45 protein-coding genes and 1 pseudogene (1 of these 46 running past the window's edge) are annotated in these 57,671 nt (G+C 61.9%); 13 read left to right on the top strand and 33 right to left on the bottom strand.

From position 1 onward, the window contains the following. Both JMA46_RS06990 and JMA46_RS06985 read right to left on the bottom strand, forming a co-directional pair. Positions 1-416, bottom strand: the 5' portion of a protein-coding gene (locus JMA46_RS06990) for a hypothetical protein (RefSeq protein WP_207344621.1). Its footprint begins 58 nt before the window's first position; only the first 416 of its 474 coding nucleotides appear in the window; the start codon lies at positions 414-416; the stop codon falls past the left edge of the window. Between the two features lie 220 nt (positions 417-636). Next, a complete protein-coding gene (locus tag JMA46_RS06985) occupies positions 637-1,893 on the bottom strand; it encodes a phospholipase D-like domain-containing protein (protein WP_207344620.1) in 1,257 nt (418 codons plus the stop codon). Positions 1,894-2,016: 123 nt separating this feature from the next. Between JMA46_RS06985 and JMA46_RS06980 the strand changes: the two genes are divergently transcribed. Beyond that, positions 2,017-3,021: an alpha/beta hydrolase gene (locus tag JMA46_RS06980; protein WP_207344619.1), complete on the top strand. Its 1,005-nt coding sequence runs from the start codon at positions 2,017-2,019 to the stop codon at positions 3,019-3,021. Positions 3,022-3,149: 128 nt separating this feature from the next. Continuing rightward, a complete protein-coding gene (locus tag JMA46_RS06975; protein ID WP_207344618.1) occupies positions 3,150-3,839 on the top strand; it encodes an SDR family NAD(P)-dependent oxidoreductase in 690 nt (229 codons plus the stop codon). Between the two features lie 23 nt (positions 3,840-3,862). On the opposite strand, the gene JMA46_RS06970 is transcribed toward JMA46_RS06975, so the two are convergent. The 6 genes from JMA46_RS06970 to JMA46_RS06945 all read right to left on the bottom strand — a co-directional run bounded on the left by JMA46_RS06970 (position 3,863) and on the right by JMA46_RS06945 (position 11,145). Continuing rightward, entirely contained in the window at positions 3,863-4,465 is a 603-nt protein-coding gene (locus tag JMA46_RS06970; protein WP_207344617.1) for a heme-binding protein, read from the bottom strand. Between the two features lie 46 nt (positions 4,466-4,511). Next, entirely contained in the window at positions 4,512-5,330 is an 819-nt protein-coding gene (locus tag JMA46_RS06965) for an IclR family transcriptional regulator (protein ID WP_207344616.1), read from the bottom strand. 117 nt (positions 5,331-5,447) lie between these two features. Next, positions 5,448-6,698, bottom strand: a complete 1,251-nt coding sequence (locus tag JMA46_RS06960) for an aminopeptidase P family protein (RefSeq protein WP_207344651.1) — start codon at positions 6,696-6,698, stop codon at positions 5,448-5,450. Between the two features lie 72 nt (positions 6,699-6,770). Continuing rightward, positions 6,771-8,147 (bottom strand): MFS transporter, encoded by a 1,377-nt coding sequence (locus tag JMA46_RS06955; protein ID WP_207344615.1) that lies wholly within the window; start codon positions 8,145-8,147, stop codon positions 6,771-6,773. 1,009 nt (positions 8,148-9,156) lie between these two features. Next, the gene (locus JMA46_RS06950) at positions 9,157-10,281 is read right to left on the bottom strand and encodes a hypothetical protein (RefSeq protein WP_207344614.1); all 1,125 of its coding nucleotides are present in this window, start codon (positions 10,279-10,281) and stop codon (positions 9,157-9,159) included. A 192-nt stretch (positions 10,282-10,473) separates the two neighbouring features. Beyond that, positions 10,474-11,145: a GntR family transcriptional regulator gene (locus tag JMA46_RS06945; protein WP_207344613.1), complete on the bottom strand. Its 672-nt coding sequence runs from the start codon at positions 11,143-11,145 to the stop codon at positions 10,474-10,476. 173 nt (positions 11,146-11,318) lie between these two features. On the opposite strand from JMA46_RS06945, the gene glyA reads away from it, so the two are divergent. The 7 genes from glyA to purU are packed head-to-tail and all read left to right on the top strand — an operon-like array spanning position 11,319 to position 20,173. After that, positions 11,319-12,644, top strand: coding sequence for a serine hydroxymethyltransferase (gene glyA, locus JMA46_RS06940; protein ID WP_282099558.1), 1,326 nt, complete (start codon positions 11,319-11,321; stop codon positions 12,642-12,644). Further along, positions 12,641-13,861 (top strand): sarcosine oxidase subunit beta family protein, encoded by a 1,221-nt coding sequence (locus JMA46_RS06935; protein ID WP_207344612.1) that lies wholly within the window; start codon positions 12,641-12,643, stop codon positions 13,859-13,861. The genes glyA and JMA46_RS06935 overlap by 4 nt, the downstream gene beginning before the upstream one ends. A gap of 34 nt (positions 13,862-13,895) precedes the next feature. Further along, on the top strand, positions 13,896-14,261 hold the full coding sequence (locus JMA46_RS06930) for a sarcosine oxidase subunit delta (RefSeq protein WP_207344611.1): 366 nt from the start codon (positions 13,896-13,898) through the stop codon (positions 14,259-14,261). 2 nt (positions 14,262-14,263) lie between these two features. Next, a complete protein-coding gene (locus JMA46_RS06925; RefSeq protein WP_207344610.1) occupies positions 14,264-17,218 on the top strand; it encodes a 2Fe-2S iron-sulfur cluster-binding protein in 2,955 nt (984 codons plus the stop codon). After that, positions 17,211-17,849: a sarcosine oxidase subunit gamma family protein gene (locus JMA46_RS06920; protein WP_207344609.1), complete on the top strand. Its 639-nt coding sequence runs from the start codon at positions 17,211-17,213 to the stop codon at positions 17,847-17,849. The genes JMA46_RS06925 and JMA46_RS06920 overlap by 8 nt, the downstream gene beginning before the upstream one ends. After that, on the top strand, positions 17,840-19,213 hold the full coding sequence (locus tag JMA46_RS06915; RefSeq protein WP_207344608.1) for an L-serine ammonia-lyase: 1,374 nt from the start codon (positions 17,840-17,842) through the stop codon (positions 19,211-19,213). Before JMA46_RS06920 ends, JMA46_RS06915 begins: the two co-directional genes overlap by 10 nt. A 3-nt stretch (positions 19,214-19,216) precedes the next feature. Further along, on the top strand, positions 19,217-20,173 hold the full coding sequence (purU, locus tag JMA46_RS06910) for a formyltetrahydrofolate deformylase (protein ID WP_207344607.1): 957 nt from the start codon (positions 19,217-19,219) through the stop codon (positions 20,171-20,173). Between the two features lie 50 nt (positions 20,174-20,223). Here the strand turns inward: purU and JMA46_RS06905 are convergent, their stop codons facing one another. Continuing rightward, a complete protein-coding gene (locus tag JMA46_RS06905) occupies positions 20,224-21,432 on the bottom strand; it encodes a globin domain-containing protein (RefSeq protein WP_207344606.1) in 1,209 nt (402 codons plus the stop codon). A 235-nt stretch (positions 21,433-21,667) separates the two neighbouring features. Here JMA46_RS06905 and JMA46_RS06900 point away from each other — a divergent pair, with 235 nt between their 5' ends. Further along, on the top strand, positions 21,668-22,393 hold the full coding sequence (locus JMA46_RS06900) for a GAF and ANTAR domain-containing protein (protein WP_207344605.1): 726 nt from the start codon (positions 21,668-21,670) through the stop codon (positions 22,391-22,393). Positions 22,394-22,440: 47 nt separating this feature from the next. Here the strand turns inward: JMA46_RS06900 and narI are convergent, their stop codons facing one another. From narI to JMA46_RS06800, 20 genes are all read right to left on the bottom strand, one after another. Continuing rightward, a complete protein-coding gene (narI, locus tag JMA46_RS06895) occupies positions 22,441-23,181 on the bottom strand; it encodes a respiratory nitrate reductase subunit gamma (protein ID WP_207344604.1) in 741 nt (246 codons plus the stop codon). After that, positions 23,178-23,837 carry a nitrate reductase molybdenum cofactor assembly chaperone gene (narJ, locus tag JMA46_RS06890; RefSeq protein ID WP_207344603.1) on the bottom strand — a complete coding sequence of 220 codons (660 nt, stop codon included), beginning with the start codon at positions 23,835-23,837 and terminating at the stop codon, positions 23,178-23,180. Before narJ ends, narI begins: the two co-directional genes overlap by 4 nt. Beyond that, positions 23,834-25,471, bottom strand: a complete 1,638-nt coding sequence (narH, locus tag JMA46_RS06885; protein ID WP_207344602.1) for a nitrate reductase subunit beta — start codon at positions 25,469-25,471, stop codon at positions 23,834-23,836. The genes narJ and narH overlap by 4 nt, the downstream gene beginning before the upstream one ends. Then, on the bottom strand, positions 25,471-29,169 hold the full coding sequence (locus JMA46_RS06880; protein WP_207344601.1) for a nitrate reductase subunit alpha: 3,699 nt from the start codon (positions 29,167-29,169) through the stop codon (positions 25,471-25,473). The genes narH and JMA46_RS06880 overlap by 1 nt, the downstream gene beginning before the upstream one ends. 71 nt (positions 29,170-29,240) lie before the next feature. After that, positions 29,241-29,990, bottom strand: a complete 750-nt coding sequence (locus tag JMA46_RS06875; RefSeq protein ID WP_207344600.1) for a succinate dehydrogenase/fumarate reductase iron-sulfur subunit — start codon at positions 29,988-29,990, stop codon at positions 29,241-29,243. After that, positions 29,987-31,939 carry a fumarate reductase/succinate dehydrogenase flavoprotein subunit gene (locus tag JMA46_RS06870; protein ID WP_207344599.1) on the bottom strand — a complete coding sequence of 651 codons (1,953 nt, stop codon included), beginning with the start codon at positions 31,937-31,939 and terminating at the stop codon, positions 29,987-29,989. The genes JMA46_RS06875 and JMA46_RS06870 overlap by 4 nt, the downstream gene beginning before the upstream one ends. After that, complete coding sequence (locus tag JMA46_RS06865) at positions 31,927-32,646, bottom strand: succinate dehydrogenase cytochrome b subunit (protein WP_207344598.1); 720 nt, start codon at positions 32,644-32,646, stop codon at positions 31,927-31,929. The genes JMA46_RS06870 and JMA46_RS06865 overlap by 13 nt, the downstream gene beginning before the upstream one ends. A gap of 114 nt (positions 32,647-32,760) precedes the next feature. Continuing rightward, positions 32,761-33,090: a LuxR family transcriptional regulator gene (locus JMA46_RS06860; RefSeq protein ID WP_207344597.1), complete on the bottom strand. Its 330-nt coding sequence runs from the start codon at positions 33,088-33,090 to the stop codon at positions 32,761-32,763. Positions 33,091-33,151: 61 nt separating this feature from the next. Beyond that, positions 33,152-34,162, bottom strand: coding sequence for an NADP-dependent oxidoreductase (locus JMA46_RS06855; protein WP_207344596.1), 1,011 nt, complete (start codon positions 34,160-34,162; stop codon positions 33,152-33,154). A 73-nt stretch (positions 34,163-34,235) separates the two neighbouring features. Beyond that, complete coding sequence (locus JMA46_RS06850; RefSeq protein WP_207344595.1) at positions 34,236-35,804, bottom strand: FG-GAP-like repeat-containing protein; 1,569 nt, start codon at positions 35,802-35,804, stop codon at positions 34,236-34,238. A gap of 184 nt (positions 35,805-35,988) precedes the next feature. Then, positions 35,989-37,365 (bottom strand): 2-oxoglutarate dehydrogenase, E2 component, dihydrolipoamide succinyltransferase, encoded by a 1,377-nt coding sequence (sucB, locus tag JMA46_RS06845; protein WP_207344594.1) that lies wholly within the window; start codon positions 37,363-37,365, stop codon positions 35,989-35,991. Next, positions 37,358-38,749: an allantoinase AllB gene (allB, locus tag JMA46_RS06840; protein ID WP_207344593.1), complete on the bottom strand. Its 1,392-nt coding sequence runs from the start codon at positions 38,747-38,749 to the stop codon at positions 37,358-37,360. Before allB ends, sucB begins: the two co-directional genes overlap by 8 nt. Beyond that, the gene (locus JMA46_RS06835; protein WP_207344592.1) at positions 38,742-39,899 is read right to left on the bottom strand and encodes a glycerate kinase; all 1,158 of its coding nucleotides are present in this window, start codon (positions 39,897-39,899) and stop codon (positions 38,742-38,744) included. The genes allB and JMA46_RS06835 overlap by 8 nt, the downstream gene beginning before the upstream one ends. A 9-nt stretch (positions 39,900-39,908) precedes the next feature. Then, a complete protein-coding gene (gene gcl, locus JMA46_RS06830; protein WP_207344591.1) occupies positions 39,909-41,687 on the bottom strand; it encodes a glyoxylate carboligase in 1,779 nt (592 codons plus the stop codon). Between the two features lie 144 nt (positions 41,688-41,831). Next, entirely contained in the window at positions 41,832-42,710 is an 879-nt protein-coding gene (locus JMA46_RS06825) for a 2-hydroxy-3-oxopropionate reductase (RefSeq protein WP_207344590.1), read from the bottom strand. A gap of 45 nt (positions 42,711-42,755) precedes the next feature. Next, positions 42,756-43,550, bottom strand: coding sequence for a TIM barrel protein (locus JMA46_RS06820; protein ID WP_207344589.1), 795 nt, complete (start codon positions 43,548-43,550; stop codon positions 42,756-42,758). Positions 43,551-43,779: 229 nt separating this feature from the next. Beyond that, positions 43,780-44,592 (bottom strand): bifunctional allantoicase/(S)-ureidoglycine aminohydrolase, encoded by an 813-nt coding sequence (locus JMA46_RS06815; protein WP_207344588.1) that lies wholly within the window; start codon positions 44,590-44,592, stop codon positions 43,780-43,782. A gap of 12 nt (positions 44,593-44,604) precedes the next feature. Next, positions 44,605-45,873, bottom strand: a complete 1,269-nt coding sequence (locus JMA46_RS06810; protein ID WP_207344587.1) for an aldolase — start codon at positions 45,871-45,873, stop codon at positions 44,605-44,607. 2 nt (positions 45,874-45,875) lie between these two features. Further along, positions 45,876-47,483 (bottom strand): malate synthase A, encoded by a 1,608-nt coding sequence (gene aceB, locus JMA46_RS06805; RefSeq protein WP_207344586.1) that lies wholly within the window; start codon positions 47,481-47,483, stop codon positions 45,876-45,878. Beyond that, positions 47,480-48,886, bottom strand: coding sequence for an NAD-dependent malic enzyme (locus JMA46_RS06800; RefSeq protein WP_207344585.1), 1,407 nt, complete (start codon positions 48,884-48,886; stop codon positions 47,480-47,482). The genes aceB and JMA46_RS06800 overlap by 4 nt, the downstream gene beginning before the upstream one ends. Before the next feature lie 204 nt (positions 48,887-49,090). On the opposite strand from JMA46_RS06800, the gene JMA46_RS06795 reads away from it, so the two are divergent. Continuing rightward, entirely contained in the window at positions 49,091-49,846 is a 756-nt protein-coding gene (locus JMA46_RS06795; RefSeq protein ID WP_207344584.1) for an IclR family transcriptional regulator, read from the top strand. Here JMA46_RS06795 and xdhC read toward each other — a convergent pair. The 3 genes from xdhC to JMA46_RS06780 are packed head-to-tail and all read right to left on the bottom strand — an operon-like array spanning position 49,833 to position 54,697. Next, positions 49,833-50,645, bottom strand: coding sequence for a xanthine dehydrogenase accessory protein XdhC (gene xdhC, locus JMA46_RS06790; protein ID WP_207344583.1), 813 nt, complete (start codon positions 50,643-50,645; stop codon positions 49,833-49,835). The two genes, JMA46_RS06795 and xdhC, sit on opposite strands and share 14 nt — an antisense overlap. A 15-nt stretch (positions 50,646-50,660) precedes the next feature. Beyond that, positions 50,661-53,039, bottom strand: a complete 2,379-nt coding sequence (gene xdhB / locus JMA46_RS06785) for a xanthine dehydrogenase molybdopterin binding subunit (protein ID WP_207344582.1) — start codon at positions 53,037-53,039, stop codon at positions 50,661-50,663. Further along, on the bottom strand, positions 53,036-54,697 hold the full coding sequence (locus tag JMA46_RS06780) for an FAD binding domain-containing protein (protein ID WP_207344581.1): 1,662 nt from the start codon (positions 54,695-54,697) through the stop codon (positions 53,036-53,038). The genes xdhB and JMA46_RS06780 overlap by 4 nt, the downstream gene beginning before the upstream one ends. 477 nt (positions 54,698-55,174) lie before the next feature. Here JMA46_RS06780 and JMA46_RS06775 point away from each other — a divergent pair, with 477 nt between their 5' ends. Then, entirely contained in the window at positions 55,175-55,660 is a 486-nt protein-coding gene (locus JMA46_RS06775; RefSeq protein WP_207344580.1) for a nucleoside deaminase, read from the top strand. 18 nt (positions 55,661-55,678) lie between these two features. Next, positions 55,679-57,184, top strand: coding sequence for an NCS2 family permease (locus JMA46_RS06770; RefSeq protein ID WP_207344579.1), 1,506 nt, complete (start codon positions 55,679-55,681; stop codon positions 57,182-57,184). Between the two features lie 104 nt (positions 57,185-57,288). On the opposite strand, the pseudogene JMA46_RS06765 reads toward JMA46_RS06770, so the two are convergent. Beyond that, positions 57,289-57,671: pseudogene (locus JMA46_RS06765) on the bottom strand (pyruvate dehydrogenase (acetyl-transferring), homodimeric type); the annotation flags it as partial.

Here is a 57,671-nt window from a genome sequence, read left to right as displayed (position 1 = left end):
AGGAGGAGGTCGGGCGTCTGCTGGTTCCTCTCCGCCTCCATGGCCCGCTGAGTGGGAGGCGCATCAATGGCTGAGCGATCAGCGTCGCCTAGTACGGCTCCCAAGCCCTTGGAGTCCGTCGTCGTTTCGCCGGCCGGTATGTGCTCGCCCTGCCCGCGAGAGCCTTCGGTCTCCGCCACGAGACTTTGCCCGTTTTCTGCAAAGGTTTGAGCCCCCGTGCGCTGCCAGCTCACATGGACGGTGGCAGATCCGTTCTCAAAAGTTTCCACAGAGGTTTTGATCTGGTCATCAAGGGCGCCCATAGTGCGCAACTTCTGCTGGTAGGACGCGATCAGCTCTTCCATTGATTCATCGGTCCATTCGCCCGGCCCCATGCGCGTGGATATCTCGACTGGTTCATTGTTGCCGTCGTTCATTTTCGTCCTTCCGGTTTGTTGATTTCTGCTGGTCCCTACCCTAGCGGTGCTGCCAGTTAAATCAATTGTTGAAAAGATAAATCTTCTCGGTGTCACTTTTCGGGGCAGGCGACAAAAATGAATGAACCGGGGCCAACAAATTTGGCAAACCAACCGGGGGTATCATCCTGAGATACGCTCCGCTGAACACTCCAAAATGAAGTTGTCTACAAGCTGGACTTCAGAGGAGGGGGCGTAGGGGGATGAGTACTGTTTCGCTGAAGCGGGCTAGGAGGGATCGGTGCTGCCATTCGTCCATGGTCAGGACTTTGCTGTTCTGGCTGTCTACTTCGAATATTCTTTGCATGTCTGAGGCGAAATCCTCGTCGTGGATTTCTAGGTTGATCTCGTAATTGCCGGTCAGGCTTAGTCTGTCGATGTTGGCGCTGCCCACGGTTGACCAGCCGCCGTCGATCGTGGCTGTTTTGGCGTGGATCATCGCGTTTCGGTAGAGGAGGATGGTCACGCCGTCCTCCAGCAGAGAACGGTAGAACCCGCGCGAGAGCCAGTCCGAGAGGATGTGGTTTGAATCTTGCGGGAGGATGATTCGAACATCCACCCCGCGCCTGCTGGCAGCTTGTAGTGCCCTGAGGATTTGCTGGTCAGGGATGAAGTAGGCCATGGTGACGTAGATGTGGTCCTGGGCCCGGGTGATCGCGTCCAAGTAGACCCCACGGATCGGGTAGACCAGATTCGCGGGCATGTTGTTGACAGTCCGGATCCGTGGTTCCCACACGTCTGGGTTGGTGTGGGGAACCTCCGGGGTGGTTCCGGAGGCGTTCTCGTTCCAGACGTTCACGAACGCTTGGCGAAGGTCCCACACGGACGGGCCCACGAGCCTCAGGTGGGTGTCGCGCCATTCGGTGGCGTACAGGGACCCGATGTTGTAGCCGCCCACGAATCCGATCTGAGAATCGACGATCAGGAGTTTGCGGTGGTCCAGCCCCGTGCTCCGAAGTGTTTTGGTGAGCATAGAGGTACGGATCACGGGAAAACGGTGGACGTGCACGTCCGGGTGGAACCGGAAAAACGAGGATGGCACAACCAAGTTCGCGAATCCATCGTAAATGACAAAGACGTCCACGCCCCGGCCGGCCGCTTCGTTGATGGCGTCTTTGAATTCCTGCCCGGTTTCGTCGTTCTTCCAGATAAAAGTCTCAAGCAGGATGCTGTCTTTAGCTTCACGGATTGCCTGGAGCATGTCCCGATACAGGTCTGCACCGTAGGTGTAGGTTGTGACATCTGTGTCAGCGATGGTTCTGTCAAAGATGCCGGGGTGTGGGAAGCCTTTGCGTTTGCTTCGACCCCTTTTTTTGATCAGGTCCAGTACTACCAGTCCCGTGATCACCGCGCCTTGAACCCCCGCGAATGCCAACAGCGAGCGGGCCACGGTCTTCCGAACGACTTCAGCAACGGGATCAGTGAACGATTCATCCATTCCCAGAGTCTAACTGCTGGAGCGAGCCGCAAGCCCACCAGGTGCGCGCGGCGACAACGACGGACGTGTGGGGAGATCGTGCACAACCACCCTCAACAGGAGCACGCCGGTAGAGTAGGCAAAATGACCACTCCAGAGCGTAAACACACTGCAGCAGGCCAGCCGGGAGATGCCCTCTCCGCCAGCCGGGCCGACGTCGCCCTCTTCTGGACGGCGCGTATCCTGTCCGTGGTTGGTGTGATCGTGGCAGCCGTTGCAGCCTTCCTTACAGGCGCCATGCTGATACACGGTCAGCCCGCGTATGCAGTTCTGCTTAGTGTGATTTTCCTGGCCGGGGTAGTGGCTGCCCTGCGCTTCTGGGGCAGGCGAACTGCGACGCAAGCAAGGTTCAAAGCCCTCCGGTGGATTGCAGCCGCCGTATTCGCCACAGCATTGGCCATGGCGCTGTGGCTTGTACCGTCCACTGCAACTGAACCCTCGCTCTCAGCCATGAAATCCGACGCCAAGGTCACCGTTTCCGAGACGCCGGAGCAGATTGTCTTGAGCCCAGCTGGAGCAGTGAGCGAGCTCGGAGTGTTTTTCCAGCCCGGAGCCCGTGTCGATGCACGCGCATACGCCGCGTTCCTGCGGCCGTTGGCCGAAGCAGGCCACACCGTGGTCATACCGAAGCAGCCATTTGGCATCGCCTTCCTGTCCACTGGCGCCTTCAATGCGGCACGGGCAGAGCACCCGCCCGTTGACCGCTGGGTGGTTGGAGGCCACTCGCTGGGAGGCACCGTCGCTGCGATCGACGCCCAGTCCCACTCCGCTCCTTCCGGCGACGGCGTGGTGGGGCTCATGCTGTACGCCTCCTACCCGGCAACTGACATGAGCACGCTGACGGCAAAGGTGCTCTCGATCTCCGGTTCAAACGATGGATTGGCAACACCTGAAAAAATCAACGCGTCGAAGGCCAACCTGCCGGCAAAGACCACCTACACGGTCATTGAAGGCGGGGTGCATGCGGACTTCGGCAACTATGGACCCCAAGCCGGCGATGGTCAACCGGACATCAGTCCCGACACCGCACGCAAGGAAATCACCGAGGCCAGCCTGACGTTCGTGAAGTCGCTGAGCAAGCAGGGGTAGTCCGGAGTTCGTCGCTCAAATCTAGGCGGTACGGGATCATTCGCTGCTGCCATGTGCGTCCTCCTCAATCCGGCTCCGGCAACTTCCGGCCATTGTGTGAACACTTGACCTGTTGTTACGCTTCGGCCATGACAGACTTACGCGATGCCCATCTGCTGGTTGTTGGCGCCACGGGCGGGCTTGGGACCGCCATCTCCCGCCGGTTGGTCCAGGAAGGGGCACGCCTCACGCTTGCAGGGCGGAACGAGGCGAAACTTTCTGCTCTGGCCGGAGAACTCGGCGATGGGGTTGTTGCAACTGTGACTGCTGACCTCAGCATCCCGGGTGGTCCAGCTACCGTGGCTGCTGCAGTGGCAGAAGGTGGTGGGCTTGACGGTGTGATTTATGCGGCCGGTGTAGTTGCATTCGGGCCGTTGGAGGAACTGGACGACGATACGTTCGATGAGCTGCTGCTGCTGAACTTCGTTGCTCCTGTGCGGTTGTTGCGGAGTTTGCTGTTGCAGCTGAATCCAGGGTCCGTGGTGGTGCACCTCAGCGCTGTTGTGGCAGAAACTCCGATGAAGGGTATGGCCGCATATTCGGCGACCAAAGCTGCATTGACCGGTTTCAGCACAGCCATGGCCGCGGAACTGCGCCGGCACAAAATACGGGTTCTCGATGTCCGCCCCCCGCACACGCAAACCGGACTTCATTTGCGCCCCATCTCCGGAACTCCACCGAATCTGCCCCAAGGCTTGGATCCGGACGCTGTTGCAGACCGGATAGCGGCAGCCATCGCGGACAACGAGGCAAGCCTTCCTGCTTCCGCCTTTGGCTAGAGGTGCGGAAGCGAAGCTGCTGATCAATGTCCGGAAGCGGCCGGAGAGCTGTTGAAAAGGTCAAGCATTATTTCGTTGCGGCGCATGAACCATGGCTTGAACGGTGGGTCGAATTTGGCGAATCTTGGTGGACCGACGCACGTGAGTCCTGCCGCCCCCACAGCCTCTCTGAGCTTCTCAAGATGGCGCCGATAGCTCTCCGTGCTCCACCGGCCGCTGAATCTGATGACCGCAGCCCGGGCCTCCGGAACCACGCGCAATTGCACCTGTGAGCTGGTGGGCTGCGGTGCGTTCTCCAAGGTGAAACCTTCGGGCAGAACAAAGGCAACCCGGAACTTTTTCGTCTCGGCGCTGCCGGAGGCATCCTCCATTCCCTGCTGCACAACGGGAGCGGTCATCTGGATTTTTTCCGACTCAGCGTCCTGCACCACCGGTGCCGTCATGGCGATCTTGCGGTTTGAGCGGTTCTCACCGCCGATGTAGGAAAAAAGGTACCGAAATGCGCGGTTGCCGGCGTCTTCGAAGGAACCCTCGATGATGACCTCGGCAAGAAGATGTTCGGGGTAACGACGAACCTCAAAGTCGGTGAATTTTTGCTCAATCTGGTACGGCTGTTGTTCCGTCATGTCACCAAGCTACGCCTGCAGGTTCGTTTGCGCCATGGATGCAGGATCAGTGGGTTGGTGCCCCGCCAAGCCTGAGCGTGATGATGTGGGCACACTGCTTCGCAGCCTCACCCAATGTCTGCAGCTGTTCCGGGGACACCCGGAACCGGGGTGCCGGGATGAGGACGGCAGCCACCGCTTCTCCTCGGTGGTCGAAGACCGCCGAGGCCACACCCACCTCATCCATGGATGACTCGCCATAGTTGGTGGCATAGCCACGCTTGGCGACATCGGCGAGCCGCACTAAATAGGCCTCCAAGCCGGTTTCGTCGAGACCGGCAAAATGGATGGTGCCATTAACCATGAGTTCACGCACCCGTTCCTCGGATTCCAGGGAAAGGAAAACCTGCACCGAAGAACTCATCGCATCACGGTAGCGGGCACCAAGAGGTGCGGTGTGCTTCACCTGCTGGGGGCTGGGGATTTGTTCCACGCACATGGACTCGCGGCCGTTCCACACCATCAAGGCACTGGTCTCGGCGGTGCGCTCGGTCAGGCGCTGGAGAATGGGATAGGCCACGCGCCGTTCATCCAGCTCCGCCAGCAGCGGCCCCGCCATGGCGATCAGGCCAAGCCCCAGCTTGTACCGGCGTCCATCCGAGCCGCGCTCCACCAGCTCTTCCTGCTCCAAGGTGACCAGAAGTCGGGACACCGTGCTCTTGTGCATGCCAATTCGGTCTGCAATCTCCGTGACGCCCAACAGTGGCTCCGCAGCGGAAAAACACCGCAGCACGGCGATCGCGTTCACAATGACAGAGGTGCCGCGCGCATCGGTGGTGCCGTTCCCGGCGTCGGACTTCACTGTTGCAATACTCATGGAAACCATCTTTCCTTATCCCGCCACATTTCTGCATGGAAGCACAAATGCAGATGTGCTGTGGCGACCTGGCCGGCCACCACAGCACATCTGCCTTGCTTGAAAATGCTGTGACTTACCTGCTGGCTAAACGTCGACGATGTTGTGTTCGGGACCGAACCCGAACTTCGTGATGTTCTCAGCGCCGTCCTCGCCGACCACCAGGATGTCGTGCTCACGGTAGCCGCCGGCGCCGGGCTGGCCGTCTAGAACAGTGATCATCGGCTCCATGGAGACCACCATGCCCGGCTCCAGCACGGTGTCGATGTCCTCGCGCAGTTCCAGTCCGGCTTCGCGGCCGTAGTAGTGGGAGAGGACGCCGAAGGAGTGGCCGTAGCCGAACGTGCGGTTGGCGAGCAGGCCGCGGTCTACGTAGATTTCATTCAGTTCCGCGGCGATGTCCTTGCAGACGGCGCCGGGCTTGATGAGTTCCAGTCCGCGGCGGTGGACCTCAACGTTGACGTTCCACAGCTCCAGCGAGCGGGCATCGGGCTCGCCGAGGAACAGGGTGCGCTCCAAGGCGGTGTAGTAGCCGCTGGTCATGGGGAAGCAGTTCAGTGACAGGATGTCGTGTTCTTGCAGTTTGCGGGTGGTGGCCCAGTTGTGGGCGCCGTCGGTGTTGATGCCGGACTGGAACCATACCCAGGTGTCGCGGATTTCGGAGTCGGGGAAGGTCTTGGCGATCTCGTGCACCATGGCTTCGGTGCCGATCAAGGCGACTTCGTATTCGGAGATGCCGACCTTGATGGCGTTGCGGATGGCTTCGCCGCCGATGTCGCCGATGCGGGCGCTGTGCTTGATGACTTCGATTTCTTCTGCGGACTTGATCATGCGCTGGCGCATGGCGGCCTGGGCGACGTCGACAAGTGTGGCGCCGGGGAATGCTGCTTGGATCTTGTTGCGGTTGTCCAGGGGCAGGGTGTCATCTTCGACGCCGAGGCGGCGGACGGTGACGCCGCGGGTGCGCAGTGCTTCCTGGATGGCGAAGATGTAGTTGTCGCGGCGCCAGTCCGTGTACACGATGTTGTCGCCGTAGCTGCGGCGCCACGGCATGCCGGCGTCGATGTTGGCGGTGACGGTGACGGTGTCGTTGGCCGTGACGACCATGGCGTAGGAGCGGCCGAAGTAGGTGAACAGGAAATCGGAGTAGTACTTGATCGAGTGGTAGCTGGTCAGGACGACGGCGTCCAGGTCCTTTGCTGCCATGATTTCCCGCAGGCCGGCGATGCGGCGCTCGAGTTCGGCGTCGGAGAAGGTCAACGGCACCTTCGTCCCGTTGTGCAGCACCTTCAACCGCTCCAGCTCGGAGACGTTGGTTGCGGTGGTGGGAAGGCTCATGCTCATGATTGCTCCTTGATGATGTTGCGTATGTAGATTGCGAGGTAAGTCTGGGATGCCATGGTGCGGCTATTACGTGAGAAGTGGTGCCTTGGAGGTTTCCTTGGCGAGGGACACTGCGATCAGGGATACGACGGCGGCTCCCATCAAGTACCAGCCCGGTGCGATGTGCGAACCGGTGACATTGATCAGCAGTGTCGAGACGAAGAGTGCCGTGCCGCCAAAGAGTGCGTTCGAGAGGTTGAAGCTCACGGCGAATCCGCTGTAGCGGACCTTGGTGGGGAACAGCTCAGCCAGGAAGCTGGGCAGCGTGCCGTCATTGAGGGTCAGCATGGCGCCCAAAAGGATCTGGACCAGGATGATGACGAGGAAGTTTCCTGTGGACAGGAGCATGAAGGCCGGAACCGTCAGCAGCACGAAGAGGATCGATGCGGTGATCAGCACCCGCTTCCGGCCGAACTTATCCGATGCCATACCGGTGAGGAAGATGAAGCCGATGTAGGTGGCAAGGGCAACCGTGGTGGCCAGGAAGGACAGTGAGGCGTCCAGTCCCACCACGTCATGGAGGTAGGTGGGCATGTAGCTCAGGATCACGTAGAAGCCGACAGCGTTCAGGACCACTGAACCAACGGCGATCAAGAGTGTGCGCCAGTGTTCGCGGAACATGGCCAGGACGGGGGCCTTGATGGCTTCGTCTTCCTGTTCCAGCGCCAGGAATGCCGGGGTGTCCTCCAGCTTGACGCGAATGTACCGGCCGATCAGACCCATGGGGGCTGCCAGCAGGAACGGCAGGCGCCAGCCCCAGGAGTTCAACTGGTCGGGGGAGAGGGATACGGAGAGCAACAGCGCAATCAAGGAGCCCAGCAACAGGCCGGTGGCCGTGCTGGCCGGCACGACGGCGGCGTACAGGCCGCGCTTGTTCGGCGGGGCGTACTCAACAAGGAACGCCGAGGCGCCAGCGTACTCGCCGGCTGCGGAGAAGCCCTGCACGAGACGGATGATCAGCAGCAGGATGGGTGCCCAGATGCCGATGATGTTGTAGTCGGGGATCAGCGCAATGGCAAAGGTTGCCGCGGACATGATCAGGATGGACAGCGACAGGGCGTTCTTGCGACCGACCCGGTCTCCGATGTGGCCCCAGATGAATCCACCGAGGGGGCGGACGAAGAAGGATACTGCGAAAAGGCCGAAAGTCAGCAGCAGGGCTGTCTGCCCGTCAGCTTCGGGGAAGAATACGTGGGAAATGGTGACCGCGAGGTAACCGTAGACGGCGTAGTCAAACCATTCGACAAAGTTGCCGATGAAGCTGGCACCGACAACTTTTCGCAGGGTTTGCTTACTGGGGCCGGTGCCGTCATCAGGACGAGGCTGGCCGCTCAAGGTTAAGTTGCCAGCTGCATTCGGCACCTTTGCCGAGTATCCGGAACCTGGGAGGTTGCTATTTGTCATTGAATCCACCAAAAAGTTTGGGGTTGCGTCTTACGCAACGCTGTTGCACCAGACTATGTGTGTCCTGGGTCACTGTCAACGGTTTTTCGATACCGACTGCAAATAACTTTTATTCCAAGCTCCATCTGAGTGGGATATTCGTGGGCTCAGCATCACTCGTCAGAGTAATTCGAGTTGTTTCACTCTACGCAACTCTGTTGCATATCTAGTGGCAGCGGCCTGGAATTTATGGGGAACCCCAAGCCGCTGTCAGTAGGGCAGGCACGTGTGCTCTCCGTATCATGGCGTGAGATTTGCAAGATCGCGGGGCGTTACGGCGTGGCTGTGGATCATGTTTTGGCAGCGGATCCAGTGCGAAACTATCAACGTACGTTGGGGCATCGAGCTTCGATACAGTTGCGCAAAAGTGCGCGAGCTATTGGGGAGGACACCGCGACGCCGACTACGGCGTTGGCCGGGTAGTCCGGCTGAGACACCGCCGGTGTGGCGGTGGGCGCGGCGTCCTCTGGCTTGATCCGGGCCTGCGTGGTGCACACAAGCAACTGCTGAGATAGTGGGCGGCAGGTAGCAGTGGGCTCAAGATGCTCAGGCGATTCGTGCACTGAGGCTGCAGGACAACGAGTCCCTAATCGGTCGGCACTGGCCTGTAAGACCAGCGGCCCGTCTGCCGGTGAGCGGCTTCTGCTCACCGGAGGGCTTCACCTACCATGCCAACGGTTAGTTGACGGCGGATACTGCTGTAAACCCTGGGTTTTTTGGAGGGTGCGTTGAACCCGTTCCATAGTTTTGATGACGGGAAGGTTTGAGTAGGAGTTGGCTTCGGCTTCCGAGCAGGGAGACGTCTTCGCTGACCAGACCTCAGCGCTGGACAGGATCGACAAAAATCTTCCAACACGGCAACAAGTTCGCAGGCTCCTAAAGGCAAGTTCGCGAGTACCCGTGGATTGCGATGGGCGGCAGGCACGCTGGCGCGCAACACGTGCAGCGTTTTGCTGCACGTGTTGCTGCGTTAGAGCCGCTGCCGCCGGATGATTCGCGTACCAGTCTTGATCAGCATAAGGATCAATAGCACCACGCCCACGTAGCCGTTGACCACGTAGACAATGTTGACCATCTGGGAGAAGGGCAGAACCAATCCGACGAGGGTTCCGATGGCTGCGAGTGCGAGGGTCAAGTACCTGAATCGGAGTGTTTTGTCTGCGAAGAATCGCGAAGAGACAGTCCACAGCAGCGGGATTGCGGTCGTATAGATGCCACCGAGGATCATGACGGAAATTCCGGCCGCGAGAACCGGACTAAGATCCCTTGCGAGCACTAGCATCGGAATTTCCGTGCCGTTGACGCGGACGATGTTCGCGAGGAGACCCAAGCCCACGATGATGCAGGCGATCGAAAATGCGGTGGCTCCCAAGAGGCCGCCAGCAGCTGCTTCCCTGCGGCTGCGCGCTGTTTTTCCGAGTGCGGTGAGGAAAGCAGCCAGCCACAGCATGCAGAAGCCGACGTAGGACAGTCCTGACATGAACCAGTTTGACGATGCTTGAGTCAGCTCCAGGCCACCCAGCAGCGAGTGCCCCTCGGCGATCCCTCCAGGGTTGCGGAGGATCCCCAAGATGCCCAGTGAGACCGCAATCAGGACGATCACCGGACCGATCTTGCCGATGACGTCGACCAGGTTTTTCAAACCGAACCACACGGTAATGCCGACGGCAATGGCAAGTCCGATCCCACCCACGTATTTCGACAGTCCGTAGTGCTCCTGAAAAACGGCACCGGCGCCGGAGATCATCACGGCAAAGCTCAAGAAAACAAAGAGAATCGAGAAGAAATCAAAGAACGTTCCGAGGTGCTTGCCGCAGTAGTAGTGAAAAATCAGCGATGGCCGCTCAAATTTCTTCGCTTGGCCAACTGTGAAGAATTCAACTGCCACATAGGACATGAGCAGCAGGACCACCAGTCCTGTCCCGAAGATGCCCCAGTAACCGTAGGACGTGAAGTATTGAAGAATTTCCTGTCCGGTTGCGAAGCCGGAGCCAATCAGGAAGGCGAGGATCACGCCAGCGTACGTGAGTACTCGCAGAATGCCAGCCTTCCCCATGCGTTCAGATTTAACTCGGACGAGGCGTGTCTCTGCCATGGTGGGTCCTTTTCTCGGGCCGGGGCTCGGTTTTGGGAGGGTTGCTGTCAGCGCGGTACGGACCTGAAGTGATGGAATCGGCATTGATTTCTGACTGACAAACAACTGATATATGAGTTGCGTTTCACAAATTACCGTAAAAATGTGACCTGTGCAACATGCTTGGACCCCGCCACTTGCTGCACGGCTGTCCTAAAGCACGCTCCTGATGGTTGACTCAAAGCTCGTCACATGCTCCAAGGCCAGTCTTCCTGCCAGATCATGGTTGCCGGCAGCAACGGCTTCAAGAAGTTCCACATGTTCGCTGATGTGCGACGACACGGAAGGGGCCTTGTCCAGGACCATGCACCAGATCCGCGTGGCCAGATTGTCGTAACGGATCAGTACGTCCTCCAGATGCGGATTGCTCGCCGCAGCGTAAATCAGTCGATGAACCCGGATGTCATAGCGCATTAGCTCTCGCTGGTCAGGCGTGGAGGTGTCCATTCTGGCTATGGCCGCGGCCACGCCCAGCAGCTCCGCCCGCATGGTGGGTGTTGCCAGTTTGGCAGCGCGCTCAGCTGCCAACGGTTCCAGCCGCTCTCGAATTTCAGAGACATCCGCCAGCTCAGTGATGTCCACGCTGGTCGCGAATGTCCCTCGACGAGGGAAGGAAACCACGAGTCGGTCGCTCTCCAGTCGTTTGAGCGCCTCGCGCACCGGAGTTCGTCCGATCCCAAATTCCGCGGCTAGAGCGCTGTCATTTATGGCTTCTCCGGGCCTGATTTCCAGCATGATCAGACGGTCGCGCAACTGCTTGTAGGCCTGCTCAGCCAATGAGATGTCGGCTGCGTTGGCCCTGCCATCCTCGAGCGGAAGACTCATCTTGCGCCCCTTCCTAAAGTGGTATGCGGTCCGGTTACATTATTGCGTCAAGATTTTCTTGGCCGGTCTTGACACTTTGTGATCTACACCATATTGTTGCATTCAATCTAATATATCAGTTAGACATCAGTTGGACAGCAGACCGCGAGGACTGCCAAGCAGAGGAGAACTTGATGATGGATGTGATGACGGCAGCACTGGCCGACGTTGACAATGAAGTTGACGAAGCCATTGCTGCGGAACTGCTCCGCCAGCAATCAACATTGGAGATGATCGCCTCCGAGAACTTCGCCCCGCAGGCCGTGATGACGGCCCAGGGCTCCGTATTGACCAACAAGTATGCAGAAGGCCTGCCCGGCAAGCGCTACTACGGTGGCTGCGAACACGTCGATGTTATTGAGCAGCTCGCCATTGACCGGGTCAAGGCGCTGTTTGGAGCCGAGGCAGCCAACGTCCAGCCGCACTCCGGTGCCCAGGCCAACGCCGCGGCCATGTTCGCACTGCTGAACCCCGGTGACACCATCCTGGGACTTGACCTGGCCCACGGTGGCCACCTCACGCACGGCATGCGCATCAACTTCTCCGGCAAGCTGTACAACGTGGTTCCGTACCATGTGAGCGAAACAGACATGAAAGTGGACATGGCGGAGGTGGAGGCACTCGCCGTTGAGCACAAGCCGAAACTGATTGTGGCCGGCTGGTCTGCCTACACCGGCCAGCTGGACTTTGCCGAGTTCCGCCGCATCGCCGATTTGGTGGGCGCCTACCTGATGGTGGACATGGCCCACTTTGCCGGTCTGGTTGCCGCCGGATTGCACCCCAACCCGGTGCCGTACGCCGACGTCGTCACCACCACCACGCACAAAACTTTGGGCGGTCCGCGCGGCGGCGTCATCCTCTGCAAGGAATCACTGGCACGCAAGATGAACAGCGCCGTGTTCCCCGGCCAGCAGGGCGGCCCGCTGGAGCACGTGATCGCCGCGAAGGCAGTGTCCTTCAAGATCGCCGCGACCGAAGGTTTCAAGGAGCGCCAGCTTCGCACCCTTGAAGGTGCCAAGATCCTTGCCGAGCGGCTGCTTGCCCCGGATGTTGCCGAGCACGGCATCTCCGTGGTGGGCGGCGGTACCGATGTGCACCTCGTGCTGGTTGACCTGCGCAATTCCGCACTTGACGGCCAGCAGGGTGAAGACAGGCTGCACCGGATCGGCATCACCGTCAACCGCAATGCCGTCCCCTTCGACCCCCGCCCGCCGATGATCTCCTCCGGACTGCGCATCGGCACCCCGGCCCTGGCCACGCGCGGCTTTGGCCCGGCCGAGTTCACCGAGGTCGCCGACATCATTGCCGAGGCCATCAAGGGTGAGCTCAGCGAAGAAGCCGCAGTGCTCCTCCGCGACCGCGTCACCGTGCTGGCCGAGAAGTTCCCCCTTTACCCATCCCTGTCCGGCAGCGGCCTTTCAAACGGCGCCGGAACCACCTCGAACGGAGACAGCCAGTGAGCGCCGACCACCTGCCAGAACACCCGGAATTCCTGTGGCGCAACCCGGACCCGAAGAAGTCCTACGACGCCGTGATCGTCGGCGGGGGCGGGCACGGGCTGGCCACCGCCTACTTCCTGGCCAAGAACCACGGGATGCGCAACATCGCGATCCTGGAGAAGGGCTGGCTGGCCGGTGGCAACATGGCCCGCAACACCACCATCATCCGCTCCAACTACTTGTGGGATGAAAGCGCGGCCATCTACGAGCACTCCCTGAAGCTGTGGGAGATCCTGCCGGAGGAACTGGACTACGACTTCCTGTTCAGCCAGCGCGGTGTCATGAACCTGGCCCACACCCTCGGCGATGTGCGTGAGAGCATGCGCCGCGTGGGAGCCAACCAGCTCAACGGGGTCGACGCCGAATGGCTGGACCCCAAGCAGGTCAAGGAACTGTGCCCCATCCTGAACATCAATGACAACATCCGCTACCCAGTCATGGGCGCCACCTACCAGCCGCGTGCCGGCATCGCCAAGCACGACCACGTGGCCTGGGCCTTCGCCCGCAAGTGCGACGAGATGGGCGTGGACATCATCCAGAACTGTGAAGTCACCGGCTTCATCAAGGACGGGAACAAGGTCACCGGCGTCAAGACGACCCGCGGCAACATCAACACCGAAAAGGTGGGGCTGTGCGCGGCCGGGCACACCTCAGTGCTTGCGGAGATGGCAGGATTCCGTATCCCCATCCAGTCCCACCCGCTGCAGGCGCTGGTCTCGGAACTTCACGAACCGGTCCACCCCACGGTGGTCATGTCCAACCACGTGCACGTCTATGTATCCCAGGCCCACAAGGGCGAACTGGTCATGGGCGCCGGCGTGGACTCCTACAACGGCTACGGCCAGCGTGGCTCCTTCCACGTCATCGAGGAACAGATGGCTGCCGCCGTCGAGCTTTTCCCGATCTTCGCCAGGGCCCACGTACTGCGCACCTGGGGTGGCATCGTGGACACCACCATGGACGCCTCACCCATTGTCGGCACCACGCCGGTGGAGAACATGTTCGTGAACTGTGGTTGGGGGACCGGCGGCTTCAAGGGCACACCCGCCGCCGGGTTGACGTTTGCGCACACCATCGCCACCGGTTCACCGCACACGCTGAACAAGCCCTTTGGAATGGACCGGTTCGAAACCGGGCACCTCATCGACGAGCACGGCGCCGCAGCCGTCGCCCACTAAAACCGGCCCCACCAAACACGAGAAGGATCAACAGATGTTGTTGTTTACCTGCCCCAACTGCGGGCCGCGCAACGAAACCGAATTCCACTACGGCGGACAGGCCCACGTGGCCTACCCCGAAAGCCCGGGGGAGCTCTCCGACCGGGAGTGGGCAGAGTACCTGTTCTACCGCGAAAACACGAAGGGCCTCTTCGCCGAGCGGTGGGTGCACAGCGCCGGCTGCCGCAAGTGGTTCAACATGGTCCGCGACACCGTTAGCTACGAGGTCAAGGCCGTTTACCGGATCGGGGAGCTTCAGCCCGAAACCCTTGAACGCATAGCGTCGGCGACGGAACCCGAACAAGCCCAACCACTGGCCCCGGCCCAGGCAAACCCCACCACAGCATCGGAAGGAGTGTAGAGATGACCACTGAGAACCAGCAGCAGAACCGGCTCACAACCGGCGGGCGGATCGACCGCAGCACCACGTTGAACTTCACCGTGGACGGAGTCCGCTACACCGGCCACCCCGGTGACACCGTGGCTTCTGCCATGATCGCCAACGGCCGGGTGGCCGCCGGCAACTCCCTGTATGAGGACCGCCCCCGCGGCATCCTCTCGGCAGGAGTTGAAGAGTCCAACGCCCTCATCAAGGTCGCCGGCCGCTTCCCCGGCCACGCAGCCGAATCCATGCTGCCCGCCACCACCGTCTCCCTCGTGGAAGGGCTCGATGTCGAGCTCCTCTCCGGACTCGGCAAGCTGGACCCCTCCGAGGATGAGGCCATCTACGACAAAAAGTACGTCCACACCGACGTGCTCGTGGTTGGTGGCGGACCCGCAGGGCTCGCCGCAGCCCGGGACGCTGCCCGAACCGGCGCCCGTGTCATCCTCATCGATGACCAGCCCGAACTCGGCGGGGACCTGCTCTCCGGCCGCGACGAGAACGTCGAAGGCAAACCCGCACTGGAGTGGGTTGCCGGCATCGCTGCCGAACTGGCCGCAGCGCCTGAGTGCACCGTGCTCCACCGCACCTCGGCATTCGGCTCCTACGACAGCAACTATGTCCTGGCCGCACAAAACCGCACCGACCACATCGATGAGGCACCGGCCGACGGCGTGTCCCGCCAGCGCATCTGGCACATCCGCGCCAAGCAGCTGGTCCTGGCCACCGGCGCCCACGAACGCCCCATCGTGTTCGAAAACAATGACCGGCCCGGCATCATGCTCGCCTCGGCGGCACGCAGCTACCTGAACCGCTACGGCGTGGCAGCCGGCTCCCGCGTAGTCATTGGAACCACCAACGACAGCGCCTACCAGCTCGCCGCAGACCTGCTCGCAGCCGGAATCGACGTGGCAGCCGTGGTGGATGCCCGACCGCAGTTCTCTGAGCTTGCCGCAGCTGCAGCGCTCAGCGAAGACGTGCACGTCATCACCGGCAGCGCAGTCGTCAACACCGCAGCCGACGCCGAAGGCCGGCTCTTCTCCGTAACCGTCTCCGCCATTGACGAGGACGGTTCACCAGTGGGTGACGCCGAGGAAATCGAGGCCAACCTGCTCGCCGTCTCCGGTGGCTGGAGCCCCGTGGTGCACCTGCACAGCCAACGCCAGGGCAAAGTGCGCTGGGACGCCGATCTGGCGGGGTTTGTGCCCGCCAGCGTGATCAATGACCAGCAGAATGTGGGTGCCTGCCGCGGCAGCTACGCACTGGCTGACTGTGTGGCCGAAGGCGCCGCTGCAGGTGCTGTTGCCGCCGTGAACGCCGGCTACGCCACCTCCGTCGCCGTTGCCGCCGCCACCGCCGCAGCATCCCGCCCGGCCCGCCCGGCGCAGCCCACCGGCCCCACCCGCGCACTCTGGTTGGTCGGCGGCACGGAAGGGACGGCGTCGGACTGGCGCCACCACTTCGTTGACTTCCAGCGCGACCAGACCGTGGCAGACGTCTGGCGTTCAACCGGCGCCGGGCTGCGCAGCGTGGAGCACATCAAGCGCTACACCTCCATCAGTACCGCCAACGACCAGGGCAAGACCTCCGGCGTGAACGCCATTGGCGTCATCGCGGCAGCATTCCGCCAGCAGGGCACCGTGGTGGACTCCGACATCGGTGCGATCGGCACCACCACGTACAGGGCGCCCTTCACACCGGTGCCGTTCGTGGCCTTGGCCGGACGCCAGCGCGGGAACTTGTTCGACGCCGCTCGGCGCACCTCGGTGCACACGTGGCACGAGGACCGCGGGGCACTGTTCGAGGACGTCGGCCAGTGGAAGCGGCCGTGGTACTACCCGCTGCCGGGTGAGGACATGGACGCGGCAGTGCTGCGCGAATGCGCCGCCACCCGCGAATCCGTGGGTTACATGGACGCCAGCACCCTCGGCAAGATCGAGATCCGTGGCAAGGATGCCGGAGAGTTCCTGAACCGCATCTACACCAACGCGTTCAAGAAGCTCGCCCCCGGCTCCGCCCGCTACGGTGTCATGTGCACCCCGGACGGCATGATCTTCGACGACGGCGTGACCTTGCGCCTGGACGATGACCGCTACTTCATGACCACCACCACAGGAGGCGCCGCCAAGGTGCTGGACTGGCTGGAGGAATGGCAGCAGACCGAATGGCCCGAGCTGGACGTCGTGTTCACCTCGGTGACGGAGCAGTGGACCACCATCGCCGTCGTCGGGCCCAAATCCCGCGCCGTGCTGGCCAAGGTGGCCCCGGAGCTTGACCTCTCCAACGAGGATTTCAAGTTCATGACGTTCCGCGAGACCGTATTGGCCTCCGGCGTCCCCGCCAGGGTTTGCCGGATCTCCTTCTCAGGGGAACTCGCCTACGAGATCAACGTGCCGGCCTGGTACGGGCTGGCCACGTGGGAGGCTGTGACGGCCGCCGGGGAGGAATTCAACATCACCCCGTACGGCACCGAGACCATGCACGTGCTCCGTGCCGAAAAGGGCTACCCGATCGTCGGGCAGGACACCGACGGCACGGTCACCCCGCAGGATGCGGGCATGGACTGGGTGGTTTCCAAGGTCAAGGACTTCATCGGCAAGCGCTCCTACCTGCGTGCCGATGCCGTCCGTGAAGACCGCAAGCACATGGTCACCGTGCTGCCGGTGAACGGCAGCATCCGGTTGCCGGAAGGCACCCAGCTGGTGGAAAAGGGGATTGTGGTCAACCCGGCCTACGGTCCGGTGCCCATGCAGGGATTCGTCACCTCCAGCTACCACAGTGCAGCCTTGGGCCGTTCATTTGGCTTGGCTATGATCAAGAACGGCCGCAACCGGATTGGGGAGTCCCTGCTGGCCTCCGTCGGTTCGGAGCTGGTCGATGTGGTTGTTGGAGAAACAGTACTTTTTGATGCAGAAGGGACGCGCCGAGATGGGTAACACAGCACAGAACACAGAAGTTTTGGCATTGCGCCGGAGCCCCGCACACCACTTGTGGACGGACTTCACCGTCGGCTCGGTGGCGGGGGAGCGCGGGGTCACCCTGCGCGAGGTTCCCTTCCAGCGGATGGTCGGCATCCGTGTCGACCCGACCTCGGAGGTCGGCACCCGGATCGGGGAGCTCACGGGCGGACTGCCCTTGAACAGTGGGGACGTCACCACGGGTGAGTCAGGTGCAGCGGTGCTGTGGCTGGCCCCGGATGAGTTCCTGGTGGTTGCCCCGGACGACGGCGAACCCGGCCCCAGCGCCCTCGTCACCTCCCTGCTGGAAGCCTTGGGCGACGGCGCCGGGCAGGTCATCGACCTCTCCAGTAACCGCACCACGTTCGAGTTGTCCGGGCCCAGCGCCCGGGCGGTGCTGGAGAAGAGCTGCGCGGCGGACCTGCACCCGCGGACCATCGCTGCCGGTACGGCCATCACCACGGAGATCAACAAGATCCCCACCGTCCTGTTCAAGAGCGCCGATGAGACCTTCCAGCTGTTCCCGCGGTCGTCCTTCGCGGACTACCTGGGCCGCTGGCTCCTGGACGGCATGGTGGAATTCGCCGCCGAGGGCACATCATGGCCCTGAGTGTCCTTGACCTGTTCACTGTCGGCATTGGGCCTTCCTCCTCCCATACGGTGGGCCCAATGCGGGCGGCCAAACGCTTTGCCGACGGCTTGGCGCACGACGGCGAGCTTGCCGACGTGGTGCGTGTCCAGACCCAGCTCTTTGGCTCCCTAGGGGCCACCGGGCGCGGCCACGGCTCGGACAAGGCCGTGGTGCTGGGACTGCAGGGACAGGACCCGGAATCCGTGGACACCGCCACTGCGGACGACCAAGTGGCCGAGGCCGCCCTGGACGCCCGGCTGATGCTGGGCGGCACGCACCGTATTGATTTCAACTTTGCCGAAGACGTGGTCCTGCACCGGCGCAAGTCGCTGCCGGCCCATCCCAACGGCATGACATTCCAAGCCACCAACCACAGCGGTGCCGTGGTGCGTGAACGCACGTACTACTCAGTGGGCGGCGGCTTCGTAGTGGACGAGGAAGCCGTGGGCGCGGACAGGGTGGTCACGGACAAGACTGTCCTGCCCCACCCGTTCGGCACGGCAGATGAATTGCTGGCAATCTGCGCACGGGAAGGCATGTCCATCTCGGAGGTCATGATGGCCAACGAGATGGTCTGGCACACCGAGGCGGAACTGCGTGCGAAGCTGCTGAAGATCTGGGCGGTCATGCAGGAATGCGTCGACAACGGCTGTGCGGCGGACGGCATCCTGCCTGGCGGGTTGAAAGTGACCCGCCGGGCACCCGGACTGCTGCGCACGCTGGAAAAGCCCACCAACGTGGATGACCCGCTGCGTGCCATGGAATGGGTGAACCTGTTCGCGCTCGCCGTCAATGAAGAAAACGCGGCGGGGGGGCGGATTGTCACGGCGCCCACCAACGGGGCGGCTGGCATCATTCCGGCCGTGCTGCACTACTACATGAAGTTTGTGCCCGGAGCCAATGAGGACGGCGTGGTGCGGTTCCTGCTGACGGCGGCTGCCATTGGCATCCTGTTCAAGCTCAACGCCTCCATCTCCGGTGCAGAGGTGGGGTGTCAGGGCGAAGTGGGCTCTGCCTGCTCCATGGCAGCCGGGGCGCTGTGCGAGGCGCTGGGCGGAACACCGATCCAAGCCGAAAACGCGGCGGAAATTGGGATCGAACACAACCTGGGGCTGACCTGCGATCCCGTGGGCGGGCTGGTGCAGATCCCCTGCATCGAACGCAACGCGATCGCCAGCGTCAAGGCGATCAACGCCGCGCGGCTGGCCACGCACGGTGACGGCAGTCAAAAAGTATCATTGGACAAAGCGATCGAAACGATGCGTCAGACAGGTGCCGACATGATGACGAAGTACAAGGAAACCTCGCGTGGGGGCCTCGCCGTGAACGTGATTGAGTGCTGAGCCATGGAAGCCACCAACACTGAACCCCGCCAAGGCGGGGACACCGGCGCCCGGGCTGGAACTAACCAACATGTCTTGACGTTGGATTGTCCTGACAGTGCCGGCCTTGTCAACGCCGTCTCCGGCTTCCTGCTGGAACGCGGGGCAGACATCATCGACAACCTGCAGTTCAGCGACCGCAGGCACATCGAGCAGGGGGCTTTCGGTGCCAACGGGCACCAAGGTGAACCCAAAGGGCACTTCTTCATGCGCATCCACTTTGAAGCTCCGGCAGGAGCGGAGAGTGTTGAGGAGCTGCGGAAGCAGTTCGAGCCGTTGGCCCAGCGTCACGGCATGCGGTGGCAGCTTCGCCCCCACGGGGCGAAGCGGCGCGTGTTGATCATGGTCTCCAAATTTGAGCACTGCCTCAACGACCTGTTGTTCAGGACCAGGACCGGGGAACTGCCGCTGGACGTCGTCGCCGTCGTCTCCAATCACCTCGATCACCAAAGGTTGGCGGAGTGGCACGGGATTCCGTTTTTCCACGTGCCCATCACGGCTGCCACGAAGCCGGCGGCAGAGGCCCGTCTGCTTGAACTGGTGAAGGAGTTCGATGTGGAACTTGTGGTGCTGGCCCGCTACATGCAGGTGCTCAGTGATGGTTTGACCCAGCAGCTGGAGGGGAAGGCCATCAACATCCACCACTCGTTCCTGCCCAGTTTCAAGGGTGCGAAGCCGTACCACCAGGCGTACGCGCGCGGTGTCAAGACGGTGGGTGCCACCGCGCACTACGTCAACAGCGAGCTGGACGAGGGGCCCATCATCTCCCAACAGGTGGTGGAGGTGGACCATACCTTTGGCCCCGACGACCTCGTTGCGGCCGGGCGGGACACCGAATGCAAAGCTCTGAGCAACGCCGTGCGCTGGCACTGCGAAGGAAGGGTGATTGTCCAAGGCAACAGGACGATCGTGCTGCGCTAGGAACTCGCTGAAGGTGGTGGCCAGCAGTGGCCGCCACCGGCTTGTACAGGTTATTGAAAGTCGGCTTGCCAGAGGTCGGGACCGAAGACCTCGTATTGGATGTCTCGTGGGTGGATGCCCAGTGCGAGCAAGTCTTCCCGCACGACTTGCATGAAGACGACCGGCCCGCACAAGTAGTATGTCGCACCCACGGGGAGGTCAACGGAGCGGACGTCCATGAAGCCGCTGCGCACATCGGCGTCTGGGGAAGAGTTTTCCGCGCCTTTCTCGTACCACATGGTCATGGCGGCATCAGGCAGTGATGCCAAGTCCGCCGTGACTTGCTCCCGTAATGCGAACGTCTCGGGCGAGGTCCCTGCGTGGAGGAACTTCACCTGCCGGGATGAGTGCTGGCGGCTGAGGTGGGAGACCATCCCGGCCATGGGCGTGATGCCGATCCCGGCGCTCGCAAAGACGACCGGACGGTCCGTGTCATCCATGACCACATCACCGAACGGGGCGGACATGACCAGCTCGTCGCCGATCTGGACGTTGTCATGGAGCAGGCTGGAAACTTCACCGTCGGGTTTGCCAGGCTCCGAGAGGCGCTTGATGGCAAGACGGCGGTGATAACCGTCGTCGGCTGTGATCAGGCTGTACTGGCGGGGCTGGTGCTTATTGTCCAGCGTGGGCATCTGGAGCGTGACGTACTGACCCGGCAGGGACGGCTTGACGTCCCTATCGTCGATTCGTTCAAAGGTGATCTTGACGACGTCCTCGGTTTCCTGGATGCGCTCGGCAACGCGCCAGGTCCGCCAGACGGTGTCCGGGTTCAGCCCGACAGCGTTGTAGAGGCCGCGCTCGAGGCTGATGAGGGTGTTGGCCATCAGCCAATACACTTCCTCCCACGCCGCTGCGACCTCGTCGGTGACGGCGTCTCCGAGTTTCTCGACGATCGCTGCGAAAAGGTGGTCATGGACTATCTGATACTGGTCTGGGTTGATGCCCAGTGAGACGTGCTTGTGGCTGATCCGAGACAGAAGCGCTTCAGGTAAGTGACCGGGATTCTCCACCAACATGGTGGCGAACGCGGCAATGGATCCAGCAAGGGCCTGCTGCTGCTGCCCGTCAGCCTGATTGCCCCGGTTGAACAGTCCGTCCAGCAGCTCCGGGCGGGCGCTGAACATGCGCCCATAAAAGCACTCGGCGATGTCCTGGATGTTGGCCCCAACTACGGGCAGGGTTGCCTTGATCACGGGCAGGGACTTTTGTGAAAGCATGCTTTACGCTCCTTGGTGGGTGCCGCTGCTGGTTGTCTCGTCGCAACGCCAAAAGGCTGGTCACAGACGGTCAGGCTCACGCTAGCACGCAACCAGCAGGGCGCAACAGGGCAATGGGTGGGGTATCTTCTCGCAACTGCAGCGAGTGGTTCACGATGCCGATGGTTGACCGTGACTCCTCTCGAAGTTCATGATTGGAGGGAAGCATGCTGGACGCTTCGGAGAGATTGACGCCATGGCAGTTCATGAACAACTGGGCCGCGTGTTTGTGCAATTGGCAGACACCTTGGTCAACGATTTTGATATCCCCGATTTTCTGTTCAACCTCACAGCCCGAGCTGTTGAGCTCTTGGACATCGACGCGGCGGGGCTGCTGCTGGCCGACCCAAACGGCAGGCTCCGGGTCATGGCCACCTCCAGTGAGCGTGCCGAACGGATGGAAATGTTTGAGCTCCAGCATTTGCAAGGCCCCTGTCTGGAGAGCTTCACCTCAGGCGAGCCGATCGTTAATGTTGATCTTGCCGCCAACGTTGAGCGATGGCCAAGGTTTTGTGAAACGGCCAGGGCAGCTGGATTTACTGTTGCCCACTCCCTGCCGCTGCGGCTACGGGACGAGGTGATTGGCATCATGAGCCTGTACGGTGTCGGGCCCGCCGCCTACCTGGCCCAGGCTGATGTGGACCTCGCGCAAGCCCTGGCGGATGTGGCCACCATCGGACTCCTCCAGGAACGCTCACTGCGTGAACAATCCACCCGAAACCGGCAACTCCAGCTTGCACTGGAAAGTCGGACCGTGATTGAGCAGGCCAAGGGGCTGCTGGCAGGAATTACGGGAATACCTTTGTGGGAAGCCTTTGCAACGATTCGGTTCTACGCCCGAGCGCACAACCGTAAAATCAGTGCCGTAGCTCAGGAAGTTGTCAATGGCGGCCTCGACATCCGCACCCTTCGCCAACGCTGACCCCACTGATGGAGGTTGGCGTTAGGCTGACGACGTTTGGCGCCCTGCTACCTCCGGCGCGGGATCGTGTCGACCTTGTCCCAGCCGCGGCGGCGTGCGCGTGATCCTTCATGATCGTCCCGGCTGCGGTAGAGCACGTAGGGCCGGAAAATGTATCCAATGGGTGCCGTGAACACGTGCACCAGCCGGGTAAACGGCCACAGCGCGAAGAGCAGAATCGCGAAGATTCCGTGCAGTTGGAAACTGAGCGGCGCCACCACCATCAATTCAGGCTGCGGATTGAAGTAGAAGATGCTGCGGAACCAGATTGAGACGCCCTCGCGGTAGTTGTACGTCGTGGCAACTCCGGAGACGGTGTTAATAAGTCCCAGCACCACCACCAGACCGAGCATGGCGTACATGACCTTGTCCATCTTTGTGGTTGCGCCGAGCACTGCTTTTGTGAAGCGGCGACGGTAGAGCAGGCCAATCAGGCCGGCGATGGTGCAGAAGCCAGCGATCGCACCAACCGAGACCGCCATGATGTGGTACGTCGTTTCAGAGATTCCGACGGCATCCGTCCAGGTCTGCGGTATGCCCAAGCCCATCACATGGCCCATGAACACAGCCAGGATGCCGAAGTGGAACATGGGATTCGCCCACCGGAGGATCCGGCTTTCGTACATTTGGCTTGATCGGGACGTCCAACCGAACTTGTCGTACCGGTAGCGCCCGATGTGGCCCAGAACGAAGATGGTGAGGCAAATGTAGGGGTAGATCAGCCAGATGAATGTATTCCAGACACTCATGTCATACCTCCGGGCGTTGATGTCATGGGGGCTGCCCCGTAGGGTTTCAGGCCAACCTCTTCGTCGGGCGGACCCTCCGCGGCAAGCCGTTGGATGGCTTCGTTTTCCTTGCCCTTCAGCGCCGGAAGTGTCTTGCATACTGCCTGCAACGCACCGGCCCAAGGGGAATTGATCTCGGTGAGGTGCAGCCGCAAAAGTTCAAGTCCAGCGCGGTTGTCCAACAGGATTTTTAGTCCAGCCCGTTGGTCTGTAATGGCGGCAAATTCGAGCACAACACACAAGTGGTCCGGCAGTTCGTCCTCTCTCATGTTCAGGCCCGCTTTCGTGTAGACCTGTTTGATCCGTAGCAGTGCCAGGCCGCGTTTACGAGTTTCTCCGTTGGAGAAGTAGGTGAGAAACATGCACCCACGGCGGCGGTTGTCGAAGGTTTCCACGTACTCACTCTGCAATGTGGACAAGGGTGCAGTGCGCATCTGGAACAGCGTGGCCGCCAGGGGACCGCCCAGATCCGGGGGCAGGCTGGCGGCAATTTGGTCGAAAAGGTCGAGCTGGTTTGTCAGTTGCTCCGTGGGGTAATCCAGCAGGAGTGACGCTGATTGCCACACTCGGGTGAGCTGGTCAGCGTGGTACTTCAAGCTGGGAATCCGCCCGGTCATGCCGATCCTCCCTTCTCGGCCTGTTCGGAGGAAGAGGGGAACAGACCCTTGGGTGTGCCGGTGCCGTCCCAGTCCAGCAGGTTGATGCGCACACCCTCCGGCCGGGACGGTGTGCTGGGCGAACCCACGGCAGGGTCGGCACCAAAAGAGGCGTCCATACCGCCCATGCCTCCCATGCCGGGACCGCCGTCGACGTTAAGGGAGCATTCAGTGGCGACATTCTCCAGCTTGTGGGCATCCTCATAGTGCGCGGAGGGGATCACGTAGCGTTCGTCGTACTTGGCGATTGCCAGCAGCCGGTACATGTCCTTCATCTCCTGGCCCGTCATGCCCACCGCTTGCGCAATGGCTTCGTTGGTATCCCAACCCAAGTTGATATCACGCATGTACGAGCGCATAGCAGCCAGTTTGCGCAAGATCAGGTCCACCGGCCGGGCATCGCCAGCTGTGAAGAGCTCGGCAAGGTAGTCGATGGGGATGCGCAGTGAGGCGATCGCATTGAACAGATTTGTATGCGATTCACCGTCTTCACCGGTTTCCGTGACAACGTCCACCACTGGCGAGAGCGGCGGGATGTACCAGACCATCGGCATCGTGCGGTATTCCGGGTGCAGGGGCAGAGCAACCTTGTACGTGTTGATCAATGCCCAGATCGGGGAGCGCTGCGCAGCCTCGATCCAATCTTCGGGGATCTCCGCCGCGCGGGCAGCTGCAAGCACCTCGGGATCCTTCGGGTCGAGGAACACTTGGCGCTGTGCCTCATAGAGATCGTGTTCATCAGGCGTTGAGGCGGCTGCGAGCACGCGATCGGCGTCATAGAACATAAGCCCCAGATAGCGCAGGCGGCCGACGCATGTTTCCGAGCAGATTGTTGGCTGGCCGACCTCGATGCGCGGGTAACAGAATGTGCACTTCTCGACTTTGCCGGTTTTCCGATTGAAGTACATTTTCTTGTACGGGCAGCCGGTAACACATTGGCGCCAGCCGCGGCAGCGGTCCTGATCCACCAAGACGATGCCGTCTTCTTCGCGTTTGTAGATTGCCCCTGTTGGGCAGGACGCCACACAGGAGGGGTTCAGACAGTGTTCGCAGATGCGCGGCAGGTAAAACATGAAGGCCTGCTCGTATTCGAACTTGACCTGGTCTCCGATCTTTTTCAGGATCGGATCGTTGTGTGTGTTGTCGGTGGAACCGGCCAGGTTGTCATCCCAGTTCGAGGACCACGTGATGGAGGTGTCCTCGCCGGTGAGCAGCGATTTGGGCCGGGCCACCGGCATGTGCTCCTGTGCCGGTGCCGTGGTGAGATTCTCATAGTCGTAGGTCCACGGCTCGTAGTAGTCCTTGATGCCCGGCAAGTTCGGGTTGGCGAAAATGGTGGCCAGATTCTTCAACCGGCCGCCGGCCTTGAGCTTCAGTCGTCCACGCCTGTCGAGCTTCCAGCCGCCTTTCCAGCGTTCCTGGTCCTCATAAGTGCGTGGATAGCCCTGCCCGGGCCGGGTTTCCACGTTGTTGAACCAGATATGTTCGGCGCCGGAGCGGTTCGTCCAAACCTGTTTGCACGTTACTGAACACGTATGGCAGCCGATGCACTTGTCCAGGTTCATCACCATTGCCATTTGGGCCATGATGCGCATCAGTACCTCACCTCCTGGTTGCGTCGCCGGATGACGGTGACTTCGTCGCGTTGGTTTCCCGTGGGGCCCATGTAGTTGAACGCGTATGTTAGCTGTGCGTATCCACCGATCATGTGGGTCGGCTTGATCATCAGCCGGGTGAGGGAGTTGTGGTTCCCACCGCGCTGGTTGGTCGTTTCAGAGACCGGCATGTCGATCAGCCGGTCCTGCGAGTGGTACATGAACACAGTCCCCTCCGGCATGCGGTGCGATACGACTGCACGGGCGTTGACTACGCCGTTACGGTTCACGGCCTCGATCCAGTCGTTGTCATGGACGTCGATCTTTTCGGCGTCTGCCGGACTCATCCAGATTGTTGGACCACCGCGGAACAGAGACAGCATGAGCAGATTGTCCTGATACTCGGAGTGGATGGACCACTTGTTGTGGGGCGTCAGATATCGCACGGAGATGCCCTTCCCCGGAGTATCTCCGATGGCCGGCTCGTCGAACAGAGCGGTCATGTCCAGTGGTGGGCGGAACGTGGGCAGGCCCTCGCCCAGTTCGGTCATCCAGTCGTGGTCGAGGTAGAAATGCTGCCGCCCGGTCAATGTGTGCCATGGTTTGAGCCGTTCGACGTTGATGGTGAACGGAGAATAGCGGCGGCCGCCGGTTTCGGAGCCGGACCATTCCGGCGACGTCATCACGGGGACGGGTCCGGCTTGGGTGTCGCTGAACGTGATCCGCTTGCCCTCATTTTCCGACGCGAGGTCGTGCATCATCTGGCCGGTGCGCTTTTCCAGGGTGCGGAAGCCTTGGGTGCCCAGCCGGCCGTTCGTCGTACCGGAGAGCGCAAGCACCATTTCGCAGGCCTGCACGGCGTGCAGGATGTCCGGGCGCCCATCGGCCGGTCCACCGCGGACCACGCCGTTCTTCGCCTTCAGATACTCGATTTCAGCGGACAGCTCGTAAGTGATGCCCTTGGTTGTTGCGCCGAGTGTGTCAAGCAGCGGGCCAACGGAGCGCATCTTCGCGTCGATGGCCGTGTAGTCACGCTCAACCTCGATGATCTTTGGCATCGTTTTTCCAGGCACGGGCTCACAGTCGCCCCGCTTCCAGTCCTTGACCCGGCCATGCGGGTACGCCATGGCATCCGGGGTGTCGTGGGTCAGCGGTGCAGCTACAATATCGGTCTGTTTGCCTAAGTGCTGTTCGGCCAGCTGGCTGAACACGCGGGCGATCTCCTGCCACGTGTCCCAGTCGGTGCGCGACTGCCAAGGCGGGGAGATGGCCGGATTAAACGAGTTGACGTAGGGGTGCATGTCCGTGGTGGATAGATCGTGCTTTTCGTACCAGGTCGCCGCCGGCAGCACGATGTCAGAAAGCAGGGTGGAGCTGGTCATCCGGAAATCCAGGGTGGTCAGCAGGTCAAGTTTTCCTATCGGCGCCTCGTCGTGCCAAACGACGTCGCGTGGACGGAACTTCTCCGGCGTTTCCTGTGCGCTGACGGTGTTGTCGGCACCGAGCAGATGCCCAAGGAAATATTCACTGCCCTTGGCGGAGGAACCGAACAGGTTCGTGCGCCACAAGGACAGAACTCGCGGAAAGTTCTCGGGGGAGTCCGGATCTTCGGCCGCGAACTTCAAGTTCCCGGTCTTTAGCTCGTCGACGATGTAGTCAGCCGAGGACTTGCCGGCAGCGCGGGCCTGTTCGCTGATGAGCAGTGGATTTCTATCGAACGTGGGGTAGGACGGCATCCATCCCAGGCGCGCCGATTGTGCGATCACATCTGCCGTCGTCACGCCGGCGAGCTGCCCCTTGCCCGTCTGTGCGCTGAGTGTGTCAGCGCCGAACTGGTCGTAGCGGAACTGGTCGGTGTGCAGGTACCAGTACGCGGTCTGCACCATGTTCCGTGGTGGCCGCACCCAGTCGAGTGCATTGGCAAGCTGGGTGTACCCGGTGAGGGGCCGTACCTTTTCCTGACCGACGTAGTGCGCCCAGCCGCCACCATTGACACCCTGGCACCCGGTGATCGTCGTCAGCGTCATGAACGTTCGGTAGATGGTGTCCGAATGGAACCAATGGTTCGTCCCTGCACCCATCAGAATCATGGACCGGCCCTTTGAATCATCGGCGTTCTGGGCGAATTCGCGCCCGATCCTTTCAGCCTGCTCGGCAGTCACCCCGGTGATTGATTCCTGCCAGGCCGGTGTGTAGGGGCTGTCCGCGTCGTCATATCCGCTCGGCCACTGGCCGGGGAGTCCCGGACGTCCAACACCGTACTGTGCCAGCATCAAATCGAACACGGTGGTGACTAGCTTGCCGGCAACCCGGCGGACCGGCACGCCGCGCGGAATGACGCCGATATCACCTTGGGAGACGTCAAAGCGGGGCATATTGACGACCACCTGGGTGTCTGCACTGTCCAGCAACGACAACTCCGGGTCAATGTCGCCTAAATCGAGGTTCCACTTGCCTTCACCTGTTTCACCGTAACGGTGCCCAAGCGTGCCTGATGGCACCCGCAATTTACCAGTGGCTGCATCAATCAACACGGTCTTGAATTCGGCGTTTTCCTCTTCAGGCTCCACCTCGCCGTTCAGATCTGAAGCTGTGAGGAACTTCCCCGCCGTGTACACCGGATCATCAGTGTCCGTCTTGTCATCGGTTTCATCCAAGGTCACCAGAAATGGCAGATCCGTGTATTTCTTCACATACTGGGTGAAGTAGTCGCGTTGACCCTCAACATAGAATTCCTTGAGAATCACATGTCCCATGGCCATGGCAAGTGCGCCATCGGTGCCCGGCTCGGCGGGGAGCCACTCGTCGGCGAATTTAGTCGAGTCTGCAAAGTCAGGCGAGACGACTACGACCTTCTGGCCGCGGTAGCGGGCCTCCACCATCCAGTGCGCATCCGGGGTACGCGTGACCGGGACGTTTGTGCCCCAAATAATCAAGTAGCTTGCATCCCACCAGTCCCCGGACTCGGGCACGTCGGTTTGGTCCCCGAACACTTGTGGCGACGCGACCGGCATGTCCGCATACCAGTCATAGAAACTCAGCATCGAACCGCCGATGAGGTTCACGAAGCGGGCGCCGGATGCATGTGAAACCATTGACATGGCCGGGATCGGCGAGAAACCAGCCACCCTGTCCGGCCCCCATTTTCGAATCGTGTGGACGTGTGCTGCGGCGACGATTTCCACGGCCTCGCTCCAATTGGCACGTACTAAACCGCCCTTTCCACGGGCACTCTTGTACCGGGCCGAGCGTTCGGGGTCTTCCGTGATGTCCGCCCAGGCCAGCACAGGATCCTTTAGCCGCGCTTTGGCCTCGCGGTACATTTCGAGCAGCACGCCGCGGATATACGGGTACCGGGTGCGCGTGGGGGAATAGGTGTACCAGGAGAACGATGCACCTCGTGGACACCCGCGCGGTTCATACTCCGGCTTGTCCGGACCGGTTGTGGGATAGTCCACAGCCTGGGTTTCCCACGTGATGATGCCGTCCTTGACGTACACGTTCCAGGAACACGATCCTGTGCAGTTGACGCCGTGTGTCGAGCGGACTACCTTTTCGTGGCTCCACCGGTCGCGGTAGAACGCGTCACCGGACCGCCCGCCAACCTTGAGCAGAGTACGGCCATCAGGGGAGACTTCCTGTTTCGGCGTGAAAAATCGCCGCAACCTGATAAGCGTGTCGGTGAGTGGGCTGTTCATGGTGGCATTCACGGAGCCTCCCGGCGGCGGTTCGAGTTGGCCCTCGGTTTTCGAGTGCGTCGAGATTTAGATCAGTCGGTCTTGCGTGGCAGTGCTGACAACACGTCGGCGTTCAGGAAAGAGATCACATCCAGCGGGATCCCCACCGGGCAGACAGCCGTGCATTCGCCAATCTGCGTGCAACCACCGAAACCCTCGGCGTCGTGCTGGTTGACCATGGCCAGTGCCCTCTCGTGGCGTTCGGGCTGTCCTTGGGGGAGAACGCCCAGGTGGTTTGCCTTGGCGCCGGTGAAAAGCATGCCCGAGCCGTTGGGACAGGCGGCGATGCATGCCCCGCAGCCGATACAGACGGCGGCGTCAAAGGCACGATCGGCATTCTTCTTGGGAACCAGCGTTGCTGCTGCGTCCGGCGCCGACCCCGTCGGGGCGCTGATGTAGCCGCCTGCTTGGATGATCCTGTCCATGGCACTTCGGTCCACGATGAGATCCCGCAGGATCGGGAAGGATTCAGACCGCCACGGTTCAATGTCAATGGTGTCGCCGTCGTCGAAGTGGCGCATGTAGAGCTGGCAGGTGGTGGTGAGCGCTTCAGGGCCGTGGGCGATCCCGTTGATGACCAGGCTGCACATGCCGCAGATGCCTTCACGGCAGTCGTGGTCAAAGGCGACGGGATCATCTCCCGCGGCGGTGAGCTGGTCGTTGAGCACGTCGAGCATTTCCAGAAAGGACATGTCGGGGGAGATGCCATCCACCTTGTAGCTGACCATCCGGCCGGCGGCGGCTTGGTCGTGTTGACGCCAGATGCGCACTGTGATGTTCATTTGTAGCTCCTCTGCGCCAGTTCGACGTTGTGATACTCGAGGTTTTCCTTGCGCAGCCGTGGAGGGGAGCCTTCGCCCGTGAATTCCCACGCCGCAACATAGGCGAAGGCATCATCGTTGCGCAACGCCTCGCCGTCGTCCGTCTGACTTTCGGTGCGGAAGTGGCTGCCGCAGGATTCCGCCCGGTGGAGGGCGTCGATACACATGAGTTCAGCAAGTTCGAAGAAGTCTGCAACCCGCCCGGCCCGTTCCAAGGTCTGGTTCAGTTCCTCATTGGTGCCGGTGACCTTGACGTTGGTCCAAAACTCGTCCTTGAGTGCACGGATCAGGCCAACGGCATGTTCGAGGCCCTCGGCGTTGCGTTCCATCCCGCAGTACTCCCACACGAGGGCTCCGAGCTCCTTGTGGAAGGAGTCAACGGTGCGGTTGCCGTTGATGGACAGGAACCGGTTGAGGCGTTCATGGACGGTTTCCAGCGCCTTCACTGCCTCCGGGTGGGAGGAATCTGCGGCGTCCGCCGGGTTTTTGGCGAGGTAGTCGTTGATGGTGTTGGGCAGGATGAAGTAGCCGTCGGCCAGACCCTGCATCAGTGCGCTGGCACCGAGCCGGTTGGCGCCGTGGTCGGAGTAGTTGGCCTCGCCGATGACGAACAATCCTGGGATGGAGCTCTCGAGGTCGTAGTCAACCCACAACCCGCCCATGGTGTAGTGCACGGCCGGGTAGATGCGCATTGGCACTCGGTAGGGGTCCTCGTCGGTGATCTTTTGGTACATGTCCAGGAGGTTGCCGTATTTCTCCTCGATCGCGTCCCTGCCCAGCCGGACGATGGCGTCCGCCAGGTCGAGGTAGACTCCACGCCCGCCCGGTCCCACCCCGCGCCCGGCGTCACACTGGTTCTTTGCTGCACGGGAGGCCACATCTCGGGGGACGAGGTTGCCGAAGGCGGGATATTGGCGCTCGAGGTAGTAGTCCCGTTCTTCCTTGGGAATATCCCCGGGTGCCCTGGTGTCCCCGGCCTTCACCGGCACCCAGATGCGCCCGTCATTGCGCAGCGACTCGCTCATCAGCGTCAGCTTTGATTGGTGTTCGCCGCTGACCGGGATGCACGTCGGGTGAATCTGGGTGAAGCACGGATTGGCGAACAATGCACCCTTGCGGTGGGCCCGCCATGTAGCGCTCGTGTTGCACCCCATGGCATTGGTGGATAAGTGGTAGACGTTGCCGTATCCCCCCGAGGCGAGCACGACGGCGTCGGCCATGTGGGTCTCCAGCGTCCCGTCCACGAGGTCCCGGACCACCACGCCGCGGGCCTTTCCGTCGATGACGATGAGTTCGAGCATTTCGTGGCGGGTATGCACCTCCACCGTTCCGGCGCTGACTTGGCGTTCGAGGGCTTGGTAGGCGCCGAGCAGCAGTTGTTGGCCTGTTTGGCCGCGTGCGTAGAACGTTCTGGACACTTGCACCCCGCCAAAGGAGCGTGTGTCCAGCAATCCGCCGTAGTCTCGGGCGAATGGGACTCCCTGGGCAACGCATTGGTCGATGATGGCGGAACTGACCTCCGCGAGGCGGTAGACGTTGGACTCTCGGGAACGGTAGTCTCCGCCTTTGACTGTGTCGTAGAAGAGCCGACGGATGCTGTCGCCGTCATTGCGGTAGTTCTTGGCGGCGTTGATTCCGCCTTGGGCTGCAATGCTGTGGGCGCGTCGGGGGCTGTCCTGGTAGCAGAAACTCTTCACGTGGTAGCCGGCTTCACCTAAGGTGGCCGCTGCCGAGGAGCCGGCCAACCCGGTGCCAACAATGATGACGGAGAGCTTGCGCCGGTTGGCAGGGTTGATCAGCTTGGCGCCGAAACGGCGGGCCTCCCACTGGTCCTGAAGCGGCCCTGCGGGGGCTTTCACATCCTGAATCGGTTCTCCCACCGTGAATAACGGCTCCATCAGCTCACCCATCCTGCGAAGATTGCCAGCGGCGGAACGAGAAAGCCCACCAGAATGATCAGCATGACAACGGTAGCCAGCTGGTTGAGGAAGCGTCGTGTGCCGACCGATTTGTTGGCACCCAGGGAGGCGAACGCACTCCAGATTCCATGGCGCAAATGGAAACCGAGGGCGATGAGGGCGATCACGTACGAGAGTACGACCCACCAAATTTGGAAACCGTTGACCATTCTTTGGTAGGGGCTCGCAGAGGCTCCGCCGGGCGCAATGACATCCGCAGACAGGTGCAGCAGGTGGTAGATCACGAAGAGGCCGATGACGACCCCACCCCAGCGCATGGTGAACGAGGCGTAGCTTCGTTGGACGCCGCGGCGGTTCTTGGTGGTCTCGTATCTCCATCCGCCCTTGCCGCCTGTGGCGCTGCGGGAGCGGTGCCACAGGGTGAAGGCCGAAAAAATGTGGAGCAGGACACTGGCCAGCAAAATCACACGCAGTATCCACAAAGCCCCGGCATGCGGCAGCAGGGGCTGTGCGATTTCACGCAAGTACGCTGCGTATCCGTCAAACCCCTGTTGGCCCTCGAAGACCTTCAGGTTGCCGTACATGTGGGCCAACAGGAAAAGGATCATGATCAGCCCAGTGACCGCCATTGCTGCATGTAGCGCTACCGATGACCGCGCTGCGGTGGAGCGCACACCGGCCACATTGCCAGTACTCATGAGCCAACCATAGGACGAGTTCGTGCAACGCGCCAGAGCTTGGCCCCCGCGGCAAGGGCTTATCGGTGGACCGGTGGGGGAGATGGTCTGCAGATCATCGGTTGTGCCGTGCTTTCAGGGAAGTTTGGCCACGGTCAACAACACCGCTGAGTCCGTTAATGCGAGCAGGCTGTGGCGGGCATCGGGAACCTTCAACAAGTCACCGGCCCTGCCCTCCCATGATTGTTCCCTGGAGGACATGCGCACGCGCCCGTGCAGGACGAGGACCGTGGCCTCACCGGGGTTCTCATGTTCGGCAAGTTCGGCGCCCTCAATCAGGCCGATAACGGTCTGGCGGAGCACTCGTTCGTGGCCGCCCACAACGGTATCGGCGGCACGGCCGCTGTGGGTCGCGGCCAGTTCCATTTGTTGCCGGGCTAGGGCGTCGAGAGAAATGCGCTGCATGGGGAAGAGTCTAACCGCGCAGTGGCCCGGGAGGACAGGAGCCGCGTTGGCCCGATAGGACTCAACTGTCGCAGTCGACCATCATGCGTCCGGTATTGCCGCCGGACAGCAATGAGGCGAACGCGTCCGGGATGTGGCTGAACCCATCCACCACGGTGTGCACGCTGTGTACTTTCCCTTCGCGCAGCCACTGGGTGACGCGGGCCTCAAACTCGCCGCGCAGGTCCTCGTGGGCCGTCACAGTGAAACCGCGCAGGGTCAGCTCCTGGTAGATCAGGCGCGTGTAGTTTGCAGGGCCGCGCCGGTCCCCGCCCTTCCCGTATTGGGAGGCGGCACCGCAGATCACCGCGCGTCCGCGAAAGCGGAGGACTTCCAAGGCCGCCTCAAGCTGTTCACCACCAACGTTGTCGTAGAACAGGTTGATTCCGTCAGGGGCTGCACCGCGCAACAGTTCCGCAGCCGGGCCGTCATGATGGTTGAAGGCGGCGTCCGCACTCAGCTCCTGCGTGAGCAGATGAACCTTTTCGGCGGTGCCCGCACTGCCCACCACCGAGGCGCCGATGGCCTTCGCGAACTGCACTGCGCAACTTCCCACCCCGCCGGCCGCCCCTGAAACAAAGACGGTGTCCGTCGCCTGCACACCGCCCACGTGAACCATGCCGGTATAGGCAGTGAAACCCACATGGCCCAGAATCGTCAGGTGCGATTCAAGCGGGATGTCCGAATCCACGGCGGAAATAATGCGCAATTCATCGGCTGTCGCCACATCCACACCGCGCCACGGCGATTTGCGGACGGCAAGGTCGCCTGCTTTGAAGGCCGCGTTGCGTGAATGGATGACCTCGATTACTCCATCACTGGCAGGCACATCTCCAGGGTGGATGCCGGGGCCGTAGTCCGTGTCCGGGCCGCCGATTCGGTTAGCCAGCCCGGCATTCAGTCCGAGCCGGCGCAAATGAACCAGCACCTCACCGGGGCCCGGCTCGGGCACACTGGCGGATGAAATTCTAAAATTACGGGCCTCAACAGAACCGTCTGGATAGCTGTCCAACTGCACTTCGAGAGTTTCCATGAATCCAGCGTATGCCCCCGGAATGGACGGCGGCGGTGGGCCGAGGGCATTCCCGGCCCACCGCCGTCGTGGGCTAACTGCCGAGCAGCAGCGGGCCCCAGCCGCCGCTGCCGATCTGAGTTGGTGTGCCCCAGCCGTTCTTGACGATGGGGTAATGCAACAGGCCACCTGCGTCAGTCCGGGCGAGGATTCCTTTGCTGCCTGTGCCGAGGTGGCCGGTGATGCCGGAGAGATGCGTCATGGGGCCCCAGCCGCTGCCGACCACGCGCCTGGTCTCGTTGATGAAGCCGCCGGTGCCCGAGCCCCGGTAGAGGAGCAGCTGGCCGGCTGCGTTCCGGGCGAGCAGGTCCTGGCGGCCGTCGCCGTCAAAGTCGGCGCCCATGATGGTCAACGGACCCCAACCTGTACCGATCCGGGTCACGGCACCGAACCGTGCGCCGTCGAGGTTGGGATAAAGCATCAATTCGCCGGTGACGCGCTGCTTGGCGAGGATGGAGGGCAACTTGTCGCCGCTCCTCCAAGCGGTGACCACGATGTCGAACGGGGCCCAGCCGTGGCCGATAGCGCTAATCGGTGCGAACGTGCCATTTGACTGGCCGTAGCTGACCGTCAGGCGGCCGTCCTTCCACACGGCCACAAGATCCTGACGCCCGTCGCCGTTGTAGTCGGTGACTACGAGTTGCTGCGCGCCGGACCAGCCGTCAGAGACGAACTTGCGCTGCCACAGGTCACCGCCCGTGGCCGAGGGGTAGATGTACAGGCTGCCGGCTGTGTCGACGGCCGCAACGTCCCCTGCATTTGCGACTGCAGCAGAGTTGGGTTGCGGCTGCGGATTTCTCGAGTCGGGGTAACCGGCCAAGTTGCCCACCACCATTGTCATGCCGCCCCAGCCGGGCTTCGTAGTCTTGACATAGCCTAGGCCCAGATCTGTGGCGCGCTTGTCGAGCATGGCAGCCCGATGCGCGGGGGAGCCCATCCACCAATCGACAACCTGTTGGGCGGTGCCGTTGATCGCGATGATCTCCGAGTACATGTCGTAGCCTTGGGGCAGGATTGAGGCGCCTGCATCCCCGCGGTGCACCCTGTTCCAGTCCAAGGTATCGTTGTTGATCTGCCTATTGAGGGTGGCTGCCCATTGCTGTGACCCGGCGCCGATCGCTGAGCTGACGTCCAGGGAGTCGGCACCGTTGGCGGTCCTGTAACGATTGATGGCGCTGCTCACCTGAGCGGCGAACGCATCGTTGGCAGCGGGTGCGGCGAGTGGCGTGGCCACGCCGATAAGGGGCGCGGGGATCGGCGTGGCCGCAGTGCCCTCTGTTGGGGATGTGGCGACAGAACCGAAAGGCGGATGGGTTGGCGTGGCTGTCTCGGCAGGTGCCTCGGGAGAGACTGACTTGGCAGGAGTCTCGGCGGGAGTTTTGGCGGGAGTCGTCACGGCCGGAGTCGTCACGGCCGGAGCTGGGGAGGGCTTGTTTGTTGCGGATGCCGTGGCTTCCGGCGGGGCTGGGTCGGCGGGAAACGAGGGACCGGACGGCGCGGCCGTGGCGGGGGCTGTCGGGGCGGCGGCGGCAGGGGCCAATCCGGAGAAAAGGACAGCAGCCGCGATGGCTGAGGCTGTAGCCAGCCCAAGGGTTTTTCGCATGGTTGATACCTAGCAATGGGGGACAGGGAAACGTGGGGCACGAATGCCCTTACCGATACTACCGGCTCCAGACGCCCAAGTGTTCTCCATCACAATGAATTATGTCCATAGACCTGAAATAAGTGCGTTAAACGCGTGTGGGGGTTGCCGCACATTTGGCAGCAACCCTCACGCGATTGGTTCGCTAGAGTCCCAAGTCGGCGTCGAAGGCCCCGGCACTCAGTCTTGACGCGAGCGTTTGCAGGAACCTGCCTGCATCGGCGCCGTCGACGATCCTGTGGTCGTACGTCAGGCACAGGTACATCATGTGGCGAATGGCCAGCACGTCCTCGCCGTCCGGACCAGAAACGGCCATGGGCCGCTTGACAATGGCTCCAACGCCGAGGATTCCCACCTGTGGCTGGTTGATGATCGGCGTGTCAAACAACGCACCGACCGAACCGATGTTGGTGATGGAGAATGTGCCGCCGCTGAGTTCGTCGGCCTTGATGGAGCCGTTGCGGGTTCGTGTCGCCACGTCGGCGATGCCAGCAGCCAGTCCTGCCACGTCGAGTGCACCGGCGTCACGCACCACGGGAACCAGGAGTCCCTTGGGCCCGTCCACAGCAAAGGCGAGGTGTTCGGCGTCGTGGTAGGTGATGGTGCCAGCGGCCTCATCGAAAGCAGCATTGAGCATTGGATGGACCTGCAAAGCCTCGGCCACAGCCTGGGCGATGAACGGCAGAAACGTCAGTTTGACCCCGTGCGCTGCGGCAAAGGGAGCCTTTGCTCGTTCCCGCAACCGCACGATCGCAGTCATGTCGACCTCGTGCACCTGCGTCAGCTGGGTGGAGGTTTCCAAGGACTCACGCATGCGCTTGGCAATGACGGATCGAATGCGCGACGCCTTCACAACAGTGCCGCGCAGGCTTGCTGGAGCCGTTGCCCCTGCCGCGGGTGTAGCAGCCGCCGGGGCAGCATGCACGACGGCGGGACTTGCCGCAGGTGTCGACGCGGCAGCAGCCGCTGCCTTCACATCCGCACCGCGAACACGCATGCCAATGCCGGTGCCCGTCACAGTGGACAGGTCAACGCCAAGCTTGCGTGCGAGCTTGCGCACGAGCGGAGTGACATAACCGGTCGATTTTGCAGAGGCCACCGCGGGTTTGGCCAGCAGCGGTGCCGGGGCGGCAACCGGGGTGGGCTCGACCGGCGGCGGAGGAGCCGGCATGTTCGTAGGCGACGTAAAGGAGGAGGCAAGGCCGCTCGCGGCCGGCGGACGGATAGTCGCCGGAACATGTCGGTCCGCAGCCGCCGGGGCAGCCGCAGCCGCCGGGGTTGAGTCGCCAGCGGTGATGATGGCCAGGACGGAGCCGACTTCGGCGACCTCGTCCTCGGCCACCAGGATGCTGTGCAGGATTCCTTCGAACGGCGAGGGGATTTCCGTGTCCACCTTCTCGGTGGACACTTCCACCAGGGGCTCATCCAAGGCCACGGTGTCCCCGACGGCTTTCAGCCAGCGAGTGACGGTGCCCTCGGTGACGCTTTCACCCAGTGCAGGCAGCAGCAGGGACTCAGGCATCCGCAGGGCGCTCCACGGTGATCTCGCCGCGGCGCAGCAGATTTCCTGTGGGCGTGATGCCGTCAAGCTCGTGACCGCGTAGGAACGTACGGCGGACCACACCGGAGAGTGCGCGCCCGTCGTAGGGGGTGATCGGGTTCTTGTGCTTGAGCTTCTTGACGTCGACAATGAAGGCGTCGTCGGCAGCAAAGATGGCGAAGTCGGCGTCGTAACCGGGAGCCAGTTTGCCCTTGCGGTGTAGCTGGACAAGCTCGGCCGGTGCGGTGGACATCCAGTGGACAACCTTTTCCAAGGAGATGCCGCGGTGGCGTGCTTCGGTCCAGATCAGCGACAGGCCCAGCTGCAGGGAGGAAACGCCGCCCCAGGCAACGGCGAAGTCGCCGTTTTCCAGATCCTTCAGATCCAGGGTGCTGGGGGAGTGGTCGGAGACAATGCAGTCAATGGTGCCGTCCAGCAGGCCCTGCCACAGCTTTTCACGGTTGGATGCTTCGCGGATGGGCGGGCAGCACTTGTATGCAGTGGCTCCGTTGGGGATTTCCTCGGCCATGAGGGTGAGGTAGTGCGGGCACGTTTCCACGGTCAGCTTGACGCCGTCGCGGCGGGCGCTGGCAATCATCGGCAGGGCATCGGAGGAGCTCAAGTGCAGGATGTGGGCCCTGGCACCGGTCCAGCGGGCGCGCTCAATAACCTCGGCCACGGCCAGGTTCTCGGCGCCGCGGGGGCGCGAGGCCAGGAACTTCTCGTAGTGGTCGCCTTGGGCAGTGGGAGCCCGGTCGATGGTGCGTGAGTCTTCGGCGTGGACCAGCATGAGAGCGTCGTAGCTCGTCAGCTCCCGCATGTCGAGTTCCATCTCGTCGGGATCCAGCGGCGGGAATTCGTCCACGCCGGAGTGCAGCAGGAAGCACTTGAAGCCGAAAGCGCCGTCGTCGTGCAGCGGGCGCAGATCCTTGGTGTTGCCGGGGATGGCACCGCCCCAGAAGCCAACGTCCACGAACGCCTGGTCGCGCGCTACGCTGCGCTTGAGTTCCAGGGCGTCCACGTTGACGGTCGCCGGGATGCTGTTGAGGGGCATGTCGATGATGGTGGTGACGCCGCCGGCTGCTGCTGCGCGGGTGGCGGAGGCGAAGCCTTCCCAATCCGTGCGGCCGGGCTCGTTGACGTGCACGTGGCTGTCAACGAGGCCAGGGATGAGCGTCTCGTCGTCGGCCAGTTCAATGACCTCGCGTCCGGCGAGATTGTTGCCCAGGGGTTCAAGGGCTATGGTGACGCCGTTGCGGACGCCCACTTCGCGCGGCACAATGCCGGCCGTGGTCAGTACTCGCTTGCCGCGAATGACCAGGTCATAGATTTCCCCATGTGCTTCATTTCCTGCGGTGTTAGACATAGGAGTTCTCCTCTTCCTTGCCGGTGTTGGCAAGTCGTGTGCCGATCAATGCCCCGATTTGTGTCAAAAGGGCGCCGGCGTTCTTCATGCAAAGGTCTGTATCGGATTCTATATCCGTCAACGCGTAACTGTGGGCAAAACCGGCTGCAGCCAACGTTTCGGGGCTCAAGGTGGTGCGTCCGCACACGGCTACAACAGGAACGCCTGCTGCACGTGCCGCCGTCGCGACACCCATGGGGGCCTTGCCAAAGAGGCTCTGTTCGTCCAGACTGCCTTCGCCCGTAATGACCAGATCGGCGCAGTCAATCTTGGCAGCAAGACCGGTTAGGTCAAGGATAACCTCGATGCCGGGCCGGCGCATGGCGGATAAAACGGCCAAGGCTGCGTAGCCGGTGCCACCAGCCGCGCCTGAGCCGGGTGCGTCAATGGCGTCCACAGCGGCTGTGCCGAGTGCATTGGCCATGATCCGGAAATACCGCTCAAGGGCATTTTCCAGGTGCTTGACGTGAGCTTCGCTGGCGCCTTTTTGGGGGGCAAAAACTGCCGCCGCGCCATCAGGGCCCAGCAGGGGATTGTCGACGTCGCTGGCCAGGGTGAGTGGTACACCGCCCAGTCGCGTGTCGAGTCCGGTCAAGTCAATGTTGGTGAGCTTGGCAAGGGCGCCGCCGCCGGAGGGCAGGCGCCGCCCGGCCGCGTCCTTGAATTTAACGCCCAACGCTGCGAGCATGCCAGCCCCGCCGTCCGTTGTGGCGCTGCCGCCCACTCCGAGAACAATCTCGGTGCAGCCGTGATCCAAGGCGGCGGACACCAGCTGGCCAGTGCCGAAGGTGCTCGCCGCCAAGGGGGAAAACGTTCCGTTGGGGAGCACGGCCAGCCCGGAGGCTGCCGCCATCTCAATGACAGCCACCTTACCGTTGACGGCAAAGTCTGCGGTGATGGGCTGGCCGGTGGGCCCTTGAACGGTAGTGCTGACGCGGGAGAAGCCAGAGGCCACCACAGCGTCTACGGTGCCCTCGCCGCCGTCGGCAACAGGCATGAGGTCAATGTCCAGTCCAGGATGCGCAGTGCGCAATCCGGTTTCCAGCCATTGAGCCACCTCCGGTGCCGACAGCGATCCCTTGAACTTGTCAGGGGCGAGGACGATCCGCATGATTCGTCCCTAGTCCTGAAGTGTCAGGATTGCGGTGGGTGCGTCGGCGGCGTATTGGGCAATGTCTTCGATCTCGTTGACGTTGTCCAGCTCGGTGCCCATGGAAATGTTGGTGACGCGCTCCAGGATGGCTTCGACAACAACCGGAACCTTGAACTCTTCCATGAGGCGCTTTGCCTCGGCGAATGCGGCAGCCATGTCCTCGGGGCGCTCAACGCGGATGGCCTTGCAGCCCAGGCCTTCGGCAACCTTGATGTGGTCAACGCCGTAGCCGTTGGTCTCCGGCGAGTTGAGGTTGTCGAATGCCAGCGACACGTGGTAATCCATCTTCAAGCCGCGCTGGGACTGACGGATCAGGCCCAGGTAGGAGTTGTTGACGACTACGTGGATGTACGGCAGGTTGAACTGAGCGCCGACGGCCAGTTCTTCGATCATGAACTGGAAGTCGTAGTCACCCGAGAGTGCAACAACGGGCTGTCCCGGCTTGCCGCGGACAACGCCCAGGGCTGCAGGCATGGTCCAACCCAAGGGGCCGGCCTGTCCGGCGTTGATCCACTGGCGCGGGCCAAAGACGTGCAGCATCTGGGCGCCGGCAATCTGCGACAAACCGATGGTGGAGACGTAGGTGGTGTCCGGGCCGAACGCGGCATTCATTTCTTCGTACACGCGCTGCGGCTTCATGGGCACGTTGTCGAAGTGGGTCTTGCGCTGCAGCGAGCCCTTGCGAGCCTGGCAGTCCTTGGACCAGGCACCGTAGTCCGGCACGCCGAGGTCGGCCTTGCGCTCACGAGCGACTTCGAGCAACACGGTCAGGGCTGCTCCGGCGTCGGAGACGATGCCCAGGTCAGGTGCGAAAACGCGGCCGATCTGGGTGGGCTCGATGTCCACGTGGATGAACTTGCGGCCCTTGGTGTAGGTGTCCAGTCCGCCGGTGTGGCGGTTGGCCCAGCGGTTGCCGATGCCGATGACGGTGTCTGACTCCAGGAACGTGGCGTTGCCGTAGCGGTGTGAGGTCTGCAGGCCAACCATGCCGGCGCTCAGCGGGTGGTCGTCCGCGATGACGCCCCAGCCCATGAGCGTGGAGATGACGGGAATGTTCAGCAGCTCAGCCAATTCCACCAGCTGCTCGGAGGCGTTGGCGTTGATGACGCCGCCACCGGCGACGATCAGCGGCTTTTCTCCGGCCAGCAGGATGTCCAGGGCTTTTTCGGCCTGCTGGCGCGATGCGGCGGGCTTGCTCGGGACGAGGGGCTCGTAAGCGTCGATGTCGAATTCAATTTCGGCCATCTGCACGTCGATGGGCAGGTCCAAGAGGACCGGGCCGGGACGGCCTGAGCGCATGAGGTAGAAGGCTTTCTGGAAGGCGCCGGGGATCTGGCCGGGCTCCTTGACCGTCATGGACATTTTGGTGACCGGGGCAGCAATGGTCTCGATGTCAATGGCCTGGAAGTCTTCTTTGTGCAGCTTGGCAACAGGTGCCTGACCGGTGATGCACAGCATCGGGATGGAGTCAGCCTGGGCAGCGTACAGCCCGGTGATCATGTCGGTGCCGGCGGGGCCGGACGTACCGGTGCAAACACCGATGTTGCCCTCGGCGGCACGTGAGTAGCCGTCCGCCATGTGGGAGCCACCTTCCATGTGGCGCGCCAGGGTGTGGTTGAAGCCGCCGTGCTGGCGCATGGCGGAGTAGAACGGGTTGATGGCTGCTCCGGGAAGACCAAAGATCTCCGTGGCGCCTTCTTTTTCCAAAATCAAAACGGCTGCGTCTACGCTGCGCATTTTAGCCATGGTTTGCTCCTTCAAAATTTTTGTGCGGTGTGCCCTGGTGGGGCCGGGGAGTGCTGAACGGGAGGTGGGTTTCCCGCCGTCGGACGTCTCGAGGATCATCCGACGGCGGGAAGTGTGTGGGGCGTGAACCCCGCAGGGTGTTGCTTACTTGCGGCCGGAGGAGGCCAGTGCCAGCTTGAACAGACCTGAGTGGTCCAGTCCGCCGTCGCCCTGGGCAACCATGGACGTGACGAGCTGGGCAACTGCGCCGCCAAGCGGGACAGCAACGCCGGCTTCGCGGGCTGCTGCTGTGACAATGCCGAGGTCCTTGTTGTGAAGGGCAAGGCGGAAGCCGGGGTCGAAGTTGCGATCGAGCATCTTCTGGCCCTTCTGGTCAAGGACCTTGGAGCCGGCGAGGCCCCCGCCAAGAACCTTCAGTGCGGCGTCGGTGTCCACGCCGTAAGCCTCAAGGAACACGATGGCTTCCGAGAGAGCCTGGATGTTGACGGCCACGATCAGCTGGTTGGCTGCCTTGACAGTCTGGCCTGAGCCGGAGGGACCAACGTGAACGATGGTCTTGCCAACGGCATTCAGGACCTCTGCCGCGTCGGCAAAGTCCTTGGCGTCTCCGCCAACCATGATGGAGAGGACACCGTCAATGGCACCCTGCTCGCCACCTGAGACGGGAGCGTCCAAGGGGCGGATACCGGCTGCAACGGCGTCTTCGGAGAGGCGCTTGGAGACGTCGGGGCGGATGGAGCTGGCGTCAACCCAGATGGTGCCCTTGCGGGCGTTGGCGAAGAGGCCCTCGGGGCCGCTGACAACACCTTCAACGTCGGGGGAGTCCGGAACCATGGTGACGACGACGTCGGCGTCCTTCACGGCGTCGGCGATGGACGTGCCGCCCTTGCCGCCGGCTTCGACAAGCTTGTCGATGGCGCCCTGGCTGCGGTTGAAGCCGGTGACCGTGTGGCCGGCCTTGACGAGGTTCACTGCCATGGGCAGTCCCATGATGCCGAGTCCGATTACTGCAACGTTGCTCATATTGATTCCTTTGCGTGAAGTGTAAGGGGTTTGGTGGAGGGAGGTTTAGTTGGAAGGCTGGCGAACGGCCCAGTTGAAGGCCTCCGCTGCGGGAGCCTTGTATTCCAGGCCGATGGGGCCGGTGTAGCCCAATTCGCGGCTGCGGGCGATCCACTGGTCGAGCGGGAGCGTGCCGGTGCCGGGGGCACCGCGGCCGGGGTTGTCGGCGATCTGAATGTGGCCGAAGTCCTTGGCATGGTTTTCAATGACAGCTGCTACGTCGTCGCCGTTGACGGCCAAGTGGTAGAAGTCAGCAAGGAGCTTCACATTGTCGACGCCGGCTGCTTCGGTCCTGGCGATGATGGCCATGACATCCGCAGCGGTCTTCAACGGGTAGGCGGGCGTTCCGGAGACGGGTTCCAGCAACACGGTGCCGCCGATGGCTGCAACGCCTTGGGCAGCGGCCACGAGGTTCTTGACACCAAGTTCGTCCTGCTCCTCGGCAGTGAACTCTTCCTGACGGTTGCCATACAGGGCGTTGAAGTGCTTGCAGCCGAGGCGTTCGCCAATACCTGCCACCACGGCAATGTTGTCCTTGAATTCCGAGCAGCGTCCCTTCCAGGAAACGAGGCCGCGGTCACCGCCGGGCATGTTGCCGGCGTTGAAGTTCAGACCGGTCAGCTGCACGCCTGCATCGGTGATGGCACGCTCAAACGCGGTGACATCGGCGTCGGCCGGGACGGAGGATTCAAAGGGCCACCAGAACTCCACTGCGTCAAAACCAGCGGCCTTGGCTGCGGCCGGGCGTTCGAGCAGGGGAAGCTCTGTCAGGAGGATGGAGCAGTTCACTGTGTACGTCATTGTAGGACCTTCCAATGGAATTCTAGATTCCAACGTTCTCATATTGTGGAAATAAGTTTCTGCCTTATGAAAAGTTTAGAGATGATTACGGGCAACGTCAAGGCCATGGTGGGATGCGAATCACGCGTGGGTCGGCGTTAGACACAAAAAAGCACCCATTTGTGCTTTTAGCACCCCGTCAGACGGGGGCTAAAAGCACAAACGGGCGCTGATATTGCAAATGTGGACCTTACGTCAGTTTGATCTGACGGTTCATGTCCTTGTACAGCAGGTAGCGGAACTCGCCAGGGCCGCCGGCGTAGCACGCCTGCGGGCAGAATGCGCGGAGCCACAGGAAGTCGCCTGCTTCCACTTCGACCCAGTCATCATTGAGCAGGTACATGGCCTTGCCTTCAAGGACGTACAGGCCGTGTTCCATGACGTGCGTTTCCGGGAACGGGATGACGCCGCCGGGCTGGAACGTAACAATGTTCACCTGCATGTCGTGTGCCAGGTCGGATGAGTCCGTGAACCGGGTGGTCTTCCAGGCACCGTTGGTGTCCGGCATCGCAGTGGGCTCAACTTCATCGTCACTGGTGACAAATGACGTTGCCTCGTAGCCGTCAAGACGCTCGTACGCCTTGCGGATCCACTGGAACGAGACGATGTCATCGGAAACGTTCTCCAAGCCCCAGGCGTCACCGGCTGCGAGGTAGGCGTAGCCGCCTTCCTCCAACTGGTGCAGTTCGCCTTCAAGGGTCAGGTTGACCTTGCCCTTGGTCACAAAGATGACGCCTTCAACGCCGGGCTCGAACTCGGCGCGAGGGGCGCCGCCGCCAGCACCAATCTCAACGATCAGCTGAGAGAAGGTGGTGGCAAAGCCGGAGATGGGACGTGCCAGGATCCATGAGCGGGTGTTGGAGAAGCCCGGCAGTGAACTGGTCACGATGTCCGTCATGACGCCCTTGGGGATGACCGTGTAGGCCTCCTTGACAATGGCGCGTTCGGTGGTCAGGTGTGTCTGCGGCGGCAGGCCGCCTTGCGGGTAGTAATACTTGCCCATAGCTGAATCCTTTTACTTGGAGACGGAAGCGAGCCGCGGGTGGGCCAGCTTCGTCAGTTGACTTTGGTCAAGGCTCGTCAGGGCCAGCACTTCTTCGGCTCCGGCGGCTCCACAAACGAGGCCGCGCAGGATGAAGTTCGCCAAGGCGCGGGCCGTTGCCGGCTCGTCCATGACAGCACCGGGGGTCTGCTGGACGTAGTTGCGCAACCGCACGGCGGCTGCGGGCAGCCCCTGGCGGTAGAACGCGTACGTTGCGCTGAAACGGCTCGGCAGCTGGGCAGCGTTCAAGTCCCAGCCCTGGTAGTAGCCGCGTTCCAAGGAACGGCGGACCAACCGGCCGTGCAGTGCCCAAGCGGACTCGGCACCTTCACCAATGGGCATGATGTTGGTTGAGCCGTCGGAAAGGCGGATGCCTGTTCCGGCGACTGCCAACTGCATGACTTCCTTCGCGAGATCCGCGACGGGGTGTTCCATGGACTGGTACTCGGCTGAAATTTCCAGCGATGCACTGTAGTCGTAGGTGCCATAGTGCAGGCCGCTGATGCGTCCTGGCACTGCGTGGGCCAGCTGTGCGACGGGGGAGGTGCCTTCGTGGCTGAGGATGATCTGTGGGGTTTCCACCTGCACCTCAAAGCGAAGGCGTCCAGCGGGCAGTCCGTGGATTTCCTCCAAACGGCTGACAGCGAAGTCCATGGCCTTGACCTGGTCCACGGTGGTTACCTTGGGAAGGGTCAAGATCAGTCCCTGCGGCAATTCACCGGCCGAGGCCAGTGCCGAGACAAACAGGTCAAGGGTCCGCACGCCACGGGCCCGTGTGGGGGCCTCGAAGCACTTGAAGCGAATGCCGATGAACGGAGGAGCGGTTCCAGCCTCCACCGCTGCATTGACAGCCTTGCCGGCTGCGACGGCGGCAGCATCTTCTGCCTCGTCACCGCGATCGCCGAAGCCGTCCTCAAAGTCGAGGCGCAGGTCTTCGATGGGTTCGCTTGCCAGCTTGGCAGCCACGCGAGGTGCCACGGCTGCAGCCAGTTCCTCGTCCTGGCCGAGCAGCTTGCCGAGCTTTTCCAGTCCACCATAGGCGTCGATGGCGGCCTGACCCTGCGCGCCCCATTCGGCGGCAAAGGAGGAATTGAACTTGTCTGCCGGCACATAGACCGTGTGGACAGGCTGGCGGCTTCCGTCGTCGCCCGGGTAGTTGCGGTCAAGCAACGTGTCCGTGGCGGCACAGGCGGACTCAATATGGGCCAGGTCGGCCGCGTTCAGAGACGCTTGTACAGCCATTCCTAGCCCACCAGTTCGTAGGCCGGGATGGTGAGGAAGTCGGTGTAGTCCTCGGAGAGGCAGATGTCACTGATCAGGGCGCTGGCGTCCTTGTAGTACTTCGTGAACAGTTCCTCGCCAACTTCGCCGCGCAGCTTCTCGGTTTCCTCAGCAAGGATGCTGGTGACGAGTTCGCGGGTGACCACATTGCCGGTGTCGGCAAGGGTGGTCTTGTTGCGAATCTGCTGCCAGACCTGTGAACGGGAGATTTCCGCGGTGGCGGCATCTTCCATCAAGTTGTGGATGGCCACGGCGCCGTTGCCTGAAATCCAGACGGCGGTGTAGGCGACAGCCACGTACAGGTTCAGGCGCAGGCCTGCTTCGGTTGCCTGGCCCTGTGCCGAAGGAATATCCAACAGCTGATCGGCCGTGACGTTGACCTCGGGGCGCTGCTTGTCCAACTGGTTCGGTTTCCCGCCGAGAATGGTCTCGAAGACTTCCTCGCACACGGGGACCAGGTCCGGGTGGGCAACCCATGAACCGTCAAAGCCGTCATTGGCTTCGCGGGTCTTGTCATTGCGCACCTTTTCAAACGCTGCTGCCGTTACTTCGGGCTCGCGGCGGTTGGGGATGACTGCAGCCATGCCGCCCATGGCGAAGGCACCACGGTGGTGGCAGGTCTTGACCAGGAGCTCGGTGTAGGCACGCATGAAGGGAGCCGTCATGGCAACCTGGGCGCGGTCCGGGAGGGTGAAGTTCTCGCCGGCATCACGGAAGTACTTGATGATGCTGAAGAGGTAGTCCCAGCGACCTGCATTCAACCCTGATGCGTGGTCGCGCAGTTCGTAGAGGATTTCATCCATTTCAAACGCAGCCGGGATGGTTTCAATCAGCACGGTTGCGCGGATGGTGCCCTGCGGGATGTCCAAGTAGTCCTGGGCAAACACGAAGACGTCGTTCCAGAGGCGGGCCTCGAGGTAGCTTTCCATCTTCGGCAGGTAGTAGTACGGACCCTGGCCCTTGGCAATGAGCGCCTTGGCCGTGTGGAAGAAGAGCAGGCCAAAGTCCACCAGACCGCCGGAGGTGGGTGCGCCGTCGACCAGCACGTGGCTTTCGATCAGGTGCCAGCCACGGGGGCGGGCCACCACAACAGCCAGGGGTGCGTCGGTGCGCAGGCGGTATTCCTTGCCCTCGGGGGAGGTGTATTCAAGGGTTCCCTCTGCTGCGTCCTTTAGGTTCAGGACGGCGTCAACAACGTTGGGCCAGGTGGGGGTTGACGCATCTTCAAGGTCGGCGAGCCACACCTTGGCGCCGGAGTTCAGCGCATTGATGGCCATCTTGGCCGGTGAGGCCGGGCCGGTCATTTCAACGCGGCGGTCCTGCAAGGGGGCCGGAGCCGGAGCAACCTTCCAATCACCTTCACGGACGGACTTGGTTTCCGGCAGGAAATCAAGCTTGCCTGTTGCAGCAACTTCTTCGCGCTTCGTGCCGCGGGCGGCCAGCAGTTCTTCGCGGATGGGGTTGAAGCGGCGGTTGAGTTCGGTCACGAAGGCCAGGGCCTCGGGCGTGAGGATTTCTTCTGCACGCGGGATGGGGTTGGGATCGGTGACTGTTGCTATCTGGCTGCTCATGCGTTGGCCCTTTCGGAAGGTGTGGCAGCTGCCGCGTTCCTCACGGCTGCTGCAACGTCGCCGGCCACATGCGGGTCGAAGACGCTGGGAATGATGAAGCTTGCGTTGCGCTCAGAGTCATCGACGCGGTCGGCGATGGCAGTGGCCGCTGCAACAAGCATCTCATCTGTGATGTCCGAAACGCCCGCATCCAGCAAACCGCGGAAGAATCCGGGGAATGCCAGCACGTTGTTGATCTGGTTCGGGAAGTCGCTGCGACCTGTGGCAACCACGGCTGCGTACTTCGATGCGATGACCGGATCAACCTCGGGGGTCGGGTTGGCCATGGCGAAGATGATGGAATCCTTGGCCATGGAAGCAACCTGCTCCTCGCCGATGACGTTCGGGCCGCTGACGCCGATGAAGACGTCGGCGCCGGCAACGGCGTCGTGCAGGGTGCCGGTGAAGTTGTCCGGGTTGGTGTTGTTCGCCAGCCACGTGCGGTGTTCGTCTGTGTAGGTCTCGTCGCGATTGATGGCGCCGTTGCGGCCACAGGCCACAATGTTCTTGGCACCCTGGGCCAGCAGGAGCTGGATGATGGCGTTGCCGGCTGCGCCGACGCCTGCAACAACGATCTTGACGTCTTCGATCTTCTTGTCGACGACCTTCAGTGCGTTGGTCAGTGCGGCGAGGGTGACGATTGCCGTGCCATGCTGGTCATCGTGGAAGACCGGGATGTCCAGTTCTTCCTTCAAGCGACGCTCAATTTCGAAGCAGCGGGGAGCGGCGATGTCTTCAAGGTTGATGCCACCGTAAACCGGAGCCATGGCCTTGACGATCATGATGATCTCTTCGGTGTCCTTGGTGTCAAGGCAGACGGGCCAGGCATCAACGTTTGCGAACTGCTTGAACAGGGCTGCCTTGCCTTCCATGACGGGAAGTGCGGCTGCGGGTCCAATGTCGCCCAAGCCGAGGACGGCGGTGCCGTCGGTGACCACGGCGATGGTGTTGCGCTTGATGGTCAGGTTGCGGGCAGCGGCAGGATCTTCATGGATGGCCATGCAGACACGGGCGACGCCGGGGGTGTAGGCGCGTGAGAGATCGTCACGGTTACGGATGACGAACTTGGAGTTGACCTCGAGCTTGCCGCCCAAGTGCATCAGGAACGTGCGGTCCGAGACGTGCAGGACGTGAACGCCCTCGAGTGCTTCCAGGGCATCTTTGACCCGGTTTGCGTGTTCGTCGTCGGTGGTGTTCGCGGTGATGTCGACGACGATGCTCTCGTGCTGTGATTCAACAACGTCCAACGCGGTGACTGCGGCACCGGCTGAACCGACGGCAGCCGCCAGCTCGCTCGTGACGGTGAAGTTGGACGGAGCGGTCACGCGGAGGGTGATGGAGTTGCCGGGGCTAGGATTCGCCATTGAGATTCCTTGAGGTATGGCCCGTGAGGGCTAGTCGACATTTACGATTGTTCTCGTAGAATGGATATTATTATCTATCTGGTGGAAATTCAAGCCCTGCGCGATGTTTGAAGACGCTGAAGCTGAATAAGGTATGTTGTCAATTGGAAGATTCATACCACCATGCGGAATGATTAGTGACTTTGAACTAGTAGGAGACTCACCATGGCAGCTAAAGCAACGGGCGGCGTTCAGTCCGTGGAGCGTGTCTTCGAACTGCTCGAACTCATTACCGAAGCTGGCGGCAATGTAACCCTCAGTGAGCTCTCCGCCTCCACCGAGCTGCCGCTGCCCACCATTCACAGGCTCCTGCGCACCCTTGTCTCGCTTGGCTACATTCGTCAGCTGCCCAGCCGACGCTACGCTCTGGGCCCGCGGTTGATCCGATTGGGTGAAGGTGCCACGAAGCAGCTTGGCGCCATGGCCATGCCGCAGCTGGAGTCTTTGGTCCAGCAATTGGGTGAAACAGCCAACATGGCCGTCCTGGACACGGACATGGTCATTTACATTGCCCAGGTCCCCTCCCCGCACGCCATGCGCATGTTTACCGAGGTGGGTCGCCGGGCCCACACCCACGACACCGGCGTCGGCAAGGCGCTGCTGGCCCAACTGGACGACGACACAGTGCGTCGCATTGTGGCTCGGCAAGGCATGCCCACGCCCACTAGTAAAAGCCACAAGAACGTTGAAAGTCTGCTGGCCGACCTCGCCCAGATCCGCGAACGCGGCTACTCGATTGACGAGGAAGAGCAGGAACTTGGTGTGCGTTGCTTCGCCATGGCTGTTCCTAACGCGCCCACGCCGACGGCAATCTCCGTCTCCGGCCCCGTCCAGCGCGTTGACGAGCGTTTTGCCAACCGCGCCATCCCGCTGCTGCACAAGGCCGCCCAAGTGATCTCCACGGGGCTCAACAGAAACTAGCCGGACCTTTCTGAAAGACACGCATCAGGTCGGCGGCGACACCGATGGCGATCACGGCAGGGTGTTTCCCGGTGATGTCGGGGACTCCGATGGGGCACTGAATACGCTCGAGCAAGGCTTCCGAATGCCCCTCGGCTGTGAGCTTCATCCGAAACCTGGCCCATTTTGTGGCGGATCCGATGACCCCGATGCTCCCGAACCCTTCCCGTCGCAGAGCCGCGTCGCAGAGCATCAGATCTTCTGCATGGTCGTGGGTGAGGATGAGCAGATGCGCGCCATCCGGAAGCTCAGCGATGAGGGTCTCGGGGGCAGGCAGGGTATGCAGGTGCACAGCGGCCGGGCCGGCTTCGAGCGTGGCGGCGAGAACGCCGTCGATCATGCCCTCCCGGGAGTCGGCAAGGTGCAGGACAATCTCGTGGCGGCTGAGGATTCGTGCCAATTCCCTGCCAACGTGGCCGGCACCGAAAACTGCGACGGTGGGGCGCCGTCCAATCGTTTCCAACAGTACCCGCACGACGCCGCCGCAGCATTGGGTGCCATAGGCTGCCGGTGCGTGTTCATTGAGGCCGAATTCGACTTCCTCCACCGTATCCATCCCGCCATCGAGCATTGTGCGGGCGCGCTCGGTGACGGTGGCTTCCATGTTGCCGCCGCCGATGCTCCCCGATGCAGCCTCGGCTGAGATGAACATCTTCGCACCGACTTCGCGGGGGGAGTGGCCGCGGACCTCGATGATCGTCGCCAGCACCCCTATCGTCCCGGCAGTGTGCGCACGAGCGAGAGCGTTGATCCAATCCACGATGCCCTGTCCGGATCAATCGGCGGCGAGAGCCGGGTCGGACACCATCCTGCGCGCCTTGTCCAGCGCCCAGTACACCGCTTCGGGCGTGGCCGGTGAAGGCAACTCGACCTGATGCCCCGGCTCACCGAAGGCCGCTGCGGCGGCGCGCAGCGCCTCCCGCACCGCAATGGACAGCATGAGCGGCGGCTCACCCACGGCCTTTGACCCGTACACACTTCCACCGTCGTCGGTGGTCTCCCCGTGCACGTAGAGGTCCACGTTGAAGACTTGTGGCAACTCTGAGAACGACGGCAGCTTGTATGTACTCGCCGCCTGCGTCAGCAGCTTGCCGCGGTTGGGCCCGTCGCTCGTGTCCCACCGCAGATCCTCCTGCGTGAGCCAGCCGACGCCTTGGATAAATGCACCTTCGACCTGTCCGAGGTCGATCAAGGGTGAGAGCGAACTGCCGACGTCGTGCAGCAGGTCCACCTGCCGCGTCGTGTACGCTCCGGTGTACCCATCAACCTCCACCTCGGCGACTGCGGCCCCGCGGGCATAGTATTTAAACGCGTTGCCCTTGTACGTGCTCGAATCGAAGTAGAGTCCTTCGGTGCGGTAATAACCGGTCGCTGACAATGACACCCGTTGGAAATATGCCGTCTCAATAAGCTCCTCCCAAGTCGTGCACTTCTCCGTTCCCAACCCGTTGACAACCCCTCTCGTGATGCGGACGTCGTTCGCGTGGACGCCGAGCATGCCGGCTGCCACCGGAGCAAGCCGGTCCAGGATGAGCTCGCAGGCGTTCTTGACTGCACCGCCGTTGAGGTCGGAGCCGGTCGAGGCAGACGTGGCAGAGGTGTTGGGCACTTTATCGGTCCGAGTCGGAGCGAGACGAACACGCCGCAGCGGGAGCCCCAGCGCTGTTGCGGCGACTTGCAGCATTTTCGTGTGCAGGCCCTGGCCCATCTCCGTGCCGCCGTGGTTGATGAGCACCGAGCCGTCGCGGTAGACGAGCACGAGCGCACCGGCCTGGTTTAAGAACGGTTTGTTGAACGAGACGCCGAACTTCACCGGAGTGATGGCCAAGCCCCGCTTGACGTGTTGGTGGGCGGTGTTGAATGCGGCCACGTCGAGAAGCCGGGCATCGTAGTCACTTGATTTCTTGAGCTTGTCCCAGATGTCGACCATGCGCTCGGCCTGGCTGACCACCTGCTCATAGGGGGTGCTCTGGCCCGGAGCATAGAAGTTCCTGCGGCGGATTTCCTCTTCGCCGAGGCCCAGCTTCGTGGCCGCCTGGCCAAGCAGATCCTCGGTCACGATCATGCCGGAGGGTGCGCCGAAGCCACGGAATGCCGTGTTTGAGGTCTTGTTCGTCCGCGCGATTTGGCCGATCACATGGACATTGGGAAGGTAGTAGGCATTATCGACGTGGCACAGCGCTCGGCTCACGACGGCGGGGGACAGGTCGACGCTGAAGCCGCCATCGGCGGTCAGCACGGCCTTGTACGAAAGGATGTGCCCGTCGTCGTCCAAACCGGCCTCCCAAGTGGCATGGAAGCCGCCACGCTTGCCGGTCATGGTCAGATCCTGAGTGCGGTTGAGGCGCAGGCTTACGGGCCGGCCAGTCAGTACGGCGCCCATGGCCGCGACGGATGCGAACGCATTCGCGTTCGTCTCCTTGCCACCGAAGCCGCCACCCATGCGCAGGCACTGCACCGTGACCTGGCTCGATGAAATGCCCAGGACCCGGGCAGCCACCTCCTGCGTGTGGCTCGGGGCCTGGGTTGAGGACTGGATGAAAACCTGCCCGCTCTCGTCGACGGTGGCGAACGATGCCTGGGTCTCAAGATAGAAGTGCTCCTGGCCCTGGATGTCGATCCCACCGCTGATGCGGTGCGGAGCGTTCGCGAGGGCCGCATCAGCGTCGCCGCGCTGGAGCGTCGCCCGCGGTCCCTGGAACTGCCCTGCCGCGATGGCCTCCTGGGCGGTGATGATGGACGGCAGTTCCGTATAGGCGATCGCGATGGCGTCGGTTGCCAGGCGTGCTTCTTCGAGGCTCTCAGCGAGCACCCAAGCTACAGGTTGTCCGTGGTACAGCACCTCGTTGGGGAAGAGAATTTCGTCCCCAATGTCACCGTAATCGTTCAGGCCCGGGACGTCCAAAGCCGTGAGTACACGAACCACCCCGGGCATTGCCTCGGCCTTGGACGTGTCGATGGAGTCGATGTGGGCGTGCGCGGCGAAAACTTGGAGCGGCCACGCGTGGAGAACATTGGCTGACCGGTAGGGAAGGTCGTCAGTGTACAAAGCCTGACCCGTGACATGCTCCCACGCGGCCTCGTGCGGCATGACGACACCGGTGGTGCCGCCGTCGGGGATCTCCGCAAGAGGGCGGGAGGAAAACGGATTCATGATGCAGCCTCCGAGTAGAAGCGACGGATGGATTGGGCGAGTGTGGCGCTGCGGTATTCGGCACTGGCACGGTGGTCGGACATCGGCGTCCCCACGGTCTGCATGACCTCGGCGGCTGCCTCGAACGTTTCGGCCGTCCACGGCTTGCCGATCACTGCGGCTTCAGTGTCCAACGCACGCAGTGTCATCGCGGCGGCCCCGCCCACACCGATACGGATGTGCTGAACCGTCCCGTCGGTGACAGTCGCGGCGATGGCCACTGCCACCGAGGAGATATCATCGAATTTACGTTTGGCAACTTTGTAGAATTGGCCCATCGGTGCGACCGGCGTCGGGATCCGCACTGCGCGGATGAGTTCATCGGCCGCTCGTATGCTCGTGCGGTAGCCCGTGAAGTAGTCGGCCAGCGCCACCGTCCGATCACCGCGCGGTGAGCTGAGCACAAGATCGGCGTCGAGGGCCAGGAGTGCGGGGGCCATGTCGCCGATTGGGGATCCGGTACCGAGGTTTCCGCCGATCGTCGCAGCGTTCCTGATCAGTCGAGACGCGAAGAGGGGGAGGGCTTGGGCGAGTACGGGCACCGAACCTCCAAGGAGGCGTTCGACCTCCGACAGAGTGAGTGCCGCGCCGATCTCGATATGGTCGCCAGCAACGTGGAACTGACGCAACTCCGGCAGCTGGTCAATCGCGATGGTCAGTGGGGTGCGGCGGTGCTTGATTGTCAGCTCGACTCCCCAATCGGTTGAGCCAGCCACCAGGACGGCCTCCGGTGCCCCGGCGAGGAGACTGAGGGTCTCCTCGAGATCAGCAGGACGGACGAAGGTATTCCCCGATGTCTCGATGCGCAGGGGGCGACTGGCGGGGGCGGGCTGATTGCGTCGTTGGGCGATTGGATCGTCGGGATCAACTTCCCCGAGCGCGAAGGCCGCGTCACGGATGGGCCGGTATCCGGTGCACCGGCACAGGTTGCCTGAGAGTGCATGCAGATCGAATCCATTGGGCCCGATCTCGGGTTCGTGTGGGGACGTCGATTCGTACCTCGTGGCCGGCACGACGTCGGCACCCGCAGCCGCGTCCCGCTCAGTCCGCGGTGGCAGCCAAGGTTCAAGGCGCTGGGCGTCGTCGTTCAGGACGAGCGGCCAGGGAAGTTTGTTCCCGGACGGCACGGCGCGTGCGGTGGAGATGATGTCGGAGGTCGTGGGGGCTGAAAAGCACCCGCCCGACCCGCATTCGCAATTTACGCGGTCCTCACGGTAGTACTCGGCAGCCATCGAGGACACGAAACCGGGTGTGCAATAGCCGCACTGGGAACCGCCCCGCATGGCCATCTCCTGCTGGACCGGGTGCAGCGCGTCGGCGGAGGCCAGACCTTCAGCTGTGTAAATTTCCTGGCCAGCGAGCATTGCAGCGGGTACAAGGCATGAGTTCACTGAGGTCCAGCGGGTGCCTCCTTCACCATCGGGCCGTGAGACCATCACGGCGCACGCTCCGCACTCACCTTCCGCGCACCCCTCTTTGGGGCCTGTGATCCCATTGCCTCGCAGCCATTGCAAAGTGGTGGTGTGCGGGGCGACGTCCGCGACTGACATCTTGTTTCCATTGACGGTCAGGGCTGTGGCAGCTACATCCGTCTCGGCTTGATTGACGGGTTCGGTCATGACCAATCCTCTTTCGTTCTATCCAGCAACGGTGTAAAACCAATGCGTGTCCGCATTCGTTTTAGCATGGTTGAGGCCGACGAGGTCGGGAAGCCAGGCCAGGTTATCCATGCAAACAGGCGGTGGCTATTGTGACGCAGCCTACACCCGTGGGTGGGGAACGGGATAGGGCCCGCACGGTCCGACAGCCGGCCGCCGTTGAGCATGTCGACACAGGATCACACATGGCCCAGGGTGGACGGCCCAACGATTCGAGTTTTCACAATGTGAGAAATGAGTTTCGAAAAAGGTCTTGTCACTGCTCAATCGCCGGTGTTAGTGTTCCAGCATGACTACGGCGGGCGCATCACTTGGGGCGCTAACTACCGGGGGTAATTTGAATTCTGATCTCAAACCCAAGGGCATATCGGTATGCGGAGGCAACAGAGTCCTCTTATGAAAGTCAGCGCCGGTTGCCTCAGTGACAAGGAAGTCACCATGAATACCAGCGAAAACAACCAGAAATACCTGGCTCAGGCAGTCGAACTGGCCACGGCCAATGTGCTGGACGAAGGTGGGCCCTTCGGCGCCATCATAGTCACCGCAGACGGCAGGGCTTTTGAGGGCATTAATCGGGTCACCGCCAACAATGATCCCACCGCTCATGCCGAAGTGACGGCCATCAGGAATGCATGCTCGGCACTTGGCACATTCGACCTCACCGGTGCCACGCTGTACACCAGTTGCGAACCCTGCCCCATGTGCCTGGCATCATCCCTCTGGGCGCGTGTGGAAAAGGTCTTCTTCGCTGCGGACCGTCACGATGCAGCCCGCGCCGGCTTTGACGATGCTGTATTTTACGACTTCTTCGACACCCCTGTAGAGCAGCGGAGCATGCCCGTTGCGCAGATCGCGCCGGGTGCCACAGACCCGCTCACTCCGTTCAACACCTGGAACGGTCTCGAAACCCGGATTGACTACTAGGTCAGGTGGGAAACAGCCATGTCCAATGTGAACAGGACCGGGAAAAAGAACGTAGCGACCGCCCCGAACTCTGAGCAGCCAGCGCCCAAGGGCGGCGTTTGGAACTCCATCGACAATTATTTCGAAATCACTGCTCGCGGCTCCAACGTGCTGCGTGAATTTCGCGGTGCCCTGGCCACGTTCTTCGCCATGGCCTATATTGTGGTGCTCAACCCGCTAATCCTCAGCGCCCCGGATGGCTCAGGGGCAACGCTGGGCATACCCCAAGTGGCTGCGGTGACGGCGGTCGTCGCCGGTGTGGTCACCATCGTCATGGGTGCGTGGGCAAAGTATCCCTTCGCGCTTGCAGCAGGCTTGGGTGTCAACGCGTTCGTCTCAGCCACCGTGGCGACCACTAAAAATGTCACGTGGCCGGAAATCATGGGACTGGTGCTCCTTTCCGGCATCATCATGTTCATCCTGGTCCTCTCTGGACTGCGGGAAGCCGTCATGGTGGCTGTTCCCAAGGGGCTGAAAACCGCCATTGTGGTTGGCATAGGATTGTTCATCGCCATCATCGGGCTGGTCAATGCTGGCTTTGTCCGTCGCATACCGGATGCCTCACACACCACTGTTCCCCTGATGTTGGGCATAGACGGGAAGCTGCTGGGATGGCCCGTGTTGGTCTTTGTCCTCGGCTTGGTGCTGACCATCGTCCTGGTAGTGCGCAAGACGAAAGGTGCAATTCTGATTGGCATCGTGGTTTCCACGCTCTTTGCCATGGGACTGCAACTGCTCACGAACACCCCCTCAAGTCAGACTGATCCCTCCGGCTGGTCGTTGATGGTCCCTGTCCTGCCGACCACCATCTTTTCGGTGCCGGATTTGTCCCTGATCGGCAAAGTGGACATCTTTGGTGCCTTTGTTCACCTGGGCTTCATGTCCGCACTTTTGCTGACGTTCACCATCTTGCTCAGCGTCTTCTTTGATGCCATGGGCACCATGACGGGACTGGCCAGTGAAGCCGGACTGTTGGATGAAAACGGCAACATGAAGAATGCCAGCCGGGTACTGCTCGTGGATGCTGCCGGTTCCATGGCCGGTGGCTTCGGTTCCGTCTCTGCCAACGAGATCTTCGTTGAATCCGGTGCCGGCATCGCTGAGGGTGCACGAACCGGAGTGTCCGCGATCTTCACGGGCTGTTTGCTTTTGCTCTCGGCATTTGTCGCCCCACTGGTGGCGGTGGTGCCGTTCGAAGCCGTGGCGCCAGCGCTGGTCGTGGTCGGATACATGATGGCCTCCCAAGTGCGAAACATTGACTGGAGCGACATCGGCATCGCCATCCCGGCGTTCCTGACGTTCATCCTGATGCCTTTCACCTACTCGATCGCCAACGGTTTGGGAGCCGGCTTCATTGCCTACGTGATCATTCGGGTTGCACAGGGGCGGGCCAAGGAAATGCACGTCCTGATGTGGGGTGTGGCCGTGGCCTTTGTGATCTACTTCTGCATGGGACCCATCCAGCTGTTGCTGGGCACCAGCTAGGGTTTCCGGAGTCGGACTGGGCAGCTGGGGACAATGAAGGGGCCGGCGCAATGTGCGCCGGCCCCTTCATCATTGCTTAGTTATTGCTGTATTCCTGGTGGTGTTTAGCCTTCGCCGCCGGCGTTGCCGGTGGTTCCTGCGTTGACGTTGAGGAGGTCGTATTTGGTGGCTGCTTGGGTGGGGATGGTGGCGTCGATTTCTCCGGTTTTGGCGAGCATTTGCAGGGCGCGTACGACGACGGAGTGTGAGTCGATTTTGAAGTAGCGTCGTGCTGCTGCTCGGGTGTCGGAGAAGCCGAAGCCGTCGGCGCCGAGGGTCGCGAAGTCGTTGGGCAGGAATTGGCGTACCTGGTCCGGGACGGCTTTCATGTAGTCGGTGACGGCGATGACCGGTCCTTGTGCATCAGCCATTTTTTGGGTGATGTACGGGGTGCGGACGGGGTTTTCGGGGTGGAGGAACGCTTCTTCTTCCGCGGCGAGTCCGTCGC

Origin of the sequence: Arthrobacter sp. E3 (genome assembly GCF_017353415.1) — a bacterium.
Lineage (GTDB): Bacteria > Actinomycetota > Actinomycetes > Actinomycetales > Micrococcaceae > Specibacter.
Note: the sequence above shows the minus strand (reverse complement) of the source record. Positions and strands in the feature narration are given on the sequence as shown.

Bases quoted from the DNA above. Each gene is read 5' to 3' on its own strand.
- JMA46_RS06985 (WP_207344620.1), bottom strand. From the start codon at position 1,893: ATGGATGAATCGTTCACTGATCCCGTTGCTGAAGTCGTTCGGAAGACC.
- JMA46_RS06980 (WP_207344619.1), top strand. From the start codon at position 2,017: ATGACCACTCCAGAGCGTAAACACACTGCAGCAGGCCAGCCGGGAGAT.
- JMA46_RS06975 (WP_207344618.1), top strand. From the start codon at position 3,150: ATGACAGACTTACGCGATGCCCATCTGCTGGTTGTTGGCGCCACGGGC.
- JMA46_RS06970 (WP_207344617.1), bottom strand. From the start codon at position 4,465: ATGACGGAACAACAGCCGTACCAGATTGAGCAAAAATTCACCGACTTT.
- JMA46_RS06965 (WP_207344616.1), bottom strand. From the start codon at position 5,330: ATGGTTTCCATGAGTATTGCAACAGTGAAGTCCGACGCCGGGAACGGC.
- JMA46_RS06960 (WP_207344651.1), bottom strand. From the start codon at position 6,698: ATGAGCCTTCCCACCACCGCAACCAACGTCTCCGAGCTGGAGCGGTTG.
- JMA46_RS06955 (WP_207344615.1), bottom strand. From the start codon at position 8,147: ATGACAAATAGCAACCTCCCAGGTTCCGGATACTCGGCAAAGGTGCCG.
- JMA46_RS06950 (WP_207344614.1), bottom strand. From the start codon at position 10,281: ATGGCAGAGACACGCCTCGTCCGAGTTAAATCTGAACGCATGGGGAAG.
- JMA46_RS06945 (WP_207344613.1), bottom strand. From the start codon at position 11,145: ATGAGTCTTCCGCTCGAGGATGGCAGGGCCAACGCAGCCGACATCTCA.
- glyA (WP_282099558.1), top strand. From the start codon at position 11,319: ATGATGGATGTGATGACGGCAGCACTGGCCGACGTTGACAATGAAGTT.
- JMA46_RS06930 (WP_207344611.1), top strand. From the start codon at position 13,896: ATGTTGTTGTTTACCTGCCCCAACTGCGGGCCGCGCAACGAAACCGAA.
- JMA46_RS06925 (WP_207344610.1), top strand. From the start codon at position 14,264: ATGACCACTGAGAACCAGCAGCAGAACCGGCTCACAACCGGCGGGCGG.
- JMA46_RS06920 (WP_207344609.1), top strand. From the start codon at position 17,211: ATGGGTAACACAGCACAGAACACAGAAGTTTTGGCATTGCGCCGGAGC.
- JMA46_RS06915 (WP_207344608.1), top strand. From the start codon at position 17,840: ATGGCCCTGAGTGTCCTTGACCTGTTCACTGTCGGCATTGGGCCTTCC.
- purU (WP_207344607.1), top strand. From the start codon at position 19,217: ATGGAAGCCACCAACACTGAACCCCGCCAAGGCGGGGACACCGGCGCC.
- JMA46_RS06905 (WP_207344606.1), bottom strand. From the start codon at position 21,432: ATGCTTTCACAAAAGTCCCTGCCCGTGATCAAGGCAACCCTGCCCGTA.
- JMA46_RS06900 (WP_207344605.1), top strand. From the start codon at position 21,668: ATGGCAGTTCATGAACAACTGGGCCGCGTGTTTGTGCAATTGGCAGAC.
- narI (WP_207344604.1), bottom strand. From the start codon at position 23,181: ATGAGTGTCTGGAATACATTCATCTGGCTGATCTACCCCTACATTTGC.
- narJ (WP_207344603.1), bottom strand. From the start codon at position 23,837: ATGACCGGGCGGATTCCCAGCTTGAAGTACCACGCTGACCAGCTCACC.
- narH (WP_207344602.1), bottom strand. From the start codon at position 25,471: ATGCGCATCATGGCCCAAATGGCAATGGTGATGAACCTGGACAAGTGC.
- JMA46_RS06880 (WP_207344601.1), bottom strand. From the start codon at position 29,169: ATGAACAGCCCACTCACCGACACGCTTATCAGGTTGCGGCGATTTTTC.
- JMA46_RS06875 (WP_207344600.1), bottom strand. From the start codon at position 29,990: ATGAACATCACAGTGCGCATCTGGCGTCAACACGACCAAGCCGCCGCC.
- JMA46_RS06870 (WP_207344599.1), bottom strand. From the start codon at position 31,939: ATGGGTGAGCTGATGGAGCCGTTATTCACGGTGGGAGAACCGATTCAG.
- JMA46_RS06865 (WP_207344598.1), bottom strand. From the start codon at position 32,646: ATGAGTACTGGCAATGTGGCCGGTGTGCGCTCCACCGCAGCGCGGTCA.
- JMA46_RS06860 (WP_207344597.1), bottom strand. From the start codon at position 33,090: ATGCAGCGCATTTCTCTCGACGCCCTAGCCCGGCAACAAATGGAACTG.
- JMA46_RS06855 (WP_207344596.1), bottom strand. From the start codon at position 34,162: ATGGAAACTCTCGAAGTGCAGTTGGACAGCTATCCAGACGGTTCTGTT.
- JMA46_RS06850 (WP_207344595.1), bottom strand. From the start codon at position 35,804: ATGCGAAAAACCCTTGGGCTGGCTACAGCCTCAGCCATCGCGGCTGCT.
- sucB (WP_207344594.1), bottom strand. From the start codon at position 37,365: ATGCCTGAGTCCCTGCTGCTGCCTGCACTGGGTGAAAGCGTCACCGAG.
- allB (WP_207344593.1), bottom strand. From the start codon at position 38,749: ATGTCTAACACCGCAGGAAATGAAGCACATGGGGAAATCTATGACCTG.
- JMA46_RS06835 (WP_207344592.1), bottom strand. From the start codon at position 39,899: ATGCGGATCGTCCTCGCCCCTGACAAGTTCAAGGGATCGCTGTCGGCA.
- gcl (WP_207344591.1), bottom strand. From the start codon at position 41,687: ATGGCTAAAATGCGCAGCGTAGACGCAGCCGTTTTGATTTTGGAAAAA.
- JMA46_RS06825 (WP_207344590.1), bottom strand. From the start codon at position 42,710: ATGAGCAACGTTGCAGTAATCGGACTCGGCATCATGGGACTGCCCATG.
- JMA46_RS06820 (WP_207344589.1), bottom strand. From the start codon at position 43,550: ATGACGTACACAGTGAACTGCTCCATCCTCCTGACAGAGCTTCCCCTG.
- JMA46_RS06815 (WP_207344588.1), bottom strand. From the start codon at position 44,592: ATGGGCAAGTATTACTACCCGCAAGGCGGCCTGCCGCCGCAGACACAC.
- JMA46_RS06810 (WP_207344587.1), bottom strand. From the start codon at position 45,873: ATGGCTGTACAAGCGTCTCTGAACGCGGCCGACCTGGCCCATATTGAG.
- aceB (WP_207344586.1), bottom strand. From the start codon at position 47,483: ATGAGCAGCCAGATAGCAACAGTCACCGATCCCAACCCCATCCCGCGT.
- JMA46_RS06800 (WP_207344585.1), bottom strand. From the start codon at position 48,886: ATGGCGAATCCTAGCCCCGGCAACTCCATCACCCTCCGCGTGACCGCT.
- JMA46_RS06795 (WP_207344584.1), top strand. From the start codon at position 49,091: ATGGCAGCTAAAGCAACGGGCGGCGTTCAGTCCGTGGAGCGTGTCTTC.
- xdhB (WP_207344582.1), bottom strand. From the start codon at position 53,039: ATGAATCCGTTTTCCTCCCGCCCTCTTGCGGAGATCCCCGACGGCGGC.
- JMA46_RS06780 (WP_207344581.1), bottom strand. From the start codon at position 54,697: ATGACCGAACCCGTCAATCAAGCCGAGACGGATGTAGCTGCCACAGCC.
- JMA46_RS06775 (WP_207344580.1), top strand. From the start codon at position 55,175: ATGAATACCAGCGAAAACAACCAGAAATACCTGGCTCAGGCAGTCGAA.
- JMA46_RS06770 (WP_207344579.1), top strand. From the start codon at position 55,679: ATGTCCAATGTGAACAGGACCGGGAAAAAGAACGTAGCGACCGCCCCG.